The sequence below is a fragment of the Rufibacter glacialis genome (genome assembly GCF_008271745.1).
Lineage (GTDB): Bacteria > Bacteroidota > Bacteroidia > Cytophagales > Hymenobacteraceae > Nibribacter > Nibribacter glacialis.
In genome coordinates this window covers 633,607-691,277 of the sequence record NZ_VKKZ01000019.1, presented here as the reverse complement: position 1 = coordinate 691,277, position 57,671 = coordinate 633,607, and the positions used below count along the sequence as shown (strand labels likewise).

Below are 57,671 nucleotides of genomic sequence, written 5' to 3'. Positions count from 1 at the left end.
GCCCCGCAGGTAGAGGAAGAAGTGGAGCAGGCCGAGCAGAACGAGCTCAAGTTTGAGGCCATGGCCAACGCCCTGTCTCAGTTGGGAGAGCCCTGCAAAACCCTGCTGGAGGATTTCTACATCCGCAGCATGGGCATGGCCGAGATCACCGACAAGTTTGGCTACAACAATGTTGATTCTGCCAAAAACCAGAAGTACAAGTGCCTCATGCGCCTGAAGAAACTGTTCTTCTTAGACTATCAGGTTCCATCCTGAAGCCAAGTGAATGCGTAACAACAGACATCCTCAGAGGATGCACAGCTATATATGAGTGACCGGGAATTATTGGAATTGATTGAACGCTACCACCAGCACCAGGTGACCTCTTCTGAGCGTCGGGCGCTGGAGGAACGCATGGCCGCTGACCCCGCCTTTGCCCAACGGGTACAGGAGGCGAAGCTGTTCACGGCGGCCCTGCAGAACCACGGCCGCCAGCAGGCCCTGCGTGACCGCCTGAACCAACACCACCAGCAATGGCAGCAGGAAAACGTGACCGTGCCGCCGGTGTTGAAACGCCGTACCCCCGTGCAGATCTTCATGCGCCGCTACGCCGCCACCATGGGCGTGGCTGCCACCGTGGCCATTGTCACGGTCTTCAGCAGCCTTTTGGGCATGGAGATGTGGCGCTCTGCCACCAAGCAGCAAGCCGCCCGCTACGTAGAGCTGCGCCGTGAAATGGATGACCTCAAACGCAAGCAGAACGCCATCCTGAACACCAACCCGGTGGCCCCTAAAGCCAGCTCCCTGAACCCAGGGCAGTTCTCAGGTACGGGTTTCGTGCTCACCTCAGACGGGTATTTCGTGACCAGCTACCACGTGATTGAAGGCGCAGACTCCCTCATGATTGAGAACAAGTCCGGCACCAAGTACAAGGTAGAGGAGATCTATTCTGATCAGGTGCGTGATTTGGCTTTGCTACGGGTGATTGATACCACCTTCACGGGCTTCGGCAAGCTGCCGTACTCTTTCAAGCAGAAGGAGAGCGAATTAGGGGAGCGCGTGTTCACCCTGGGTTATCCTAGAGAAGACGTAGTATTTGGCGAAGGCACCCTTAGTTCCCGCTCTGGCGTGTACGGCGATACGGCCTCTTACCAGATCTCCATCCCGCTGAACCCTGGCAACAGCGGCGGCCCCCTGCTGGATGACCGCGGCAACATGATTGGCGTGATCAGCGGAAAAATGCTGGGCGTTGACGGGGCGGCCTTCGCGGTGAAATCTGCGTATTTACTGACCCTTTTAGACCAACTGCCTGAGAACCGCCTGCCTAAACCCATCTCCTTGCCCAAGGTGAATACCCTGGCGGGGAACCCACGTCCGCAACAGCTTAAGAAATTGCAGGATTACGTGTACATGGTGAAGGTTTACAACTAATACTCAAGGCCTTGTTTTTCACTTAATTTCATTATACCACGTCCTAAACGCCAGTGCTTTGCACTGGCGTTTGTGTTTTCTGCCATGGGGCAGGTGTAACTTATACGTAGCCCATCCGTTTAGCTACCTATTGATTGTCAGTTGCCAGTTTTGCGACTGGCCTAGCAATTACCACTATGTTACATCTACTAAATATCAAACAAAAGACTATGGAAAACCAAACAGGAAACACACGGACAGGCGGAATGATGACGGGTATGTTCAGAGACAGAGACAGCGCAGAACGCGCATACAACTCTTTGCATAGCCGCGGCTACAGCAAAGACGACATCAATGTGATCATGAGCGATGACGCCCGCAAGCGCCACTTCTCTGACAGCGACAACAATGATACTGAACTTGGCAGCAAAGCCTTAGAAGGAGCCGGTGCTGGTTCTGCCATTGGAGGTACGTTGGGTGCTATTGTTGGTGCCATTGCCGCTATTGGTACTTCTATTGCACTGCCTGGACTAGGTTTGGTAATTGCCGGTCCGTTGGCAGCTGGTTTGGCAGGCGCCGGAGCCGGTGGCTTGACAGGTGGTTTACTGGGTGCCCTGGTAGGGTCTGGTATTCCGGAAGAACGTGCCAAAGTATATGAGTCTGGCATCAAAGAAGGTAATATCGTAATGGGCGTAACTCCTCGTAGTGCTGAGGATGCTGATTACTTTGAAAACGAGTGGCGCACCAACCGCGGTGAGCATATCTACCGCTAGTCAGTAGTCACTCTCTATAAACAAAAGCCCCGGTTCTTCACAGAGCCGGGGCTTTTTGCTTGTTCTCAAGTTTGACTAGAAACCTTGGTTTGTTTAGGCGGCCTTTTTGAGAAACCAGCCCAAAAAGGCAGAAGGTACTCAGCAATAAGTATCCGGGTTCGGCCAAACCCTTCTCTCCTATTTCAGTTCCAGTCTTATGGGCAAGGTCATGCGCACAGGAACCGCTCTGCCGTTCTGCATGCCGGGCTTCCAACGGGGCACTTTCTTCATGACCCGTATGGCTTCTTCCTCCGTGCCGTACCCCAGGCCCTTCAACACCTGAATATCCGTGATGTCACCGGTGGCGCCTACCACAAAACTGAGAACCACCGTTCCCTCTACCCCATTGGCTTGCGCCGCGTTGGGGTATCTCAGGTTCTTGCCTACAAACTCCATCAATTTAGAGAGCCCACCTTCAAACTGAGGCATTTGCTCCACGCTGATGAAATAAGCGGGCGCCGGGGTGCTCTCTGCCCCGCTACCAGTTCCCGCACCAGTGCCCGATCCGCCGGCTGGTTCAGGGTTATCCACGTTCCCTTCGCCACTTCCCTCAGAGGTCACTGTGCCGGAGGCTGCGTGCCGAAGCTGGTCTTGGGAAGGAATTTCCTCTACCACGGCCTTGGTTTCTTCCACTACTTTAATGGCCACGTTCTTCACGGTGGGGCCAGAAGGTTTAGCAGCGGCGGGCGCCACGGCTTCGGCTTCCTTGATTTCCTCTACCTTGGGCAGGTTTACCGTTACCCAGTCACTGACTTTCTTTTTAGGGGCAATGCCAGCCAGGTCTTTCTTCCCGAAGAGTTTGTCTACTACTGAGGGCAAGGAGAAGGCAATCACGAAAAGGGTGATGGCATACAAAACGGCCTGGCTTAAATGCCGGTGGTAGAGTTTTCGCAGGACATACGCCCCGTAGGCTTTGTTGCGGCCTTCAAAAACATAGTCATCAAGCGTGGCGAGGTAGGTAGGGTTGGTTTCCATGGTGGTCTGTGGTTTGGTGGAACATGAGCGGTTATTTCCCCCATGATGCAGTGCCCGCCTATTTTCCATACCGGCCCGTAGGCAAGGCCCTGGAGGAGGAAAACACAGATTCCAATCTCCCTTGATACTCAGCCAGAAACGAAACCTGGAGTGGGATTGTTAAAAAAAACAGGGCCAAAAAGAACAACTCCTGCTACGTTCTGCTTACTTGCAACTCTTTACCAAATATTCTCAAAACTCCTACACCTTTCTGGAGTAGGCACACGTTAAAGTAAAGGAATGCGCCAGGAAATCAGGCACTACTTTTGTATATCTAACTAACAGACAATTCTAGCGAAACCAATATGTTTTCTTTAAAGACAAAGCTGGTCACTTACGGTACAGCCGCCTCTGTGGTGTTTGGCATTGCCTCCTATAAATTCCTGGAGACAGATGGCGCACTACGGGACCAGAAAAACGAAGTACTTACCAAGGTGCTCATGCAGGGCCTGAGTTCAGCGCACTATTCCCCTGAGCGTTTAGACGATAATTTCTCAAAAAAGGCCTTTAATCTCTACCTGGAGCGCCTGGACTACAACAAGAAGTTCCTGCTTCAGTCAGACGTGGACCAATTGGCCAAATACGAAACCCAACTGGACGACGAGTTCAAGAACGGTTCCTTCAAGTTCTTTGACCTTTCCATGAGCCTGTTCCACAAGCGACTCAAAGAGGCCGAAAGCTTCTACAAAGAGATCCTGGACAAGCCCTTTGAATTTGACAAAGAGGAAACCATTGAGGTAAAGCCTGAGAAACTGAAATTTGCCACCTCACCGGCCGCCTTGAAGGAAGAATGGCGCAAGTACCTTAAGTACCAGGCCCTGGCCCGCGTGGCCGATGCCCTGGATACCCAGCAGAAATCCGACTCGGCGGGCTCTAAGGAACCCAAGAAGAGCATGACAGAGATTGAGGCCGATGCCCGTAAAAAACTTCGGGAAAACTATGACGACCTGTTCAAACGCATGAGCCAGCTGGAGAACGAAGACTACCGTTCCTCTTACCTGAACTCGTTCGCCAACGTCTATGATCCACATACAGAGTACTATGCCCCTAAAGAGAAAGAGGACTTTGACTATGAGTTCTCTGGCCGTTTAGAAGGCATTGGAGCTTTGCTGCAGGAGAAAGACGGCTTGATCAAAGTCTCTGAAATCACCCCCGGTAGCCCCTCTTACCTGCAAGGAGAATTGAAACCCGGTGATGTAATCCTGAAAGTAGCCCAGGGAAACCAGGCTCCCGTTGACATCCAGGGCATGCGCATAGACAAAGCCGTTTCCTTGATCAGAGGGAAAAAGGGTACTGAAGTGCGCTTGTCAGTGAAGAAAGTAGACGGCACCATGAAGGTGATTTCCATCATCCGGGATGTGGTGGTACGGGAAGAAGGCTACGCCAAATCCCTTTTGATCAAAGGCGGCCCTAAAACGCTGGGCTACATCCATTTGCCTGCCTTCTACGCAGATTTCAAGAACGCCGGTGGCCGCAACAGTGGCAAAGACGTAGCGGCTGAGATCCAGAAACTGAAGCAGGAAAACGCCCAGGGCATCATCCTTGACCTAAGAAACAACGGCGGGGGATCCCTGCAGGATGTGGTTGACATGGTAGGCCTCTTCATCAAATCTGGTCCGGTGGTACAGGTAAAATCTGCCAATGGCCCGGCCGCGGTACTGGAAGACCGTGATCCGCAGGTGCAATTTGGCGGACCGCTGGTGGTTTTGGTGAATGAGAACAGCGCGTCTGCCTCAGAGATCATGGCCGCCGCTATCCAGGATTACAAGCGCGGGGTGATTGTAGGAAGCTCTACCTATGGAAAAGGAACCGTGCAACAGTTCTTCGACCTGGACCAGGTATTACCTGCCTCTTTTGACGCTGTGAAACCCTTAGGCCACCTGAAACTGACTACCCAGAAATACTACCGCATCAGTGGTAAAACGGTGCAGTTGCGGGGCGTGACGCCAGATATCCTGTTACCAGACACCTATACGTACCTCAAATACGGAGAGAAAGAGCAGGAATACGCGCTGCCATTTGATGAGATCCAGTCCGCTAAGTTCAATACCTGGAATAGCCCTAATTTCTCTGTAGAGAAACTGAAAGCTGCCTCTAAAAACCGGGTATCTACTAGCCCAACGTTCTCCCTTATCAACCAAAGCGCCCTGCGCTTGAAAGAAAGAACAGAGAACACCACCCGTTCCCTCAAGCTAAGCACCTATCTGGCAGAGGAGCGCAGAACCCAGGAAGAGTCTAAGAAACTGGAAAACCTACGCAAGAACATTCCTCAGTTAGAGGTAGCCGGCCTGAAGCAGGACCTTTCCAAACTGGTGGGAGATACTGCCGCTTCGGCTCGCTTTGAGGCCTTTACCAAGAACGCCAAGAAAGACCTGTACATTCAGGAAGCAGTGGCCATCTTGAAAGACGGCTTATAGACTGTTGTCACCCTCTGAAAAAGGCCGGTGCTGAAGTACCGGCCTTTTTTATGCCTTTTTCTGAAAAACGGTCTGAAAACAGGTTACTCTTTCATTCTGGCAAAAGCCTGCTCCAGGTCTCTGATCAGGTACTCAGGGTCTTCCAGCCCAATGTAGAACCTGATGAGCGTGAACGGCAAGGAAGACCGGAACTTGCCTTCCATGTAAGCGGCGGCGGCCGGATAAATCAGGGATTCATGCCCTCCCCAGGAAGCTGCCATGAGAAAATGCTGCAGACTATCACAGAACCGCTCCACTTCCGCAAGGCTTTCCGTTTGCAGGCGCACCGTGAACTGCCCGGTGTTGTTGCGCAACTGTTTTCTGGCCAGCCGGTATTGGGGGTGTTCTGGCAAAAAAGGCCATAAAACTTCGGCCACCTCTTCGCGCCGCTGCAGAAAGGCGACTACCTGGCGGGTGGTTTTCGCTACCCGTTCCATGCGGAGCGGCAACGTACGCAGGCCCCGCAGCAAAAGCCAGGCATCATGCGGTGACAACACCGCCCCCAGCGTGAGGTATTCGGCCGCGAAGATCCGGTTGATCCGTTCGCGGCTCCCGCACACAATGCCGCCCATTACGTCACTGTGCCCCCCAATGTACTTGGTGGCCGAATGCACCACCAGATCTACGCCCATGGCAGCCGGGTTCTGCAGCAACGGCGTGGCGAAGCTATTGTCTATGACCGTGCAGATGTTCCGCTCCCGGGCTATGTCCACTATCTGGGCTATATCCTGTAATTCAAAGGTGAAGGAATTAGGGCTTTCCAGGTAATAGAGGGTGGTGTTCTCTTTGGTGGCTTGGGCAAAGTTGGCAGCCTGGGTGCCGTCTACCATGGTGACCTCCACCCCAAAGCGGGGCAGAAAGTACCGCATGAGTTTATTGGTTCCTATGTACGGCCTGTTCACGCACACCACGTGGTCTCCCGCCTTCACCTGTGAAAGCACCGCTGCGGCCACCGCCCCCATCCCGCTCCCGAAGGCAATGGCATGCTCGGTTCCTTCCAGAGCCGCCAGCTTTTTCTCCAGAATGTCTACCGTAGGGTTATTGCCCCGGGAATAGAAATCCACCTCGGCTTCATGCTGCAGCATAAAGCGCATGTCTGCCACGGTTTTACAGGCGAAGTTGCTGGTCTGGATGATGGGGGGCGCCACCGCATTGAAATATGCAGCCCGGTCCTCCCCTAGTTCGTTCAGGATATACGATAGGTCCATACAGAAGAATGTCAGTTTCTCCTTCTACTCTCCCCTTCCTGCCTAGGTTTTAAAGCGGAAGTCACCCTCCGCACAGGCACAAAAAAAGGCCTGCCCGAAGGGGCAAGCCTTTGAAAGGTTACGCAAGAATTACTAGAACCTGATGCGCAGGTTCGCTTCTACCTGTGAGTCTGGTTTAGGGGTTCCAGCATGTTCCTTGGTGAGGTCAAAGGTGGTCATCAATTGCACGTTGTCTTTGATGTTCACGCCGGCACTCACGTTCCAGGGAGCGGTTTTATCAAACTGGCCGCGGTAGTTTACCCCGGCCGTCAGGAATTTGATGTTGGCCATGGCGCCAAACTGGTACTCCTGCTCTCCATCTTCCAGCGCCTGGCTCATGAAAACAGAAGGTGTCACGGAGTATTCCGGGGCAAAGGCTACTTTATAACCGGCCGTGAGCAGCAACTCCCTAATGCCTTCATGCTCGGCATCACCGATCAGGTTATAGTTGGGCGCCAGAATGCTGGCCACCGTGCCACCGGCATAGAAATTACGGATCTTCAACCATACCCCGGCGTCTACGTCTGGTCTTAGGTCATTGTCATGCCCCACCATTTTCTTTCCCTCTTCGGATGTTTTCTCAGAAAGGTCCACATTCAGGTACTCGGCGGCTAACTGAGCCCCAAACGCCAGGCTGCTTTGCTCCCCTAACCTGAAACGCTTCGCATAGGTAAACCCTAACTTGCCCAACCAATAGGGTCCAAACTGGTCATAGACTCCTACAATCCCAATCCCATTGGGGTTGGTTTCGCTCACATACCCTTGGTAATGCGCAATCACCGACAAAGGGGCGGTAGATGATTTTCCGCCAAGAGAGTTGAGGTGCCCATTTATACCTAGCTCCTTTCTGCCCTCGGCCCCCGCGAACGCAGGATTCAGGTAGAAGTAGTTCTGTTGGTAAAGGCGAGGAATCACCATGCGCTGCGGAGTGATTTGCGCGCTGGCCACACTAGCCAACAGCAAAAACAAGCCTAGAGCAGTAATTTGTTTTAATTTCATTTGTTAGAATTTAGGGAAGAAATAAAACCGTGGGGGATACTATCAGTGGATTAGAAAAGTAATCTGTGATAAAAATTTAAATAGATGTTGGTACAACTACCAGTCCTACCTTTTAGTTCACAAAACCTGTAACCTTCAATATTTAAAAACCTATATATTTATACAACAACCTGATTCACAAGCACAAATAAAAGCATAAAAAGTAATACCCACCTCATCTGCTTTTAAAACCAATACAAAACCAATGATGTTTTCGGCTTGATTCTTCTAAACTGCACCGGATTCTAAAGCCTTTAAAGGCGGCTAAAGGACTTGCATAAAGAACGGGTGCCTGTAAAAGAGGAGACCTCAACAAGTAACCTCCATCTTAGAAGGGAAGGCAAGGAAAAAGTATCTTTTTATGAAAACAACCAAAAAACCGTCCTCTTGCTCTCTTCCCCAAAGGGATACAAAGCAAAAGGACGGCTAACAAAACGTATTGTGCGGACAGTTAGGGATTAGTATCCCAGAGCGGTATCATCTCCCCTGGGATCTGCTCCTCCTTCCCAAGTACCGTCTTTGCGTTTCAAAATCCCGTCCACCGCCCCATAGTCTGACCGGTTACGCAAGGCATGCCCTTTCTTCTGGAGCGCCTCCCGGACCGGTGCGGCAAGGGCTCTGGCTTCGGGCTGTACCACATCTGGCAGCCATTGATGGTGGAACCTAGGGGCTGCCACAGCCTGCTGCATGCCCATGCCATGGTCTACCACGTTCAGGATGGCCTGAAAGACAGACGTGATAATGGTAGACCCGCCTGGGGTGCCCACTACCATGAAGAGTTGGCCGTCTTTCTCCAGAATGGTGGGGGTCATGGAACTCAGCATCCGTTTACCGGGAGCAATGGCATTGGCTTCGCCTCCTATCAGCCCAAACATGTTGGGCACGCCCGGCTTCACGCTGAAATCATCCATCTCATTGTTCAGGAGAAAGCCGGCGCCTTCCACGACCACCTTTGAGCCGTAGCCCCCATTCAAGGTGGTGGTCACGGAGGCCGCGTTGCCCCACTGGTCTACAATGGAGTAATGTGTGGTTTGGTCGCTTTCCCGGGCCAGCAGTTTCCCCTCCTGCACTTGGGTAGAAGGCGTTGCTTTTTCCATGTCCAGGGTGGTCATGCGGCTGCGCAGGTAAGCTGGGTCGAGAAGATTGCCCACCGGCACCTTGATGAAATCAGGGTCGCCCAGGTAAGAGGCCCGGTCTGCGTATACCCGGCGCTGGGCTTCTACCATCACATGCACCGTATTGGCTTGTTGCCAGCCCCACTCCTTAAGATCATACGGCTCCATCATATTCAATAACTGCAGCAAGGCAATTCCGCCGCTGGAGGGTGGAGGCATGGAGATCACCTTGTACCCACGGTAAGAGCCGGTGATGGCAGGGCGCCACACTGACCGGTAGTCTTTCAGGTCCTGGTGGGAGATGATGCCTCCGCCCCGGCGCATTTCCTGCACAAGCAGATCAGCGGTTTCCCCCTCATAGAACCCCTTCTGTCCCCTATCCCGAATCCGCTCCAGGGTACGGGCCAGCTCCTGCAGGGGAAGCACGTCTCCTTTCTGCCACGGGGCCTCCCGCACCAGATGGGTCGCAAACTTGTTGGCTTTGATGAAATCTTCCTTGTCGTTGTTGAGCATGCGCGCTTCCCGCTCTGTGAGCACCACCCCTTTCTGGGCCAGGTCAATGGCAGGTTGCACCACTTGGGCCCAGGGCAGGCTTCCTAACTTCTCATGCATAGCCACCATCCCGGCTACCGCACCGGGTACGCCCACGGCCAAATGCCCCAAGGTGCTGGCGTCTTTCACCACGTTGCCCTGCGCGTCTAGGTACATGTTCTTGGTGGCAGCCCCTGGGGCTTTTTCCCGGTAATCCAGGGTACCGGCTTCTCCGTCCTGCTTGCGGTACACCAGAAAGCCGCCTCCGCCAATGTTACCGGCCACCGGATACGCCACGGCCAAGGCAAAACCAGTGGCCACCGCTGCATCATAGGCATTGCCGCCTTTCCGCAGAATCTCCAGCCCAATCCGGGAGGCCTCTGGGTGCGCGCTTACCACCATGCCTTTCCGGCCGGTTGCGCCTATTTCTGGTTTGGCGCCAGAGATGGGTTTGCCAGAAGGTTGGCACCCTGCCAGTTGCAGGAGAAGCCAAAGGAAAGCCACAGGAGACAGAGAGATTTTGCGCATGGTGATTTTCGGGTAGTTTTAAAGAAACAGCCTTGAAACCAGGCTGGGCAGGCGGCAAGTAAGGAAATATATAGACATAAAAAAAGCCTGCCAGAGTACATCTGGCAGGCTTTGGAAAGGCACGTTTCCGGCTTATCTTTTGATTAACCTGGTTTCATACGATTGTCTTCCGGCTTGTACTTTGATCAGGTACATACCTGTAGCCACTTTGGAAATGGTCTCAGTGAGATGCTGGTTCAGGGTCTGCTCCAGACCGCTTACGCGCAGCACTACTTCTCCACGGTGGCCATAGACAGTCATGGACAAGTCGTTTCTTGGCGCCCCTGCTGGTAACTGCAAGGTAACATTGCCCAAAGTAGGGTTAGGGTAAACTCTGAATCTTCTTTTCAGGTCTTCTTTGGTGCCCAAGGGGTCACCAGAGGTGAAGGCAAAACGAGAATAAACCGGCAAGTGGTCTGAGGTAGTGCTGGAATAGTTGGTGATATAGCTGTTAGGGTTTTCAATGGTGGTGGAACCCTCCAGGTACTCATCAATCAATTCATTTGAGATGATGATGTGATCCAGGAAGCTTCCCGAACTTGGGAAAGATACTCCCCCATTCTGCGCCAGGGTATACGTGATGGCTTTGTAATCTTGGGCATCTTCAATGAAGGAGTTATAGCTGGACACGCCTCCTGCATTGATAGAGCCAAACACGTTATCATTGTAATCTCCCAGCAAGATGATGTTGTCCAGAGGGTAATGGGCATCCAGAGAGTCTTTCAAGACTTTGAGGTCTTCCTTGCGCCGGTTAAAGTCACCTGTGGAGGAGCCGGACTTGGCATGGATGTTCACTACTCTTATACGCTTGGTGATGCCGCCTATGGTCACCTCAAACGTACCCATGTACGGCAACCTGCCTGACGACCAGAAATCATCTGTGATCAAGGTGGTAGTATTGGCCACGGCTTGTTTGTAGAGGCCTTCAAACATCACTCTAAAGCCCACTGGCCGCACGGTAGCCGTGTTATAAAGGAACCCGATTTTCTGGGCCGGGAAGGGGGTTGTAGAACTGTTTGGTTTGATGGAATAAGAGTACACCTGAGAAATACTTTTGGCAAAACCAGGCATGGCAGCCACCACTTTGTCCATCTCGGTCTCCTCAGACAATTCCTGCACGGCAATAATGTCTGCGTTTAGGGTTTGCATCACCTTGGTCACATTCTCCACCTGTAGAGGATCGTTGGTCGGGCCAAATTCACCTGTCCCATCTTTGATGTCAGAGCCGAAAAACTCCACATTATAGGTCACAATGTCAAAGGTCTCAGAACGAAGCAAGGAAGAACCCGTCAGTTTAGGACCGTTGGCCGAGAAGTTGCCCACTGAACCGGCAAATGTAAGTACGCCATTGATACTGGCCTGTTTGGCCGTAGGGGCAAACCGCACATGCACCGTGGTTCCGGCTTCAGCAGTGGCGGCGGGCACCACAATAGAAGAGGTGAACGTGGTGTTATTGGCAGACACCTGGAAACCGGCAGGAGCGGCAATGGTGATGTTTCCATGGCCCAGGGTGTTAAACTTGAAGCTTTGGCTGGCAGACACCGCATTGACGGCTGTTTCAGGAAAAGCCAAAGTCATGGTTGGAATTAACGCAGAGGAAACCACATTCTCCACTTTAAAATCATCCACTTTCCATTCTGAGGAGTTGTTGGTTCCGCCGGCAGTGGTTTGGTACACAAAGGCCACATAAGTATTGGCAGATTTAAAGGAGGTCAGGTTAATACCGGCAGACTGTTTCCAAGCTCCGGTAGCCGTAGGGAAATCTCCCTCAATCTCCGTCCAGTCAGCGGCATTGATGGTACCCGAGCCGTTGTAGGTGGTAGAGACAAAGAGTTTCAGGGCCGGTCCGGCGAAGAATTTCCGGGAATAGAAGGACAACACGGCAAAGTTAGACATAGACGTCAAGTCCATGGCCGGTGAGATCAACCAGTCATTGCTGGGGGTATCTGTATCTGAGAAACCGTTCACCACAGCCGCTCCGGTTCCAGTATTTGGTCCGGTCGTGGTGTGCATCCAGCTGTTGGTAGTACCAGAAACGTTCACCTTCGTCCACCCGGAGTTGGTCAGGAAGCCTGCGTCATCGAAGTTCTGCACGTATGGGTTGATCCCAATACCAGTAAGAGCTACCACTACTTCTCCAGCACCAGCTGATGTGTGGGTGATCGTACCCGTGTTGCCAGTGGTGGCCGTAGGGGCGAAACGTACATATACTTTTTCACCGGCCGTTAACTCTGCTGGGGTGAACGTCAAAGAGGTAGTACCGAATGTACCGGCCCCTGCACCTTCTCTCTTAGCGATTTGGTAAGGCCCGGCCACGGCCACGGTTACATTCCCGGTTAAGTCAGAGGCCGTTACTTCATAAGACTTGACAGCTGAGAATTTATTCAGAGCAGTTAAATCAAAATTCAAGCTGGACACTGCTGCCCTGATAGTAGGGGTAGCGGTGGCTGAAGTAGTAAAAGTCCAGGTAGTTCCAGATACTCCAGCGTAGAAATTTCCTGCCGCGTCTTTGAAAGCAGTGTTGTCTATGGTCAAGGTATAGGTAGTACCAGACTGGAGGGCCAGATTTTTAATAGTCACGGTAGAACCGTTGTAGGAAATTTCTGGATCTGCAGCGCCGCGTGACATGCTGCCGCTGACAGAAGCAAGCGTCACATTTCCGGTACCTGCCACCACCGGCTCACTAAAGGTAAGGACAAGGTCTAGCTGCGTAGCCACGTTCGTAGCCGCATTGGCGGGCGTGGCAGAAACCAAGGTGGGAGGCGTAGTATCTGCCTGTGCAGAAGAGGTAACATCTGCCCATGTAGCCCCAACCTTAATCGCATCTAGGAGTAAAGCAGGAGCTTGCGCGGCAGTACCTTGACGCAAGGCTACAGCCGCAATGGTGGATGCATCTGCCCCTCCTACTTCGGCTTTTACCAAAGAAGTAGCAGGTTCTGTTCCTCCCAGGGAAGGATTTACAAATAATTCGACCTCGTCATTTAGAGATCCTGCAACGTAGGTATATTTCAAAACCACAAAATGTGTAGTATTCAAATCATATTCTGCAGAAGCATACACAGGCGCAGGAGTCGAAATCTTGGACACACCAAACTGAACTTTCCCATTGCTGCTCTTTTTAGCATAGACCCGTCCAGTAAAAGTGGAGTTGGTAGAATTAGTGTTTGGGCTGAAATGGAAGAAATAATCACCCGTTGTCTGGACCTCGCTGAAATTAACCAAAAAAGACGCGTACACGCTACCATTGGTATAAGCGGCTCCAATTGCTTTGTTTACATCTTGCCCAGTTGATACCAAGTTCACCGCTTTTCCAACGCCCGAGCCTGGCAAGTTTGAATAACTTAGACCCTCTGCTGAAATTAAGATAGGGTTGGTAGTTGTCGTTCCTGTTAGACCCCACCCGGTTTGAGTGACTAATCCCGCTCCAGGTTCATAAGCAAAATCTTCTTGCAATACTTGTCCTACCACCTTCCCACTACTTCCCAGCCATAGGAGGGAAATCAGCAGGAAACTTGACTTTTGTAAAAATTTAATCATAAAATTAAAATAAAGTAAGGAAATACTAGTGAAAGCGATTCTCTGAGAATCATGAAATTATGGTTGGGTAACCATGAAATGCCTGAAAACAAAAATAACCACTACCAACGGATGATATGTTATGATTGGATTATTTTTTTATGGTTGAGGAGACGGAAACCGTAGTTCGCTTCCCTTGAAGAAGAGTAAAATAGCCTGGACCAACCACCCTTACAAACGCCTCTGAAACCACTGCTCTTGCCTCTTGCTAAAATTATTAAAAATAATTTACAATTAACTGATTTACAGATATTTATTAGTCTAAAAATATTAGCAATCATGCAACTCAACAACCTCTTTTCATGTTTATTAATCATGAAGAAGGTACTAGACGAAAACGTGATTCCGCTCTTTCAGGAAGAGCAAAAACCACAGGATTCTGCCTGGCGGAAATCTATTCCGGCTCAGGTGTTCCTGAACTACTTTTTTGCCATCAATTACCACATAACCCACAGCACAGAAGAGGCTGGGCTGAGAAACAATGCCTTTTTCAGGCAACATTCCGCTGAACTCACAGAGCAGGACTTACAGGCCCTGGCCCGTATCCTGCACAATAGCTGGAGCACCGAGTACGCGCTCAGGGCCACGGCAGAGTTAGGCGATGAGACCTACCTGCGCAACGCCCTGCACTGGACGTTCCCGCAGGCGTATTATTCCATCTTTGCGGGCTTGCAGGCCTTTCTGTACACATTGGGTATCAAGACCAGCCATGAAGCGGCCATCAGAAGAGAATCTGGCCGTCTGGTGGTGAAGAATGCGTACCCGCGCGCCATTGGTTACTATGCGGCCGGGGCTTACGGCGACTTCAGTATCCATCGCTTGCCTTTGGCGGGCTATAAGGCAGGATTGCAGATTGCCGGCAAAGAGATTGAGGCCCAGGCCCAGATAGGTCAGTTTCTCCGGACTACCCGCAAACTCACGGCCAACGCCATCCGGCAGCAGGTACAGAGGAATCCGGCCACCGCTATCAAGAGCAGCAAAACCGGGAAGGTGCTGGATAAATGGTCTTCGCAGCATTGGCAGCAGATCACCTGGCGTATGGGCTACACCACCTTGTTTGACCTGCTTAGCCGGCTCCGGATTTCAGCTTCCCAAAAAGAGATTGACCGCTTTGTAGAAGCCGAGATTGATTTCAAGCTGTTCCATGAGTGCCTACTTTCTATTGTGAGCTACATGAACGGCCTGCACGAAAGCTATGTGGCCCAAGCCATGGGCTTGGAGAAATACCAGAAGGTAGTAGCGGAACTGCCAGAGCACCTGCGTGATTCTTTTGTTAAAAACCGCTTGCACCAGATGGTGGAGCCTCTTTTCTCAGAAGGAACCGCCCCTATGCAGATGGCCGCTGCCGCTTAATCCATGGCTTGCAGGCGAGCGCGACTGGATGATTGAAGAAGGTATGCTAGCTTTTCGGCCTGTTTTCTCAAAAACAGGCCGAAACCATTTTATGGCAGCTCAATTCCCTCCCTTGAAAAATCTTCCTATCTACCCATCCTCAAATCTCCAAATGCTACTCGTGGCTGAATTTCTCAATCTGCACACCTTTGGCGCCGGCGACTTTCAAGGCTTCAATGGCACAGTGGTTGATCTGGCGCAGTTTCAGCTCATGTCCCTCAAACAGGGCCAGCACCTCTGGGTCCACTGATGCTGGATCTGCCGCAGCCTGCATGTGCCCTGCCTGCTCAATGGTAAAGCAAATGGATCTGATCTTCTCCCCCTTCACCCGCACCTGAGACGCATTGAACTTGATGAGGTTCTGTTTCAGGTAATCCCGTACAAAATCGCCCTCGTCAATGTCCGTCTCGGCCAACCGAATCACCTCCTGGTAACTGCGTTTATGCAGAAACTCCTTCAGGGTAGGTTGCAGCATCTTACGCACCTGAGGGTCACTGATCTGGTGGGCGTAAATCAATATATTGAAAATCCAACGGAGGGTTCCATCATTTTCTTCAAAGACCAGACTTAATTCGCATTTCATAGGTAGGGGGAATGGTTTCTGACTTTAACGGCGAAAGCGCCTGAAGGATTGGACAACCTGCCCTCTTAAGCAATCTAAAGGCCTTTTCTCTCCTTTCCTTATAGCAATTCCCAAATAGGTGCACCTTTCGGTCCCGGACCCGGGCAGAGGTACTTTCAGGATTCATCCTACTGGCAGGATAAGGCCTTTACCTATACTTCCTGGAATTCCAGAACTATCCATACCCTGCGAAGGCTGGCGCGAAGCTAAAGTCTCCTGACGCAGGAGGATGTGCGTCTCCAGACCCGGCGGGAGCCAGGAGCTGGTATCTTCTGTTTATGGCTCGTTTTTACTAAAAGGCTCATTTTCTATAATCAAGCCATAAAGGGACCTGAAGAGATGCAGCAGCGCCCCTTTCGCTGCTCTTACAACATAGGCAGTCCAGAGATTACCCGGCATCTGAAGGCACGGGGCTGGAGCCTCGCGCCAAACATTGGGGCACCAGGAGTTGAAGTAGAGCAGGTTGGTTTTGTAGGTCAAGTTCCTTCTGTTGCCCTTCACCTGATAACTAAATAGGAATTAGCGCCTACAGGCTCACCATGTATGGGAATAATTTCCGAAATTCGCCCCCTGAATTATATAAACCGAAAGAACGTTTCCATGCATTTAAGCGAACAGGAACTACGCCGGCGCCATGAGCGCGAAGAGCTCCAGAAGATGGGCATCAACCCCTACCCTTCCGAACTTTTTGACGTGACTGCCACGGCTAAGGATATAAAAGACAACTACAACCCGGAGCAGAACAACTACCAGGAAGTAAGCCTGGCAGGCCGTTTGATGAGCCGCCGCGTGATGGGCAAGGCCTCTTTTGCCGAACTCATGGACAGCAGTGGCCGCATCCAGATCTACGTGTCGCGTGATGACATCGCCCCGGGCGAGAACAAAGACCTCTACAACACCGTGTTCAAGAAGATGCTGGACATAGGCGATTTCATTGGCATCAAGGGCTACGTGTTCAAAACGCAGGTGGGCGAAACCTCCGTGCACGTGACCGAGCTGACCCTGCTGGCCAAGTCCCTGAAGCCGCTGCCCATTGTGAAGCGCGAGGTAGACGAGAACGGGGTAGAGCACGTTTATGATGCCTTCACAGACCCAGAACTGCGCTACCGTCAGCGGTACGTGGACCTGGTGGTGAACCCCGAGGTGAAAGAGGCCTTCATCAAGCGCACCAAGCTGGTGAACACCATGCGCGACTACCTGAACGAGCGCGGCTACCTGGAGGTGGAGACACCTATCCTGCAGCCCTTGTACGGAGGCGCCGCCGCCCGTCCGTTCAAGACGCACCACAACACCCTGGACATGACCCTGTACCTGCGCATTGCCAATGAGCTGTACCTGAAGCGTCTGATCGTGGGTGGCTTTGACGGGGTATACGAGTTCTCCAAGGACTTCCGGAACGAAGGCATGAGCCGTTTCCATAACCCTGAATTTACCCAGGTAGAACTGTACGTGGCCTACAAGGACTACTACTGGATGATGGACCTGGTGGAGGAAATGGTGGAGAAAGTGGCCCTAGCGTTGCACGGCACCACCCAGGTACAGGTAGGCGAAAACGTGATCAACTTCGCGCGCCCCTGGAAACGCTTCACCATGTTTGAGGCCATTGAGCACTTCACCAAGATTGACATCTCGGAGATGGACGAAGCGCAATTGCGCGAGACCGCGGCCAGCCTGGGCATCAAACTGGACCCGAACATCGGGAAAGGCAAGATCATTGACGAGATCTTCGGGGAGAAATGCGAGGCCCAGCTGATCCAGCCTACCTTCATCACCGACTACCCTGTGGAGATGAGCCCGCTGGCCAAGAAGCACCGCAGCAAGGAAGGCTTGGTAGAGCGCTTTGAGGCCATCTGCAACGGCAAGGAAATCTGCAACGCCTTCTCTGAGCTCAACGACCCCATTGACCAGCGCGCCCGCTTTGAGGAACAGCTGGAGCTGGGCAAGCGCGGCGACACGGAGGCCATGGTCCTGGACGAGGACTTCCTCCGGGCGCTGGAGTACGGCATGCCGCCTACGGCCGGCCTAGGTATTGGCATTGATCGCCTGAGCATGATCATGACCAACTCCCATTCCATCCAGGACGTGCTGTTCTTCCCGCAGATGAAGCCGGAGAATAATTAATGTGCTGATTTTTAATGTGCTGAAATGCTAATCAGCCTCGTATAACAGAAAGGCCGCTCTCACTGGAGCGGCCTTTCTGTTTATAGTCGGTTTCCTGAAAACTAGCCTTAAACCAGGAACAGGCAAACCTTAGGCTTTTACACGTTGGCGGGAATTGGCAGCCAAAGTCTCCCTGTCTATGCCCCTCTTTTTATAAAACAGACCTGAAACGGAATTGGCGCAGACACTCGCAAGTCCTCCGGACACTACGAGGTCTTTAGAGGAGGCGAGATAGCCTCAGAGAAGCAGAATCCACCAGTTCTCCCTGAAGGAAATGAGCCTTTGCAAAGGAGCGCGAAGGAGCACAAGAAAGGAATTCGTAGGAGACAAGGCGGTGCCGTTGTCTCTACAGAGGGCTTATCACCTTCACCTTTGATAACTTTCCCTTGTTCCAGTCTTCCCCGAGCGCGCCTCGCTTTTGGCTCTGGATAGACCTTACCAAGAGCAATAGACAGTTCAGGCCGAAAGGGCAGTGCGAGAGGGGAAGACGGGGCCTCGCGGCCGTGAGCGCTCGGAGGGCCGCCATGCAACAAAAAAGCATAAGGGCCTCGCATCAGCCAGCCGCTACGCCAGCAACGGCAAAAGGCATGCACAGATGCGATAAACACCCCCTTTCTGCTATGCCTATAAAAGCGAAAAGCCTTCCCGTAAAGGAAGGCTTTTCTATATTGGTTAAATAACTTCTACTTGTTACTCCTGATGTGACTTTCGTCTGTAGTACTTAGCTCTTCGCGTATCCCTTAAAAACTAAATCTAAATCGATCTCTGTTATCAAGTTTCAACGGTACTTTTCTGCTTCGTTTTACTTCATCTATTTCACAATTTATTACTTAACCAATCATGCTTTCTTACTTTAACGAACCTGCCAGGACAAGGTTGCGGTAAAAGGGAGAAATTACGCTGAAGCATCCTCGCCAGTGCCGGTACTGCCGCTTTTAGAGGCTCCTTTGGCTTTACTTGGCCGTTTTGGCTTGGCAGTAGCACCGCTGGTGGTACCCGCGCTGGTGCCCGTGGCGTTGGCATCACGGCCTAAGGTGCCGGCATCTGCCCCCAGGGCTCCGGCATCAATACCGGCGCCTACATCAGACAGAGCGGTACCGGTGGCGGTGTCACGAGAGTCACTTCCCATGGTCTCTACGTTGCCGCCCGTGGGGTTATTGGCTAAGTGCGAGGTAGGGGTTGTGTTAGAGCCGGTGTTCACCACTTCCGGATCATCATCTGGAGATTTACGGCCAAGCAAGGCGCCGGCACTGGAGCCTAAGCCTTGCAGTTTGGAGCCTAAATCAGAACCAAGTCTGGAAGCTGATTTCTTCAGGTTATCACGAGTGGCTTCTCCGGCCTCTGGCGCCATCAAGATACCAGCCACCAAGCCGGCACTAGCACCCGCAAGCATGGCCAGAATCACTTTTCCATTATCGTCTTTCATGAGCTTTACTTTTAGAGGAACAATAGTTTCCGTTACAAAACGTATGTTCCTTCTTAACGATAGTCAAAACTTTTGGTTATCCTGCTGTTTTGCCTCGCATACCGCTCAGCAAAGACCTAAGAAGGTGAACCTGTGTTGGTAGCGTTGTCAGAAGTGTTTCCGGCGGCAGGCTTAGAAGCGCCTTCGTTGTTGCCTAACATGCTGGTCAGGCCACTCAGTTTCTCCAGGTAAGGGGCAATCTGCCCGTTCACGCTCTCGGCTAGTTGGCCTGCGGCTTTCACTAAACCTTCACGAGAATCTTTTCCGTTGCTTGGGGCCATTAAGATACCTGCAACTACACCAGCGGCGGCTCCTGCGGCGGCGGCGATCAAGATTTTTGAATTGTCGTTTTTCATGGTAAAAAAGAATAAAAGTTATGGGTTGTTTTTTCCTCCTTGCAGAGGACCTACTTAAGAACGTTTTGTATTGCTCCGGCAATATGCTTTACAATAAATATATATTCAGATATATATTTACGCATTTTACGCATTAATACGGATATAGGTTGGAATAATTGGTGAGTTTTAGAAAAACCTCTGAAAGATGGCCTCCTTGGCTTCCAGCCCAGATTCACTTAGGCATTATTGCGTATATTGACCAGACAATCTACGCTATGAAAAAACTTCTTCTATACACGTGCCTGGTGGCTGGGCTGGGCACGGCTGCCTGTAAAACCAATGAACAACAACTGGCCACCGCCTGCATTGACCCCGCCAAGATTGACAATGAACGGGCCTGCACCATGCAATATGACCCTGTCTGCGGGTGTGATGGCAAAACCTACGGCAACTCCTGCACGGCTGAAGCCAAAGGAGTGACTTCCTATACCAAAGGCGAATGCGCGGTTAAAAGCACCAACAACTAACGCCCATGAGTGAGAAACGATACTTCCTGCAAACGGATCCTTACCGGGTACCCACCACTGACGGCAAACTCATTGAAGAGCATTTTGGCTTAGCCACCACCCGCACCGAGGCCTTCAGCGTAGCCCATATGATAGCCCCGCCCCACTGGTCCGAACCCCACCAGACCCCAGAGTTTGACGAGGTCACCATTGTGCTTCGCGGCCAAAAGCAGATAGAGATAGATGGCGAAGTGGTGGTGCTGACCGCCGGACAAACCATTCACATCAAAGCCGGGGCCCGCATCCGGTATTCTAATCCTAATGACCAGGAGTGCGAGTACTGGTCTATCTGCGTGCCGGCCTTTGATATCAACACCGTTCACCGCGAAGACGATTAATCCCTACCCCCACTTGAAAGCCACTGCCCCCTGGGAAGTGGCTTTCCTCTTCTAAGGCCGTATTTGAAAAAGAGCCCTGAAACACAGGCTTCTCCGTTTTCCAGGAATTCTCTCTTGTTCTATTTTCACGTTGTACCCCTTCCTGCCATGCCTACTCATTTTCATTCCTTCTTGAACAAAAGATCTTTGGCCGCCGCTTCCCTCCTGGGGCTGCTGGCATGGACAGGCTGCTCCGGACCGGTAGCCAAGACAACCCAAGAGGCGGCTTCCTCTGGGCTTACCCCGCCTGCGTTTTCCCTTATCAAGGAAGAAGACCTGCGCCGCGACTTGTTCATCATGGCCAGTGACAGCCTTAGAGGAAGGCGGGCCGGGGAGACTGAAGAACTGCGGGCCGCCGCCTGGACCGCCGAACGCGCCCGGGAAGCGGGCCTTAAACCGGCCGGCGATGACGGCACGTATTTCCAGTTCTTCCCTCTGCGCCGCCGGCAGATTTCCCCGGCCAGCCAGATAACGGTAGACGGCCAACGGCTGGTACTGGGCCAGGACGTGTGGGTTACTTCTCCGGTGGAAGCCGCAGCAAAGGGTCCAGTGGTGTGGCTTTCCTCTTTCGCAGATACCACGCGCCAAAGCCTGCGGGGCAGAATAGTGGCCATGCCCCTGGTACCACCGGCCACCCTGCCCGCACCCGGCATGAGCCTATGGGGGTACCGTTATATCTTGTCGGCGGTACGCCAGCACACCACCTTGTTGACCAGACAGGGAGTGGCCGCCATTCTACTGGTGGCAGATTCCACCACAGAGGCCAACCTTGGCTTTGCCGGCCACGGATTTCAAGAAGGAACCTACGCCCTGGAAGGAGCCCAAGCCTCAGTTACCAGCTTGGCGGTTCCTGTCCTTCTCCTGAGGTCAAGGGTGGCAGGGCAGGCCATGGCCGACCGGTTACAGAAAAAAGCCGCCTCCGCCAGCCTCCAGCTGAATGTAGACAGCTATGTGTATCCGTCGGTGAATGTGGTGGCCCGGGCACCCGGCGCAGACCCTGCCCTAAAAAGCGAGCACGTCCTGTTCAGTGGCCACCATGACCACGACGGGGTGGGGCCGGCCATTGCCGGTGACTCTATCTGGAACGGGGCAGATGACAACGGAACCGTCAGTGTAGCCATGCTGGCCATTGCCCGCGCCTGGAAGCAGAACCCCGGCCGCCGAGCCGCCTTGTTTGTGTGGCATGGCGCCGAAGAACGAGGCCTGTTAGGCTCCCGATGGTTTGCCGAGCACCCCACGGTGAAAAAAGAAAGCATTGTGGCGGTCCTGAACGGCGACATGATCGGGCGCAACGCCCCAGACTCAGCCGCCTTGCTGGGGTCTATCAAGCCCCACCGCAACTCAGCGGCGCTCGTAGATATGGCACTCCAGGCGAACCAAGCCTTTACCCACTTCACCGTTGACACCTCCTGGGACGAAGCTCGCCACCCGGAAGGCTGGTATTTCCGGAGCGATCACTTGCCGTATGCGCGGGCCGGTATTCCGGCTATTTTCTTTACCACCCTCTTGCACCCAGACTACCACACCCCAAAAGATGAAGCCGACCGGATTGATTATAAAAAGCTGGCCCGCATGACCCGCTGGATGTATGCCACCGGCTGGGCTGTCTCCAATACCCCACAACGCCCCACCGTTGACCCTGATTTCAAGCTAGAGCGGTAAGAGCAAACCAACTTGTTTTAAGGCTCCTTTCATTAAAACAAGGATGAAACAGAAAGCCCGCTCCTGATTGGCAGCGGGCTTTCTGTTGTTTATTCCATTACCATCCGCTTCAGGCAAGTTTTTGGGAAAACAGACCTGAAACAGATGGTACTAAATTTTAAGTGTTGTTCAGCAACCGTGAGACAAAGTGTGCCTTGTCTCTACAGCAGGAATTGATTTACCCTTCCCGAACATTAGACCTGGTTAGCTGAACAGAGGGCACTACCATTGGTGCCGTTGTTGGTGTTATCACCAACAACCGGAATTGCGGTGGCAGTCGAATAGGGCAACTACAGGAGATTACCACATGTAAAATGCCATGATCAGCAATATAGACACCCCCAACATCTCCCCTCAAGTGGTAAATAGGCGGGAAGGGACGATTTGCGTTCTGTTACAGTGTTCAGTGGCCCAACGTTTAAAGCCCACTTTCCCAAAAACAAGCGCTAAAAAACCCTTTTGCAGATCAGGCACTTAAGGCGAGCAGCTCTTTCGCGCTTTGGAAAGCGTTTTCTGAGGGGTTCGCTCCGGCAATCATCTGAGCGATCTCCACCACGCGTTCCTCGTGGCTCAACTGCCTGATGCGGCTGATGGTACGGTCTGCGCGATCCTCTTTGTAGACGAAATAATGGGTTTCGCCTTGGGCGGCCATCTGGGGCAGGTGCGAGATGCAGATCAACTGGTGCTTCTGCGACATCTGCTGCATCATGCGGCCTACTTTCACGGCGATCTCGCCGGAGATACCGGTGTCAATCTCGTCAAAGATAATGGTAGGCAAAGCGGTTTTGTCGGCGAGCAGGTATTTGACGCAGAGCATGAGACGCGAGAATTCCCCACCAGAGGCAGCTTTGCTCAAGGTTTGCGGCGCCGCCCCTTTGTTCGCGCTGAACAGGATATTCACCACGTCTATACCGGTAGCGGCCGGGGCCGAGGTCTTGTGCTCCATCACTACCCGTGCGTTGGGCATGCCTAACTCCGCCAGCAGGCTGTGCAGCTCATCCTGGAAAACTCCGAACACGCTGGTGCGACTATGGGATAACTCCTTGGCGCGGTCTTCTACTTCCTGCAAGGCCGCGGCCAGAGCCTTCTTGGTTTTCTCAATGGCGGCATCCAGGTTATGTACGCTGCTGACCTTCACTTCCAGTTCGGCGTGCAGGGCCAGCAGCTCCTCTACGGTACGTACTTGGTGCTTGCGTTGCAGGGTGTAGATCAGATCCAGGCGTTCCTGCAGCTGCTCGGCGCGCTGTGGGTCTGCCTCGGTTCTGCGCTCAGCGTCTTCCAGTTCACCGGCAATGTCGTTCAGCTCGATCAGGCAGCTGTCCAGGCGCTCTTTCAAGGCACGGAAACTCTCGCCGTACTCCGTGACCTGCCCTACCAGGTGGCTCGCATCTTTGAGGGCCCCGGCGGCGTTGTACTCGCTTTCTGAGATGTATTGCAGGGACTGGGTTAGCTTCAGCTTGATCTCCTCGGCGTGCTCCAGTTGCTTTAGCTCTGTTTCGTGGCTTTCCTGTTCCTCGGCCTGCAGGTTGGCATCTGCCAGCTCGTTCAGCAGGAAAGTATTGTAGTCTAATTCCTTCTGCGATTGGGCTAACTGCGCCTCCAGGTCTTTGTATTCCTTCTCCAGCTTTCTGAACGTGCGGTAGGCCCCCTCATACTGAGTGCGCAGGGCCTCGTTCTGGGCAAAGGAATCTACTATGTTCAGCTGGTACCCTTGGTCTCCCAACAGCAAGGTGTCGTGCTGCGAGTGGATGTCCATGAGTTGCTCACCAATGCGGCGCAGGGTTTCCAGCGTCACCGGGGTGTCGTTCACAAAAGCCCGTGATTTGCCGCTGGGGCTTATCTCGCGGCGTAAAAGGCTAATGGGTTCAAAGTCCAGGTCCTCTTCTTCAAAGAAGGAAGCCAACTGGTACTCAGAGATATTGAAAGAGCCTTCAATCACGCACTTTTCATTCTGGTTGAAAAGCAGTTTGGAGTCGGCCCGGTTTCCCAGCAGCAACCCAATGGCTCCCAGCATAATGGATTTCCCCGCGCCGGTTTCACCGGTGATGATGTTCAAGAGCGGCGAGGGTTGCAGCTCTAGCTGCTCAATAAGGGCGTAATTCTTTATTTTAAGGTCTACGAGCATAAGGAAGGAAGGCCTCTTTCGGTTTGCGGTGTGGTGATGTACTCCACTAGACAAAGATGCTAATTTATTTAGTCATCAAACTAATATCTATAGCTATTTTTCTTTCTGCAGGAGTTCCTTTCTGCCCAGCCGTCTGGATTAGGAAGAAGGGGTTCATCTTCCCCCTGTACGTACGCAGCAGGCAAAAGTGCAGGCGTTAGTCGGGGAATAGGAAACACCGCAGCACCTGCCAGAGTTTCAGGGCAGGCACAACTTCAGGTACCTGATTCCACGCGGAACGCACCTGCTTTGGCGGGCAAGTGGCTCCCGTTTAAGCGGGTATTTTCAAAAATAGCTAAAAAACCGAGATTACCTACCGCTTTACCAGGCTCTCATACCGGGCGCGGTTGGTGGGGTCCACCTGGGTGAGCAACTCGTAGGCTTGTTGCTTTTGAGCGGGGGTAGCGGAGGCGAAGGCATTGCTCAGCTCGGTGGCTTTGGCCTCAAAGAAAGAACGCAGTGCCGCTGAACCCGGACGCAGGCGCGCCACCTGCTGGATGTTGCGCAGAGCCTCCAGAATGTTCTGCCGGGCTTTCTCCGGGTCTTGCGCCATCAGGTCTAAGCCTTGGCGGTGATAAAGGTAAATGGCCGACCGGAAAGGCTCAAACTGAGGATCCTGCAGGTTGTTGATCAGCCAGTAGCGGTTACGGGTATCACCAGAGGCGCTCCAGCCCCCACCGGCCGCGCCAGAGGAGGCCACCAGGTTCAGGATATTGTTGGCCTCGGCCAGGGAATTGGCGCCGCCCAGGCGCGAAAAGCTGTCGTTGTCCATGCCAATGATGGTGTAGGCATAGAAAGACAAAAGGGCAGTAAGGTTAGAGGTAAAGGTGTTGGGGGCGTACTGCAGGGGCTGCGCCGGGTTGTAATTGAACTCGAACTTGGTGTCTACAAAGGAAAGTACCGTGGTTTCATATCCGGTGCCGTAAGTGGGCCGGCTGGAGATAAGCTGGGTATTGGCCTCATAGACCCCAATCTGGGGCATGGCCCGCAGCGTGATGAACATCTTGCACCGGATGCGCTCCTCGTTCTGGTAGACATCACCTGTCCAGCGGGTGTTGTTCATGATCTCAGAGATGGCGTTCTGCATCTGCTGGAACACCTGCCGGTCTGTGGCCTGCACCTGCTCACTGTTCACGATCACCTCGCAGCGCAGTTCCTGCGCCTGCGCCCAGATCGGAAACAACAGACCTAAGATCACCCACCCTATTTTTTTTGCAAACATGCCCATTCAGCTTTTATAGATTCCAGAATATCCTGCGCTACCTCGTCTTTGGCCTTCAGCGGATAGGCTTCCACGGAGGATGCCTTCACTATGGTGATTTTATTTGTGTCATGCTTGAAACCGGCCCCGGGGTCCCGCAGGGAATTGAGCACCACCATGTCCAGGTTCTTCTTCAGGAGTTTGCCGCGGGCGTTCTCCAGTTCCTGATCTGTTTCCAGGGCAAAACCCACGGCAAATTGGTGCGGCCGTTTCTGTTGGCCTAAGGTAGCTGCTATATCAACGTTCTTTACCAGTTCAATGGTAAAAGAGGCCTCGTTTTTTTTTATTTTGGAAAGCGCGGTGTCTTTGGGCTTATAGTCGGCCACGGCGGCGGCAAAGATCCAGAGGTCTGCTTCCGTGGCTACCGCCTGGCAGGCGGCAAACATCTCATCGGCAGTCATGACTGGTACCAGGTTTACCAAAGGGTGCGGCAGGGCCAAAGCGGTGGGGCCTGCCACCAACGTCACCAGGGCGCCTTGCTGAGCCAGGCAACGGGCCAAGGCGAAGCCCATTTTGCCGGTGGAATGGTTCCCGATAAACCGCACCGGGTCCAGAGGCTCATAGGTGGGACCGGCCGTGATGAGTACTTTCTTGCCGCTAAACAATGTTGAGAGAAGTAAAATGCTGTTGTAAAACCTGAACGATCTCTTCGGGTTCTGCCAGGCGCCCCTGCCCTACCAGACCGCTAGCCAGTTCCCCGTGCCCGGCTTCTATCACGTGGTTTCCGTAAGACTGCAACAGCCGGAAATTCTCCTGCACCGCCGGGTGTTGGTACATGTCCAGGTCCATGGCCGGGGCCACAAACACGGGGCAGCGTGCTGAGAGGTAAGTAGCAGTGAGCAGGTTGTCACACAGCCCTCGGGCAATTTTGCCCACGGTGTTGGCACTGGCGGGCGCAATAACCAGGGCATCGGCCCAAAGGCCCAGTTCCACATGGTTATGCCAGAGCCCGGAATGGTCATCGCGCACAAACTCCGTGAGGACCGGCCGTTTGGAGAGCGTGGCCAAGGTGACAGGGGTTATAAAAGCAGAAGCAGAAGTGGTCAGGATTACCTGCACTTCTGCTTCTGCTTTGATCAGGAGCCGCACCAGCAAAGCCGCTTTGTACGCCGCAATGCTTCCGCAAACCCCCAGGAGTATCTTCTTATGCCGAAGCATTCAGAAACGGTAAATTAAAACGCGGAAGAGGTTTGCTCCTCATCATCAGCGTTCCGGAAATACACTTTGTTCTCAATGAACTCCTCAATGGCCATGTTGGTAGGCTTAGGAAGACGCTCATAGTACTTAGAGATCTCAATCTGCTCACGGTTTTCAAACACCTCTTCCAGGTTGTCTACAGTAGTGGCGAACTCGGCCAGTTTAGAGTTCAATTCCTCCTTCACCTTTACGGCAATCTGGTTCGCACGCTTAGAGATGATAGAGATAGACGCGTAGACGTTACCGGTTTCACCGGCCAGGTCAGAAATATTACGCGTTACGATAGATGCTGGTACTTGGGCCATATTGCTAGTGAATTGGGTTATACAAAAATGATTAGTTGTTGGTGGCAGTGGCCGCCGCTGGTTGGCTGCTCTTGCCCAGTTTCTCTACGGCTTCGCGGCTGGACTCATACAGGCCTTCGGCGTTACGCAGAAACTTACTCTTAGGATAGGTGTCTACAAAGGTCTGGTACATAGAGATCACGTCCAGGTACCGGTCTTTCTGTTTGCTTTCAATGCTTTCGCGGGCGTAGTTGTATTGGGCGTCAATACGCAGATACGCGGCCTCTTCATTATAGATGCTGGAAGGGAAGCTTTTGCGGAAGTTCTCTAACGCAACCACGGCCGCTTTGTAGTACTGCGGGTCATAGTTGGTGAGTTTGTAGTATTGCCTGGCCACGTCAAAGGCCTTTACCTCAATCTTGCGTGAAAGCTCATCATAGATCTTGTTCGCATCTGCCATGTACTTGCTTTGCGGGTAGCGGCGCATGAACTCCTGCAAGGCGGCCATGGCCTGCGCAGTGCTCTGCTGGTCCAGGTTCACAGACGGCGACTCGTTGCTCAACGACTTGGCGTTCATGAAGGCCGCCTCCTCGGCAAACTGGCTCCGGGGGAAGGTCTGCCCAAACGAGGTGAAGTGGAAAGAGCTTTCCAGGTACAGGTGCTGGTGGTACTTGGTATAGGCGTAAAGGAAGTTGGCCCGCTCGTATTCACTGCGCCCTTTCAACAAGGGCATCAGGTCTTCCAGCAAGGCTCCGGCTTTATCATAGTCCTCTTTCTCATAGTAAGAGAGGGCGGCGGCGTACTTTTTATCTACGTCGTCGCTTTTCAGGATTTTATTGTATTGCCCACAGGCGCCCAATAGTAGAACTATGAGCAGGATAGGCAAATAAGAAAGATGGCGTTTGGTCATAAGCGCGCAAAAATAACGATTTTTTTTATATCTACCAGAACGTTTGGGGGTTCCTTTTCAGTATAAGCTGTCCTCTACTGCGCCGGCACGGCCTTGGCGAAAGGCTTTTTACCTCCCTGGGTGGAAACAGGAACGGCTTTTTGCTTTTTGGCAGGCTTGGCGGGTGGGGTAGCCTTTGCGGGTGAACCCTTGGGTTTCACCGGTGAAACTTTTTTCTTGGCTCCCCTGGGCGCCAGTACCTGGGCCCGGGTAGGCTTCTCGTCACTGCGCCAAACAAACCCTTTGAGGCGGGTATCTGGTTCCTCCAGCTCATGGGGCGGGATCAGTTTGGCGTCTGGCTGCTCCAGGAACGTGATGTACTGCACCTCCCCTGCCTGGAATACCAGGCGCATGTCACTGCTCACGGCGCGGTTCATGCCCATGGTGGTGGTATCGCCCTGCAGGGCGAAGTAAAGGCTCTCTGCGTTTCCGTTCACGTCAATGCGCCGGATCTTACCCTCGGCGAACCGGGCAATCATGGCGCGGCCCTTTACCTGGTTGTAGTTCTCCAGCGTGTCTATGGAGATGGCGAAGGCATTCCCGAACATCCGCATCTGGTCTATGGTGCCGTTGCGCAACTGCAGCACCACGCTGTCGGCGGTCATCTGGTTTTTGTTTGCCCACAGGCGGGGGTTCCGGTTCAGGTAGATGGTGGAGTCGTTCTGGTCATAGGTGAGCGAATCGCAGAGCCCCTGCAAGTCAGACTTGAAGATGCGCACGTCATGGTAGGCGTACAGCTTGCCTTTTTTGGTCTTGTCTTTCACATTCTCCACGGAGACCAGCGTATCTGCTGAGAGGTACATGGTATCGCGGTTTTCAATGGTGCGCATCACGGGAGAGCCGTAAACCTTGGCGCGGCCCAAGGCCCGCCAGTACAAGGCAGTCTGCCCGGTGATGATGGTGGTGTCTTTGATGGAGGTCATGGACACGTTGCGCGAGGCGGTGTAGTATTCCTTGCCCTTGTCATAGGTGAGCACTTCGCCTTTGATGAGGTAATCTGGCGTCTTGATGCTGGCGTTGCCCCTGAAGTTAGACTCGCGGGTGACGGTGTTGTAGGTGCCCCGGTGGGCGAACAGCGTGCCGTCTGGCGACTTGATGGTGGTAGGCCCGAAGAATTCCACCACTTTGGAGACCGTGTTATAGGACATGGTATCGCTCACCACCTCGGCGTTCTGCCCCACGTATTTGATGTTCTTCTTAAAAGAGAGCACCTTATCAGTAGAAGTATAGGTCCCAAACTGGCTCTGGATGGTGTAATCTGGCCCCACAATGTTCCCGGCCTGGGTGTAATAGGCGCGCTTGGCGTTCAGGTCATAGTCCAGCGACGGGGTGGTGAGCGTCATCTGCTCGTCGCGCAGGGTCACGTTGCCGCGCATGGTGGCAATGCGGCGGGTGCCGTCATAGCTGGCGGTGTTGCTGGTGGCATCCATGCCGGGCTGGGTGATGTGCACGTTCCCGAAGACTTCCAGCTTGTTGCGGTCACTGGCGTACTGGTACGCCGAGTCTGAGGTGAGCGTGGTTTGGCCCTGGCGCATGACTACGTTTCCCAGCAGCCTGCGCACCTCCTCGCCATTGTACGTTCCAGATTGCAGCGTATTGGCGGACACCTCTACCGGCTGGCCTCCCCCCTGCGGCGCAGGTGTGCCCTGGCCAAAGGCCAAAACAGCAGAAAAGAGGGAGAAAAGAGATACGAAACCTATCTTTGTGAACTTCATCAATGCCTATAAGAGAAACAAATTTACTAAGATCAAGCTTAACATTCGTTTTTGTAAGCGAAAAAGGTTAGAGTGGCCTCCTACTGAAGTAATTTTTGCGCAAGCTAGCCGCCCTGTGACGCGGTAAAAATTCTTCCAGCAGGTTCTCTCCCCTTCCATTTGCAGGCTAAAAGTGCGCTTGATGCAATCCAACACCTTTCCTTCACCCATGCTCGAGAAAGTTTCAAACTATATCACTACCCACCAGCTGGCCACGCCAGAGACCAGGGTCCTGGCCGCCGTGAGCGGAGGCCTTGATTCTGTGGTGTTGGCCGACGTCCTGCACCGCCTCAAGCTGCCTTTTGCCGTGCTGCACTGCAACTTCGGGCTACGCGGCGAGGAGTCTGACGCCGATGAGCTGTTCGTGCGCAAGCTGGCCAAGCAGTACGACGCCCCTTTCTACAGCGAGCAGTTCCAGACCCAGGCCTTCGCCCAGCAGGAAGGCATCTCCACCCAGATGGCGGCCCGCACCCTGCGCTACCAATGGTTTGAGCAGATGCGCCAGCAACTGGGCTATGACGTCATCGCCACGGCGCACCACCAGTCAGACGCGCTGGAGACGGTACTCCTGAACCTGGTGCGCGGCACCGGTTTGGCCGGACTTCACGGAATTCTGCCCCAAAACGGGAACCTCATCCGCCCGCTGCTGGGCCTCACCAAAGATGATTTGTATGACTGGCTCGTGGCCAAACGCCTGGCCTGGCGCGAAGATTCCAGCAATGAGAGCCTCAAATATAACCGCAACAAGGTGCGCCATGAGGTTATTCCCGTGCTCAAGCAACTCAACCCCAACCTGGAGGAAACCTTCACCCACACCCTGGAACGCCTGCAAGGCGCTGAGGCCGTGTTTCAGGCCTCTTTTCAGGAACTAAAGGCGAAAACGCAGCGCGAAGAGAACGGCGCCATTTACCTTTCTATTGCGCCGCTGCAAGCCAGTCCCGCGCCAGTAGTGCTGCTGCATGAATTGCTAAAACCGTTCCACTTCTCTTACAGCCAAGCCCAGGAGATCGCCGCCGCCTGGGACGGGCTCTCCGGCAAAGCCTTCGCCTCGCCCACCCACGTGCTGGTGAAAGACCGTGAGGACCTGGTTATCACCGGCAAGCCCTTGGAGAAATTCGGCAGCCTGACCTTGCCCCCAGACGCCACCGAGGTACGTTTTGGGCCCTATTTGGCCAAAATAGCCCGTAAACCCGCCCAAGGCTACAAGGTGCCGCGCTCCAAAGATATTGCCGCCCTGGATGCCGACCTGCTGAAATTCCCGCTCAAGCTGCGCCCCTGGAAAGAAGGCGACTGGTTTGTGCCCCTGGGCATGAACGGCAAGAAAAAAGTGAGCGACCTCTTGATAGACAGGAAAGTACCGGCCAACCTTAAGCCCAATGTTTGGGTATTAGTCTCAGACGCCTCGCTTGCCTGGGTCATTGGCCAGCAACTGGACAACCGGTTCAAGCTTTCAGAAACGTCCCAGGAGGTACTGGAAATCACCGTCAGCCGGATTGATTGATTGATTGATTGATTGATTGATTGCTAAAGGGTCCAGACGTAGAAAGTGGATTTGGAGAAATTTTGGGGAATGGCCGTTTCACCGCTGTTTTCTGGAAAACAAGCCAAAAAACAAGCAGCAATTGACAATCAACAATTAAAAAGGCAGGCAGAATTTTCAGGTGACCGCCTTTTTCCTAAATTCACCGCGTAGTGTAGAAAGTACATCAACCTAACCAAATAAAACCGAATGAAAGTAACCGTAGTTGGAGCTGGTAACGTTGGGGCCACTTGTGCCGACGTTTTAGCGTACCGCGAAATCGCCAATGAAGTAGTGTTAGTAGATATCAAGGAAGGCTTCGCCGAAGGCAAGGCCCTGGATATCTGGCAGAAATCCCCTATCAACCTGTATGACACCCGCACCGTGGGCGTCACCAACGACTATACCCGCACTGCCAACTCAGACGTGGTGGTGATCACCTCTGGCCTGCCCCGCAAGCCCGGCATGACCCGCGATGATTTGATCAGCACCAACGCCGGCATCGTGCGTTCCGTGACTGAGAACGTGATCAAGCATTCGCCTGAGGCCATCATCATTGTGGTGTCTAACCCGCTGGACGTGATGACCTATGCCGCGCACATTACCTCTAAACTGCCCCGCACCAAGGTGATAGGCATGGCCGGTATCCTAGACACCGCCCGCTACCGTGCGTTCCTGGCTGAGGAACTGAACGTATCCCCTAAAGACATTCAGGCGGTATTGATGGGGGGCCACGGCGACACCATGGTGCCGCTTCCGCGCTACACCACCGTGGGCGGTATTCCGGTTACGGAGCTGATTGACCCAGCCAAGCTGGACGCCATTGTAGACCGCACCAAAAACGGTGGCGGTGAACTGGTGAAACTGATGGGTACTTCGGCCTGGTATGCCCCGGGTTCTGCCGCCGCCCAGATGGTGGAAGCCATTGTGCGCGACCAGAAGCGCGTGTTCCCGGTGTGTATCAAGCTGGAAGGCGAGTACGGCATCACCGGCACCTATTTAGGGGTACCGGTAGTACTTGGCAAAAACGGCGTGGAGCGCGTGATTGAGCTCCAGTTGAACGAAGACGAGATGGCGCTTCTGAAAGCCTCTGAGAAAGCCGTGCGCGAAGTGATGGACGTGTTAGACAACATGCCTGCCAACGCCTAAGCGTTTTGTAACTTATTGTACAAAAGGAGCCCGACCAAATAGCCGGGCTCCTTTTGTTTTGAGGCTGTTTTTTTGTAAAGGAAAGAAGCCGGGCTACCTGATTCACTTCCCCCTTTGTCATCCTGAAAGGATCTTGTGGGCGAACGGTAATAGCCTTTTTTCAACGCTTCTCTAGTTCGTGCACAAGATCCTTTCAGGATGACAAAGAGGGAGGTAGGAAAGGCATTTTAAGATTTTCCTTAGGCTTCGTATGGCCCAGAAGTACCTCCGCCCCGCGGCAGGTTTAAGCCTTTTTCTCTTAAAAGACAGTAATAACCAATTTACTGCTTGTACACCACCCCGTCTTTCATCACGAAGCTCACTTGTTGCAGCACCTTAATATCCTGCAAGGGGTTACCGGTGACGGCCACCAAATCAGCGAACTTACCTTTCTCTACGGTGCCCAGTTTGTCTGACATGCCTATCAGCTCCGCGGCGCTGACGGTGGCGGCTTTGATGGCTTCCAGGGGCGACATGCCGGCCTCAACCATGTACTCGAACTCTTTCGCGTTTTTGCCGTGCATGAACACCCCGGCATCGGTGCCGAAGGCGATTTTGACCCCTTTTTTGTACGCTTTGGCAAAAGTACCCTGTAACTGCGGCCCAATGGCCAGGGCTTTGGGGGTCACCAGCGCCGGGTAATAGCCTTTGATCTTGGCAGAATCCGCCACTGATTTTCCGGCGGTGAGGGTGGGCACGTACCAGGTGCCGTGCTTCTTCATGAGGGCCATGGTTTCCTCGTCCATGAGGGTGCCGTGCTCCACCGAAGTCACTCCGGCCCGTACGGCGCGCTTCATGCCCTCGGCGCCATGGGCGTGCACCGCTACTTTGAGGCCCAGGTCACGGGCAGTCTCCACAATGGCGCGTAGTTCTTCTTCCGAGAATTGAGGGGCCGAGCCGTCTTTGGCCACGCTCAACACACCGCCGGTAGAGGCGATCTTGATCAGGTCGGCCCCGTTCTTATATTGGTAGCGCACCGCCTTGCGGCACTCATCAGGGCCGTTGGCCACGCCTTCCGCCGGGCCAGGGTCACCCTGGAAATCTGCGCGGTATCCGTTGGTGGGATCCATGTGGCCACCCGTAGCCGAGATCCCTTTCCTGACCACCAACATACGCGGCCCTTTCACCAATCCCTGGTTGATGGCGTCGCGAAGCTGCACGTTCACCCCGCTGCCGCCTAAATCACGCACGGTGGTAAAGCCGGCCAGCAGCGTCCGCTCGGCATAATTGGCCGACCGGAAAGCCACGGTTCCTTTGTTCAGAGAGATGGCCTCGGCAATGGCATTGGGCTTGGTCTCGCTTTCAAAGTGCACGTGCATGTCCATGAAGCCGGGCAGGACCGTTTTGTTCTTCAGATCGATGACCTTGGCCCCGGCGGCGGGAGACGAGTAGCCTTTCTGCACGCCCACAACCTGGTTTCCTTCAATGACCACGGTCATCTCCGTTTGGGGTTGGTTCTTGACCCCGTCAATCAGTTGGCCACAGTGCAGGTAGGTGCGTTGCGCCAGGGCTTCAACGCCAGCCAAAGCCATCGCTGCCATGGCAGCCAGTACGTATAAATTTTTCTTCATAGTGGGTGAGTTACAGAATAGTTGAAAGACCTAAAATACTATAATTCAGGAGATATCTTCCCGTTGTTGCCGGGCTTGCCCTGCCCGACCTGTTTCCAGCCCTTTTTCCAAAAAAGGCCTCCAAATCCCTTAGTTATTAGGCCTTTTCCTTGCTTATCTCCTGAAAATTTTTACCTTGACTTATTAACCTTGGAGACTTTATGGAATTGGAATTATGGTGGCTGTGGCTGACGGCAGGCATCTTGCTCTTGGTGGCAGAGATGGTCACGGGCACTTTCTACCTGCTGTGGCTGGGCATCGCGGTGCTGGTTGCCGCCGTTCTGGCGTACCTGTTCCCCGACATTTACTGGCTTCCGCCCGCGGCCGCCAGCATCTCAGCCCTGCTGTTGATCTTCTTCACCAAACCGCTCACTACCCGCCTGCGTCGGGCCAAAGGGTATTCTGATCCCGCCCACCAGCTTACCAACCGCCAGGGAGAAGTGCTGGAACCTATCTCCCCTACCCGCCTGGGCATTGTGCGGGTGGGTACTGAGATCTGGTCGGCCAGCGCCCAGGAAGAGTTAGCCCCTGGTCAGCGCATTGTGGTCATTAGCCAAAGCAGCACGGTGCTGCTGGTGGTACCCATCAAGTAACCCTTCTTGGCCCTCTATAACCTGTCATTTATTCCTTAACCTTATCTAACCTATGACCACCTCTCTCATCATTCTTGCTTCTGTCATTGTGCTGCTGGCCCTTTCCGTAAGGATCATTCAGCAGCAACGGGTGGCCGTGGTAGAACGCCTGGGCAAGTTCCAGCGCATCATGCACCCGGGCCTTAACCTGTTCATCCCCATCGTGGACCGCGTGCGTGTGTACCATGATCTGCGTATTCAGCAGACGAACGTGCCGCCCCAATCCGTGATTACCCGCGACAACGTGCAGGTGCTTATTGACACCATCGTGTTCTATCAAGTGGTAGGCCCCGAGCAGGCCACTTACGGCATCTTTGACTACGTACTAGGCGTGCGCAACATTACCACCGCCACCATGCGCCAGATCATAGGCAACCTGGAACTGGATGAAACCCTGTCGGGCCGCGAGCGGATTTCTGCGGAAATCAGGACGGCTCTGGACGAGGCCACGGAGAAATGGGGCGTGCGCATTGAGCGCGTGGAGGTGATCGACATCAAGCCGCCTATGGACATTCAGGAAGCCATGGACAAGCAGATGAAAGCCGAGCGGAACCGCCGAGCCACCATTCTGGAAGCCGAAGCCGCTAAACAAGACATGATCCTCCGCGCCGAGGGCGACAAGACCAGCAAGATCCTCCGGGCCGAGGGCGAACGCGCTTCAGCTGAGCTCCAAGCCCTGGGCCAGGCCCGGGCCATCGCCGACGTAGCCGAAGCCGAAAAAACCAGAATCCGCTTGTTACTGGAGGCAGGGTTAGACGACCGCGTGCTCACCTACAAGTCTTTTGAGGCCCTGGAGAAAATTGCCATGGGCCCCGCCAACAAGATTTTCCTCCCTACCGCCGCCGTGGAAACCTTAGGGAACATTGGCGCCATAGGCGATATGCTGAAAAGCAGCAGAGACACGGTAGATTCCAGCCTTGTTTCCAGAAAACACGCTCAAAACGGAGACAAGGTTTCTTAACAAACCATGCATCTAAAAAGGGAAGGCCTCGCGGAGTATGTCAGCGAGGCCTTTTCTTTTTTCTGGTTACTTATTTTCAGCCTATCAGAATAGCACCTATTAACCACATCTAGATCCATACCGGAAGACTTTTAATTGTTATAAGCTTAGCTCTACTCCCTACTTTGTCATCCTGAAAGGATCTTGTGTGCGAACTAGAAATGCTCCTGATAATGGAAAAAGGTAGGGATCGGAGCAGCCACGAATCCGCCCTTTTGAAGGCTTAGGATAATGAAGGTTGTAAAATAACTGTTCACCTTCCGCTAAACGCAAGGGCAACCACAAGGGATTGCCCCTACGAAAAATCAGGCTAAACACGAGAGGTCACCCCGACTTCCACGCCATAAATAGAAAATGATTTTCGGGAACGACCTGATCTGTAGGAGAAGTCATCCCCCTACCCCCTTCAAAGGGGGACGAAATGCGGGGCCTTACTTCCAAACCTAGGATAAGGGTTGTCCCATCCCCTTTGAGGCAAATCCGTCGTCTTGTTTTAGCCTTTGTTTACCTAAAACAGCCTAAAAACCACCCTCAAACCAAAACGAATAACTAGCAACCACCAACTAATAACTACTTCTGACTGGCCTTGAACAGTTTCTGCTTTTCTTCTTTGGTGAGGCTTTCATAGCCAGAGACGGAAATCTTGTCCAGGATCTGGTCTATCTCCAGTTGAGACGGGTTACCGGGGATGTTGGACGCCGAAGAAACCGGTGAGGAAGCCGAAGCCGAATAGGGCCGGTTGGGGTTTTTATAGGCCACCTTCAGCGGGGACCGGCGCTGGAACAAGCCCCTGAAGAAGCCTAGCACCGCCTGTAACGGCCGGCCCATATCAGAACCGCCCTGCAGTTGCCGCACGTAGAAGAACCCGAGCAACGCACCGCCTAAGTGGGCAATGTTTCCGCCCGCGTTTCCGCCGGTGGCGCCTGAGATAGAGAGCAACACCATGACCAGGGCAATGTACTTGATGCGGATGGGCCCAATGAGGATCAGGTTGAAGGTGTAATTAGGCAACAGCGTGGCGGCGGCCACCATAATGGCGATCACACTGCCAGAGGCACCCATCATGAAAGAACCCTCCGCCCGCAGCTGCAGGTACGGAATGGTGTTGTAGCTCAAGAGGTAGATCAAGCCCCCGGCCAGGCCACCTAGAATGTACAGGTTCACCAGCCGCTTGTCGCCCAGGTATTCCCTGATGAGCATGCCAAACCAGTAGAGGTTGAGCATGTTGAAGAGGATATGGAAGAACTCCAGGTGGGTGAAGAAATACGTGATGAGAGTCCAGAACCGGAAGGCGAAGAGCTGCAAATTAGAAGGCAGGCTCAGGAAGGTCATGAGGTACCCGAAGGTGCTGCCTGAACCGCTCAGGGTCATGATGGTGCGCAACACGATCAGCACCGCAAACACCACCACATTAATGAAAATGAGCTGGTGCAGGGCGTTGTTCCCTTTGGTGAAGGCTGATCTTATATCGTCAAAAATACTGGTCATAGCTTAGTAGAAATTATTGCGTTTTCGTTCCCAGAGTTTCAGCAAGATATACGCAAAAAGCATCCCGCCCAAGTGGGCGAAGTGAGCTACATTGTCGCCCGGCGTCCGGTTCAAGCCGGCATACATCTCAAACGCCCCGTACATGAGCACAAAATACTTGGCCTTGATGGGGATGGGGAAAAACAGCAGCATGAGCTCCGTGTTAGGGAAAAGCATGCCAAAGGCCATCAAGATCCCGAACACTGCCCCGGAAGCCCCCAGCATGGGGCTGTTCACCATCACATCTGACAAACGCGCCGAGAACGCCTTGGCCTGCGTGATGAATTGTGGGTCTGAAGGGTTGCGGTTGAACTCCACCAGAAAGGATTCCATGCCCCGCAGGTTCACCCCGGCCGTTTCCAGCAGGTTTTTGAAATCAATAGGGTCTGGGTTCTGCATGAAGGCCGTCACCCCGTCCATGACCTGGCTGATCTCATAGTACCGCACCCCTGAGTACAGTAAACTGGCACCCAGGCCCGTGATCATGTAAAAGGTAAGGAAACGCCCCTCGCCCCAGTGGCGCTCCAGCAAAGGCCCAAACATGAACAAGCTGAACATGTTCCCGAACAAGTGCATGAGGTTGCCGTGCATGAACATGTGCGTGATGAACTGGTGCGGCCGGAAAAGGTCTGAGCGGATATCGTGCAGGGCGAACAACTCCTGGGGAAACAGCCTATCCGTTAAAATGAACATGAGCACATTCAGGATAAGCAGGTTACGCACCATGGGCGTGATGGGTGGCATAGGGTAGCGTTAAGTAGGTATATAGGTCAAATAAAATAGAAAGCCGGGCAAAAACCATAGCGCCAGGTCTCTTTCCGCACGTGCAACAGACTTCTGGCGGAATAGTTCTGCATAAAACAGTACGGAGAAACCCGGCAGTTGGTATCTGGCCCGGTTCAAATAATCTGTTGGTCAGGTCTTCACAGTGCCGTTGAGGCGGCCTCCACCCGTTAATTTCTCAGGAAAAGGTCTTGCAGTTGTTCGGTTTGCAGGATCACCAGGGTTTTCTGGCCGCTGGGCGTATAGTTGGGCACCTGGCAGCCAAAGAGGCGGTCTACCAGGGCATTCATCTCCTGGTCGCTCAGGCGGCCGGTGAGGCGCGAGGCAACCCGTTTGGCCATGGCCCGGGCCAGGTTCTCCTGCCGGTCTACCTTCAGGGCGCTCAGGTTGTTCTTGTACTGCTCCAGCAGCCCTTCAATCAACTCCTTCTCATCGCGCAGCGGAATCTCTGCCGGTATGCCGTTCACTACCAAGGTGTTGCTCCCGAAATCATTGAACACGAAGCCCAGGGCCGTGAACTCCTCGGTCAATTCCATCACCAGAGAGAAATCGGCGGGCGAGAGCTGCAGGGTCTGCGGGAAGAGCAGTTGTTGCGAGGCACCAGTTCGCTTGCCCAGGGCCTGGCTGTATTTCTCGTACAGGATACGCTCCTGCGCCGCCTGCTGGTCTACCACCATCAACCCGGACTTCACCTGCACCATAAGGTATTTCTGGTGCACCTGCAGGGTTTTGGAGCCGCCCGTCATGGTGTTCTTGGCCGGCGCAAAGGAATCTTCCTCTTCCGGGAACAAGTGGCTGTGCTCCTCGGTATTGGCCCTTGACACTTCCCGCGTGGGCGGCGTATCTCGCTCCTGGTGCTGCCCACCGCCGCCGGAGGCGCGGGAGGAAAACGAAGCTGGGGTATTCATGGGGGAAGAGGCTTTGGGGGCTTGCGCCGGCGCCATCTCAAAATCCATGGAGGCCGGGAATTTCATGGGCTGCAGGGGCATGTAGTTCACATCGGCGCCAAAATCAAGCGACGGGGCAATGTTATGGAGGCCCAGGCTTTGTTTCACGGCGGCCCGCACAATGGCGTAGACCGTTTTCTCGTCCTCGAACTTGATCTCGGTCTTGGTGGGGTGCACGTTGATGTCAATCGTTTCGGGGGCTATTTCCAGAAACAAGACGTAAAACGGGAAGCTGTCTTTGGGCAGCAGGCCTTCAAAGGCGGTGAGCACCGCGTGGTTCAGGTACTGGCTTTTGATGAAGCGGTTGTTCACGAAGAAAAACTGTTCGCCGCGGCTTTTCTTCGCGTATTCCGGTTTGCCAATGTACCCCTTCACCGTGAGGAACGGCGTGGTCTCCTCGCAGGCCGCCATCTGTTCTTTGTACTCTTTCCCAAAAATGCTAACGATTCGCTGGCTCAGCTTGCCGGCGGGCAGGTTCATCACCTCCACCTCGTTCTGGTACAGGGCAAAGGCGATTTCCGGGTTGGCCAGGGCCACGCGCTGGAATTCGTCCAGAATGTGGCGCATCTCCACGGGGTTGGTCTTGAGGAAATTGCGGCGGGCGGGCACGTTGAAGAACAGGTTCTTCACACTCACCACCGTTCCCTGGGCCATGGCCACGGGTTCCTGTTTGAGCACCTCGTTGCCTTCAATGGTGAGGCAGGTACCCAACTCTGCCCCCCGGGCGCGGGTCTTCAGCTCTACCTGGGCCACGGCCGCAATAGAAGCCATGGCCTCGCCCCTGAACCCCATGGTCTTGATGCGGAACAGGTCTTCAGTGGTTTTTATCTTGGAGGTGGCGTGGCGCTCAAAGCACATGCGGGCATCGGTCTCGGTCATGCCCAGACCGTCGTCCACTACCTGAATGAGTTGCTTGCCCGCGTCTTTGATGATCAAGGTCACGCTGGTGCTGCCCGCATCTACGCTATTCTCCAACAACTCCTTTACCACGGAGGCCGGGCGCTGCACCACCTCGCCAGCGGCGATCTGGTTGGCCAGGTACTCGGGTAACAATCGGATGATATCTGCCATAAAAACTTCGTCGTTGAAAAATCTCTGCAAACTTTTGATTCTGGCCTAGGAGACTTCTATTGAAAATACCCTCTCCCAATCCTCCCGCCACTCATCTTTCTCCATAATTGGCCATAGAAACAAGCTAACAAACAGAAATTCTTACATTTACCGTAGGGTGAAAGGGAGCTACGATGATACTGATCCGGCCCTACCTAAATGGTGCAGAGATAGAAAGCTTGTTTGATACTTGAATAAGCTGCAAAAAGGCGAAGTTCGGCAAAGGCTACCTGAAAGACAAGTTCAAACTTTTAGAAAGGCCTCTACTTGCCGCTACTGTTAGGGAACGACATGACATGGGGCAAAACTGGTCCAGGACAGCTAAGTTGTTTCTTTTACCTGTAACTCAAAAAAACAGATATTTTAGTGCTTCCTGAATCCCTATGAATAGGCTCAGAGTCCAGCACGTTATTGATGCAGGAGAAGAGGCATTATAACTTAGAAAATATATCCTTCAATTAGAGGAGGCAAAAAAAGCCTGGCTTTACACAGCCAGGCTTCTAAGTATGGGGTACCAAAACAGGATTACCGTTTCTCCAGTTGTTTTTGCAATTTATCCTCCAGGCTCTTCATTATGGGGAACCACTCCTCGCCAGAATCGGAGGCAAACACATCCTGGCCCGGAATACCCAGGCGCATGCTCACGGTTTTGCTATTAGTGGCATGGTTCGGTTCTACTTTCAGGTACACGTCTACCCAGTTGATGTCATGCACGTAGCGTTTCATTTTGGTGATGGTGTCGCGCACGCGCTGCTGGATTCCATCTGAAATGGTGATATCTACTGCTTGTACATCAATCTTTATGCCTTCAAAATTTTCTGTGTAATTCATCGTCTTCGGGTTTGGGTTTTCCTAGAAAAAGCTCTTTTGTTGGGCGCTTCCTGTAAAAACTAAACGTAGAAAAATGCCTGGTGGTTGGCTACCCACCGGGAACGGGCATAGGAAACAAGGCCTTAGTGTAAGCTTATCAGGAATATAAAAACCTTATACGCTTGGGAGAAGGTCAGCTTGTTTATAGGACATCTGCAATTCGAGTTGACGGAACTGCCCACCTGCCTACCCCACATAAAGCCTGGCCGGGCTTGCCAACCCTGCTCCCGCCCCGCTGAGTGGAACCGGTATGCCACCAACGCGTTCGCGGGCTGACACCGGGATCAGACCAATACCACCTGGAGGACCATCATAGCGAGTTACCCTGGCGGTCCAGAAGAAACTAGCCCTGGCTCTATAGAGCAGAAGTCATGGTAATTCGCCCAGACAGCAGATAGTGCCCCTCCTTTTTTATCTATCGGATAAAATCCCCTGCGCCTTCCCGGGAATCCGCCTTAGAACTCACGGGTAGTATTTACAGTAAGGCATTGTAAGCTAGCTTATTGGCTTTCCAATAGAAAATGAATACACCCAAACTACTTCTTAGATTAGAGGGGTTATTCTCCTGTTGTTTTACACTTGTTCCTGTACAGAACGGATTTACTATGCCCCCAGTGCCCTTCATTGGCAGCAGGAAAGTTGGTGACCGTACTTTTTACCTCAACCTGGAGACCCGGGTTGAACTGTTTAGCTACAGAATCTACCTGTTTCCTGGCAAGGTAGGCTTGCTGGGTTTGTGGGATCAGGGAAGGGTGCGGACAAAGCAGATTCCCGGAAAAGAGTGGCTACAAAGCCACGGGGGCGGCATCTGGTTTTCTTTGGCAGATAGATTTGTGGTCTCGGCTACCATGGCCCGCTCCACCTTTGGGTCTTATGTGCATTTTCAAAAAGGTTTCTTCTTTTGATACCCCAACCTTTTCCGATAGTCTGTCCGTGATTATGCTGCCAAACATCTTTTTGGACGGTTGGCCCTTCGCTTCTTCCTTGCACCAGATGAACGTGAGCCTTGCCCTCTTTAACTTCGTTTTGTTTGCAAGACTTTCATCCGCTGTTTCCTGGCCACTTACGCCTATTGCCGCCCCTACCACAGCAACCTGATGATCAGGCTTTTTTTCAACCCTCCGTCCACTCCCCACACCTCCTGCTACCCTGTACCATGAGGTAGTTTCTTCCTCCTTCTCCATGCGTCAGCCTCGCCTGAAGGACCCACGTAAAAGCCACGGCTTGGAAGGAATGCCAGGTAGTGAGCCACCAGGAATATAATTTCCTTTGGACCTCCCTCTATTGGGTAAATGGCGTTCTGCTCCATCCTCTTTCCCCCGGAAACTCCAGATTCGACTAAATTTTAAGGCATAACCGCGAAATTTTGAGTAATATTACCAGCTTAAACAGCGGCCTAACCTCCCTCGTCTTCTGATAGTTCACTCTGTTTCGACCTCCGGCACTTTAGTCCTTCTGGCCAAAGAGCCCTCAGGAACCGCCACAGAGAAGAGCCTTGGCGGGGAAGTCCTGAACCTAAGGAGTTTTCAGTCGTTTCATCCAAAACGGGCGAAAAACGCTTCAGGGCCGGTAGGGCCGCGGCTGGTTTTGCTCTGCGAAATGAGCCCTATGAAACATTATTCAAATTAAATTACGCGTTGCGAAATGCTGAAGCGATATAGCCTATGGCTACTGACCGTGGTGATGGGCGTCTGGTGGGTTTTGTCAGGGTTTGGTCCTAAGGGCCGGGGCAATGTCACCGTACAGGAGCAGCGCTGGGTAGACAGTGTGTATCAAACGCTTACCCCAGACCAACGGCTGGGCCAGTTGTTCATGGTGGCCGCCTACTCCAACAAATCCCAAAGCCACGTACGGGAAATCGAGCACCTGATCACCCAATACGGCATTGGCGGGGTCATGTTCATGCAAGGCGGGCCCGTGCGCCAGGCCCACCTCACCAACCGGTACCAAAGCATCTCCAAAGTCCCCCTACTGGTGGCCATTGATGCCGAATGGGGCCTGGACATGCGCCTGGACAGCAGCATGCACTTTGCCAAGCAGATGACCCTGGGCGCCTTGCCAGATGACCACTACGTGTACCTTATGGGCCGCGAGATCGCCCTCAAACTGAAGCGCATGGGCATCCACGTGAACTTCTCGCCGGTGGTAGACGTGAACAGCAACCCCAAGAACCCCGTGATCGGGAACCGCTCCTTTGGCGAGAACAAGGAAAAAGTGACTGCCCGCAGCATTGCCTACATCAAAGGCCTGCAAGACCACGGCATTATTGCGGTGGCCAAGCATTTCCCCGGTCACGGCGACACCGATGCCGATTCGCACTTCTCCCTGCCCGTGCTCACCCATGACATGGCCCGCCTCACTGAGGTAGAGCTTTACCCCTTCAAACGGTCTTTTGACGCCGGCGTGATGGGCGTGATGGTGGCGCATTTGCATGTGCCCAAGCTGGATTCCATCGCCAACCGGGCGGCTACCCTGTCGCCCTATTTGGTGAACAATCTGCTCAAGGGCCAGATGCAGTATGAAGGCCTGGTGTTCACCGATGCCCTCAACATGAAAGGCGTGACCCGCTACCACAAGCCTGGTGAGGTAGACGCGTTGGCCCTGAAAGCCGGCAACGACGTGCTCCTGTTCTCAGAGGACGTGCCCAAGGCCATTGCCACCATCAAGAAAGCCTTAGCTGACAGCACCATCACTGAGCGGGAAATAGAGGTGAGCGTGCGCAAGATGCTGCACGCCAAGTACTGGGCCGGCCTGAACCAGTATTCGCCCGTAGATGTCAAAAACCTTTCCCAAGATTTGAGTCGCCCGGTGAGCCAGGTATTGCAGCAGCAATTATATGAGCAGGCCGCCACGGTGGTGGTAAACAAACAGGATCTGCTGCCCTTCCGGGTACTGGACACCACGGAGTTTGCCTCGGTGGCAGTGGGCGCGAGCCTGAACAACACCCTGACCCAGACCCTGGACAAATACGCCCCTTTCCGGAAGTTCGCGGTGACCAGCCGAACGGCCCCAGACAGTGTGTATGCCGGCATCCTGCGCAACCTGGCGGGAATTGACGTGGTGGTGGTTTCTTTGCACAACCTGACCAATAACCCCAACAACAACTTCAATCTATCGGGCAATGCCCTGGGCTTTATCCGGACACTGCAGCGCGACCCTAGCAAGAAAGTAGTGGTGGTGGTCATGGGCAATGCCTATAGCCTCAAGAACTTTGAGAACAGTAACTGGCTCGTGTGCGGCTATGAAGACAATGAGGTGTCACGAAAGGTGATTCCGCAGATCTTGTTCGGGGCTTTACCGGCCATTGGCCGCCTGCCCGTGACGGCCTCGCCTAAGTTCAAAGCCGGTGACGGCATTACCACTCCTTCGTTGAGCCGCCTCAAATACTCTTTGCCAGAGAGTGTGGGCATGAACTCCACTACTCTCAAGAAGATTGACAACATTGCGCTGGAGGCCATTGCCTACGCCGCCACGCCGGGTTGCCAGGTGTTGGTGGTGAAAGATGGCACCGTGGTGCTGGAGAAAGCTTACGGGTTCTACACTTATGACCGCAGCCAACCCGTCACTGAGAAAACCATCTATGACCTGGCCTCTATCACCAAGGTAGCCGCCACGCTGCAGGCGGTGATGTTCCTCAAAGACCAGGGCCAACTCAAACTGGACGAGAAGTTGGTCACCTACCTACCGGAACTGAAAGGCTCTAACAAGGCCAACCTCACCGTGCGCGACGTGCTCCTGCACCAGGCTGGGTTGGTAGCCTTCATCCCGTTCTGGACCAAGACCTTCAAAGATGGCAAACTGAACCCGCTCTACTATGACAGCCTGCCCTCTGAGGCCTACCCTAACCTGGTGGTACCCGGCGTGTACAGCAACAACCGGCTGGAGGACTCGGTGTGGAAATGGGTGGTAAAATCTGACCTGGTAGGCAAACGCGTGGCGAACGGCAAGTTTGAGTACCGCTATTCAGACCTGGGGCTGCACCTGATGAAACGCGTGGCCGAGCGCCTTTTGAACCAACCCCTTCCCGATTTCCTGGCGCAGAACTTCTACGCTCCGCTGGGGGCCTCCACCCTTACCTACAATCCTTTAGACAAATTCCTGAAAGAGCAGATTGCCCCTACCGCCCCTGGTTCCCAGTTCAAGGCAGACGTGCCCTTGCAAGGCACGGTGCATGACGGCAACGCGGCTTTATTAGGAGGCAAGGCAGGCCATGCGGGGCTCTTTTCCAATGCCAATGACCTGGCTATTCTCATGCAGATGGACCTGCAGAACGGCAACTACGGCGGGCAACAATACTTTAAAGGTCCCGTTGTGACCGAGTTTTCACAAAACGGCAGCAAAATCAGCCGCCGCGGCCTGGGCTGGGACAAACCAGAGCCCGAGGGCAACGGTCCTACCTCTGACCTGGCTCCATTGAGCACCTTTGGCCATACCGGCTTTACCGGAACCGGCGCCTGGATTGACCCAGAGAACAATATTATTTATATTTTCCTTTCTAACCGGGTTTATCCTGACTCTGAGAACGATAAGCTGCTCAAATACAACATCCGCACCCGCATTCATGACGTAGTATATCAATCGTTAGTACCTAACCCGTAACTTAGCGGGAAACTCATACGCGCATGAAGATTGGAATTGTATGCTACCCCACCTTTGGCGGTAGCGGTGTGGTGGCCACCGAATTGGGCAAAGCCTTGGCGCAGAAAGGGCACAAGGTGCATTTTATCACCTACAGCCAGCCGGCCCGGCTAGACCATTTCAACGAGAACCTCTTCTACCACGAGGTCAACATCCCCAACTACCCGCTTTTCCAATATCCACCATATGAGTTGGCTCTGGCCAGCAAGATGGTAGACATTGTGCAGTTTGAGCACTTGGACGTGTTGCACGTGCATTACGCCATCCCGCACGCCTCGGCGGCCTTCATGGCCAAACAGATCCTGCTCTCCAAAGGCATCCATATCCCGGTCATCACCACCCTGCACGGCACTGACATTACGCTGGTGGGCAAAGACGCGTCTTATGAACCGGTAGTGACCTTCAGCATCAACCAGTCAGACGCCGTTACCTCCGTTTCTGAGGACCTGCGCAAGGAAACCTACGAATACTTTCCCATTGAGAAGGAAATCGTGGTCATTCCTAACTTCATCAACCTGGAGCGGTTCCAGAAACAGCGCAAAGAGCACTTCAAATCCGCTATTGCGCCCTTCGGGGAGAAGTTGCTGGTGCACACCTCCAACTTCAGGGCGGTGAAACGCATTGGCGATGTGATCAAGATCTTCTCTAAAGTGCGGGAAAAGATGCCTAGCAAACTGCTTTTTGTAGGCGATGGCCCGGAACGGCCCAAAATGGAGAACATGTGCCGCAAACTAGGCATCTGTTCTGATGTTCGGTTCCTGGGTAAACTGGAGGCCGTGGAGGAACTGCTCTCCGTGGCCGATGTTTTCCTGATGCCTTCTGAGAAAGAAAGCTTTGGGTTGGCGGCATTGGAGGCCATGGCCTGTGAGGTGCCCGTGATTTCCTCTAACGCCGGGGGCTTGCCTGAATTGAACCTGCACGGCGTGACCGGTTTCGTGAGCAACGTGGGTGATGTGAAAGACATGGTCAAGAACACGCTGTTCCTGCTTCAGGACGACCAGCTGCCTACGTTCAAGGCCAACGCCCTGGCCCGCGCCAAAGAATTTGAGATAGGCAAGATCGTGCCTATGTATGAGGCCGTCTACCAGCAAGCCGCGGAGGCCGTGCGTGCGCAAGTGTAATTTGGCTTCCTACCTATTCCACTTCAGAACCCTCTGTTTTAGGCCCCTTTACCAGAAATCGGCCACTAAACAACTGGCTCCAAACCTTTTCAACCTCCTTTTGCTATGAGCATTGAGAAACCTCATCATTCTTTAGAAAACCCCTGGAAAACCCTTGATTCCAGACCCGTGTACAGCAACCCTTGGATCAGCGTGCGCGAGGAGCAGGTGATCAACCCGGGCGGGGGACAGGGCATCTATGGCATTGTGTCCATGAAGAACAAAGCCATTGGCATTATTCCGGTGGACGATGAAGGCAATACCTGGTTGGTGGGCCAATACCGCTACCCTTTGAAAGAATACTCCTGGGAGATCCCCATGGGCGGTGGCCCCGTGGAACAGGACGTGCTGGAATCGGCGAAAAGAGAACTGAAAGAGGAAACCGGGTTCACCGCCGGGCAATGGACCAACATCGGGCGCATCCATACCTCCAACTCGGTCACGGATGAGGAAGGCTACATTTTCCTGGCCGAGGACTTGACCGCCGGCGAGACTGAATTTGAGGAAACGGAAGACCTTAAGATATGGAAACTGCCCTTGCACGAGGCGGTGCGCATGGCCATGGACAGTGAGATCACCGACGCCATCAGCATTGCCGGTTTGCTTAAAGCCGAGAAGATTCTTTTGACCCGCCGTCCCAAATAACCGCCAGCTGGTGGCACTAAGTCAAGACAGCGCGCGTTCCCCGGTTTAGAAGCCTTTTTCTGGAAACAGGCCAGAAAGGGCTTTTCAGAAAGCACGTGTGGTGCTTTTCTGAATTATTCATAATTTTGGGAAGATGAACAGCTTAAAAGTAATAGGTAAGAAAGCGTATGCGGTGTGGTGTACCGCCTGGTTTGTATTACCGTTTCTGACGTCTTACCCGTTTTTCCGGCTGCTCATCGCCAAGCCTAACCGTTACCGGCACGCCCATAACCTGAACCGGATGTGGGCCAAGTTCCAGCTGCGCATGTACCTCATGCCGGTAAAAGTAAAGGGCCTGGAATTGCTGAACCCAAGCCAGAAGTACATCTTCGCGCCTAACCACAGTTCCTATATTGACATTCCCATGATCCTGGCGGCCGTACCCGGGTTCCTGAACTTCGTGGGTAAGAAATCACTGACCAAAGTGCCGCTTTGGGGCAAAATCTATGACACCCTCTACATCTCCGTAGACCGCGACAGCCCCATCAGCAGCGCCAAAGCCTATATCGCCAGCAAGAAGAGCCTACAGGAGGGCCGTAGTGTGGTGATCTTCCCGGAGGGTAAAATTTCCCCGGAGTCAGGAAGCAAACTGCTGCCTTTCAAAGACGGTCCGTTCAAACTGGCTATTGAGCAGCAGATTCCGGTGGTGCCCATTACCATGCCTTACAACCACCTATTCCTGCCTGATGTGAAAGGCAAACTCATCATCCGGTACCATCCGCTGGAGATGATCATCCATGCACCTATTCCCACTACAGGATTAACCCTCCAGGACGTGGAAACCCTGAAGGCCCAGACCTTCGCCCTTATTCAAGAGACCTTAGACCAGAAGAACCATGAGCACGAACATAGAAACCCTACGGCAGCTGGCGCACTTAGCCCGGCTGGAATTTGATGAGACCAAAGAGCAGGAAATGCTCCATGACCTGAACAACATCCTGAACTGGGTAGACCAACTACGCCAGCTGGACACCCAGAACGTGGAACCCCTGATCCATATCTCTGAGGAACTGAACGTGATGCGCGAAGATGCTGCCCAGAACACCGTGCGCCACGAAGATGCCCTGCGCCTGGCCCCGCGCAAAGACTCCGATTACTTCAGGGTGCCTAAAGTACTGGAGTAAGCCTGGATGAAGCTTCTTTCCTTCTGGCCCGCGGTGGAGCCCGGCCGCCGCTTTCTGTACGCTTTGTTAGTTGCCCTGGTGCTGGCCGCCATGGCTTTTGGCGTTTACGGCTTTCTTTACGGACAACAGACCGTTTTTCCCCTGGAGAAACAACCGGAGCTTTTCCCCGCTGAAGCCCATCTAAGTCCCGCTGCCCCGCTGCTAACGCCCATGCGGGTAGAGGTGAACGCCTATCTGGTCACGGAACGCTACGCCATGGGCGCCATGCAGCTTCCCCTGTGGGCCACCTGGACTTATCTGGCAGGCCTGGCCGTAGCCCTTACCTTTTTCTGGACCCTGGCCAGCACCTTGAAACGGATGCCGTATTACGCCGCCGTGTTGCTGGGCATGCTCTGGCTTTCCACCCTTAACCTGGATTTACTGGGTATTTTCTCGGAAACTAGCCGAATCCTGCTTGTAATAGCTTTAGGGGCCTTGGGCGTAGGCAGCTTTCTCTTCCAGGCCTTCTGGACCAGGGTTTCGTTTCTGCTGCGTTTTCTGGTTTTCAGCGGTTTAGTGGGGGGGCTAAGCCTGGCCTTGTTTTATTTCTCTCCCCTTCCAGCCCCGCTCACGGCCTTGCACGTGGTGAACTACAGCACCCTGGGCAGCTTTGTGGCGGCGGTGCTGTTCATGGTGTTGGTGGCCTATGAGAACCTGCACGGGTTGCTCTGGTTCAACACCCAGGCCCAACAACCGCAGCGGCGGTTTGGGTTGGTGCAGTTTGTGCTCATCAGTTTGCTGTACCTGGGGAACCTGCTGCTGTTGTACCTTCGGCAGACTGGGGTGGTGGCGTTTGACTTTGCGGGATTAGATGCCCTGGTGGTGTTGCTCTTCTCTGCCCTGGTGGGCTTGTGGGGCCTTCGGCAACGGCAAGGGCAATACGCCCGCTTCTTCCGGTTTGAAACCGAGGCGGCGCCTCTGTACCTGGTACTGGCCCTGCTCACGTTCCTGGGCCTGGGCTACGCCCTGATGCTGGCCAATGACCCTTTAGTGCAAGCCTACCGCAGCGCCGTGATTGCCACCCACCTGGCCTACGGAGTGGCCTTCTTCATCTACGTGCTGGTGAACTTCGGACCGCTCATCAAACAGAAACTGAGGGTTTACAAAGTAGTGTATGACCCGCGGCAGTTGCCCTACTTCACCGTCTACCTCATGGGTACAGTGTTGTTGTTTGTGCTGGTACTGCGGAGCAATTATGCGCTGTATTTCCAGCACCAGGCCGGCTATTACAATTACTTAGGTGATCTGTACCGGCAGACCGAAGACCGCCCCCTGCTGGCCGAGCAGTTCTACCACGAGGCCAGCACCCAATCCCGGAACAACCTGCGTTCCAATTACTCCCTGGCGGATATGTACCACCAGGCCGGCTCCCGCACCCTGGAACTGCACCAGATACTGGAGGCCCAGGAACGGAAATCCTCCCCGGAAGGCTACCTGCGGCTCGCCAGCCTTTTCACTTCATCTTCCGACCTCTTTGAGCACCTGAAAGTATTGCAGGAAGGCGTGAAAGCGTTTCCGGCCCATGCGCCGCTGTTGAACAACCTGGGGCTGCTGTATGGCACTACGGCCTTCTCAGACTCGGCGGGTTATTACTTAGATGCCGCCCTGGCGCAGAGCGAGGAACCCGAGGTGATTCAGGCAAATCAATTGGCTTTTCTGGCCAGCCACAAGTTTCCTAAGCAAGCCAAGGAGTTTTCGCAGCAATACCGGCAAGGCACGTATGGCCCGCTACTCACCAACCGCATGGCCATTGCCCTGGCCCTGGGCGGACCCAGACCACAGCAACTTCCCGCCCTGCCTGCAGACAGTGCCCTGAGCACCCAGACCTTCGCTAGTTTCTATAACCGGCAACTTTTCCCGGGCAGCCAGAAAGACAGTTCCAGCACTTTCAACACCCTCAACACCCTGCTAAGGCAGGAGGAAAACCAACCCTTCCTGGATGACCTCACCCTAGTGAAAGCCTTGCTGCTGCAACAGGGTACCCTTTCAGCTCCCCAACCCGCCCAGGCCAAGACCACCCTGGAATACTTGGCTTCCAGCAGTGGCGGGGCGGCAGGGTATTACTATGACATCCTGGGCCAGTGGATGCTCCAGGGCAAGCTGTACCCGTTGGCCGCCGAGTATTTCCAGAAGGCGCGCCAAGCGGGTTACCGCGACGCCCATTTACACGCTGTCATCGCCTTGGCGCTGGCGGGTGAGTATGGGCAGGCCACGCAGATTGCCCTGGGAGACTCCAACTTCCCGGATCCTGCCCAACGGAAGGCGGCCACGCAACTGGCCATTGTCTCGCAGATGACGGCAGAACAAGCCGCGGGCGCCCCAGACTCCATGAAGGTGCAGTTCCTGCAGATGAAGGCCCTGCAACTGCCCCTGCCCCAGGTAGAAGCGGTAGCCAACGGCATTACAACTAAAACCTTGGCGCCCGTGGCCGCGCTGCCTTTGGTTCAACGGTATTTGCAGGAAGGCAACACCACCACGGCAGGCAATCTTCTGCGCCTCCACTTTCCAGCGGATTTTCCTAAAAACAGGCTGAAATCAGAGGCCAATGTGCTGCAGGCCCAGCTTTGGTGGAAGACCGGGCAAGCCGAGGAACTGGCTAAGCAACTCCCTGGGCTATATTTCGCGCCGCAGAACGTAGGCACTAAGCTCTATTACCAAGCTTTGCTGGCCCAACGTAATAAAAACCCAAAAGCCGCGACTAATCTCTATAACCAGCTCCTGAAACGGGCACCCTGGTCGGAGGAAGGGCAATTGGCCGCCGCTGATTTCTTTCTTGCCCAGAAGCAACCCATGAAAGCGTATGACCTGTTGCTGGAAGCCATTGGATATAACCCCAGGTCAGTTGTGCTCAGAAAAGCCTACATCAAGGTGGCTTTGGGCCAGGGCTTGCGGGAATACGCTTTACAGGGTCTGGAGCAGCTGCAACCTTTGGTAAGTCCTCAGGAATACCTTACTTTTAGAAACGAAATAGAGGCCAGATTGCAGGCCAGCGAGGCGCTGCTGCAAGACTGGCAATAACCACCGCCGTATGAGCACCATCATCAAAACCGAGGAGATTTCGAAGATATACCAGATGGGGACGGAGACCATCCATGCCCTGCGGTCTATTTCCATTGAGATCCAAAGAGGGGAGTACGTGGCCTTCATGGGCCCGTCTGGCTCGGGTAAATCCACGCTCATGAACATTGTGGGCTGTCTGGACACCCCTACCTCAGGTACGTACATCCTCAACGGCAATGATGTGAGCAACATGGTAGACAATGAACTGGCTACCGTGCGCAACAAAGAGATCGGGTTCGTATTCCAGACCTTTAACCTGTTGCCGCGCTCCTCGTCCTTAGACAATGTGGCTCTGCCGCTCATTTATGCCGGCTACGGTAAATCTGAGCGCAATGAGCGGGCCATGGCGGCACTGGACAGTGTAGGCCTTGGCTCCCGCGCCCAGCACAAACCCAACGAACTTTCCGGTGGACAGCGCCAACGGGTGGCCATTGCCAGGGCCCTGGTGAATGACCCCAGTATTATCCTGGCAGATGAGCCTACCGGTAACCTGGACACCAAAACCTCCTATGAGATCATGGGCTTGTTTGAGGCCCTGCACGCCAAAGGCAACACCATCATCATGGTTACCCACGAAGACGACATCGCCCACTACGCCCACCGCATTGTGCGCCTGCGCGACGGCTTGATTGAGTCTGATGAATTAAACCAGAACATTACGGTGCCTGGCCTGCAGGCCGCCGCCCTGAATTCCCCTGAATGAAGATTTACACCAAAACCGGTGACAAAGGCGAAACCTCCCTTATTGGCGGTACCCGCGTCAAGAAATCGCACCTGCGCATTGAGGCCTACGGCACCATAGACGAGTTGAACGCGTTCCTGGGTGTAGTACGGGATCAGGAAGTAAACCAGAAACGGCAGTTTCTCTTCTCTGAGATCCAGGACCGCCTGTTCACCATTGGCTCTACCCTGGCCACTGATCCCGCCAAAGAAGGCAAAGTAGCCACCCCAGACCTGCACCCAGCCGACGTGCAATTGCTGGAAGAGCAGATGGACCTGCTGGACGAACAATTGCCGCCCCTGCGCAACTTCATCTTGCCCGGCGGGCACCCCTCGGTTTCTTTCTGCCACGTGGCCCGCACGGTGTGCCGCCGCGCGGAACGGCTGGTGATCGCCTTGCAGGAAGAAGCTCCCGTAGACGACCTGGTGGTGCAATACCTCAACCGCCTCTCAGACCTCCTCTTCGTGTTAAGCCGTGCCAACGGTTTTGAATTAGGAGTAAAAGAAATAACTTGGAAGCCTCGTATGTGAGGCTTTTTTTATTCAGTCTCCCCGCATTTTCGTACACGCTTATAATAAGACCCATATCCATGCAAACAGAAGCAAAGTCTATTCATACCACGGTGACCACCGCCAGCCAATTAGCCGCTCTTGATCTGGAAAACCTGCAGTTCGGGAAAATCTTCGCCGACCACATGCTGGAGATTGACTACAAGGACGGTGCCTGGCAACAACCGCGTATTCTGCCTTACGGCCCCATTCAGGTAAGCCCGGCCACCGCCGCGCTGCACTACGGGCAGTCCTTATTTGAAGGCATGAAAGCCTATAAAACCCCCGAGGGCGAAGTGGTGCTATTCCGGCCGCAGGCCAACTGGGCCAGGTTGAATGCCTCTGCCGTTCGCCTCTGCATGCCGGAGATCCCGGAAGAGCTCTTCATGGAAGGGTTAAAGCAATTGGTCGCCTTAGATGCAAAATGGGTGCCGCAACGCCCCGGGTATTCCTTGTACATCCGTCCGTTCATGTTCGGATCTGAAGGTTTATTGGGTGTTCGCCCGGCCACGGAATACAAGTTCATGATCTTCTGTAGCCCGGCCAGCGGATACTACGCAGAGCCCGTGCGCGTGAAAATTGAGGAGCACTACACCCGCGCCGTGGAAGGCGGGTTCGGTTTCGCAAAAGCGGCCGGTAACTACGGGGGTTCTTTATTGCCTGCCAAACTGGCCCATGAAGAAGGCTATCACCAGATCATCTGGACTGACGGCCGCGAGCACAACTACATTGAGGAATCCGGTACCATGAACGTGATGTTCGTGATTGACGGCAAATTGGTAACGCCTGCTTTGAGCACTTCCATCCTGGCCGGTATCACCCGTGACAGCGTACTGCAACTGGCCCGTGACTGGGGTGTTCCGGTAGAGGAAAGACGTATTCCAGTACAGGAAATAGTGGAAGCCTACAAAGCCGGGAAACTGCAGGATGCCTTTGGCACCGGTACCGCCGCCACCATTGCGCATATCAAATCCATCACCTTCAGAGACGAGGAAATGATGTTGCCGCCGGTAGCAGACCGTACCCTTTCCAACAAGATCGCCACTGAGCTGGATAACATCCGCTACGGCCTGGCTCCTGATCCTTATGGCTGGGTAGTGCCGGTGCAGTAGAAGGTTGCAAGTAATTGATGAATCTGCTTTGGGGCTGTTTTAGGTAAAACAGACCCAAAGCAGATTTTTTCTTTTTTAGGGGATTGTGGTGTTCAGACACTCGTAGGAGCTGCGCACACTTCGAGGTCTTTGGATTGAGCGGTAAAATGGGTATGGCCGGTCAATGTAGCGGCGTTACACTGTAACGCCGTGGTTCTATAAAACCAGAACCCTTGTGCCAGCAACTGGCCTTTCTACCCTGTAAAAAAAATTGTATTCAGTTACCTGAAGCGATCCTACTTCTGTCACCTACGGCGTTACGTGGAACGCCGCTACAGACGGCTGATCAGAGAACTCTGGCGCGAGTTTCCAATCCTGCGCCGTACCCTCTTCCTTAGATCAAACCTGTGAGGTTTTGAAAACCTCACAGGTTTTTGCGTTCTGAGCCTGTTTCCCGGAAAACATGCCAAAAGCGGCTCTGCCCCACCCTACAACCTTTTCCGCAACTTCCCTTATATCTGCTATCTTTGCAACCGCTGCTATTTTGTAGAAACCAATGGCAGCCCCTGTTATGACCCAAGAACAAGTAAAAGAATTGAAAGGCCGGGTAGAGGCGTTGAGGAGGTATCTTTGACTACGATACCAAGAAAGAACAGATAATGGCCATCGAGGCTCAGTCCACCGCTCCTGATTTCTGGGATGATCCCAAGAAAGCTGAGACGGTACTGAAAGAAGCCAAAAGCCTCAAGACCTGGACCGATGATTTTGAAAACACCTCTAAAGCCGTGGATGATGTAGAGGTCCTTTTCGATTTCTACAAAGAAGGCGACGTCTCTGAGGAAGACATCAACGCTGAATATAAAACCGCCGAGGCGACCGTAGAAGGCTTGGAATTCAAGCGGATGCTCAGCAACGAGGAAGACCAGTTGGGCGCCGTGCTGGAGGTGAACTCCGGGGCGGGTGGAACCGAGAGCCAGGACTGGGCCGAGATGCTGTACCGCATGTACCTCATGTGGGGCGAACGCAAAGGCTATTCCGTGAAGCAGGTCGATTTCCAACCGGGCGAGGGAGCCGGCATCAAGTCTGCCACCCTCCAGTTCGACGGTGATTTCGCATATGGCTACCTCAAAGCTGAGATTGGGGTACACCGTTTGGTGCGTATTTCCCCCTTTGATTCCGGCGGAAGGCGGCACACCTCCTTCGCTTCAGTCTTCGTGTACCCCGTGGTAGATGACACCATTGAGATCACCGTGAACCCCGGGGATATTGAGTGGGATACCTATCGGGCGGGTGGTGCCGGAGGCCAGAACGTGAACAAGGTGGAGACGGCGGTGCGCCTGAAGCACAAACCCACGGGCATTACCATTGCGGTGCAGATTGAGCGCTCCCAGCTCATGAACAAGGAGCACGCCATTAGGATGCTGAAATCGCAGCTCTACCAGATTGAGATCAACAAACGGAACGAGGAACGCGACAAGGTGGAAAGCACCAAGAAACGCATCGACTTCGGTTCGCAGATCAGGAACTACGTGCTGCACCCCTATAAACTCATCAAAGACATAAGAACAGGCGTAGAACGCACCGATGTGCAGAACGTGCTGGATGGCGACCTGGATGACTATATCAAAGCCTTCCTGATGCAGAGCTAATCTCTCCTTCGCTTCAAACGGCAATCCCCACCTGAACTCCTTCAGGTGGGGATTGCCGTTTAAAAGCTGTTTCCAGAAAAAGAACCTTAAAATCCGTTCATACTATTTTTGTACCTCCAGCTCCGGAACCGCCTGGGTTTTGCCTTTAGGAAGAGGCAACACCTTGAAGCGTTTTTTCAACAGGTGGTAATGGACTGTGGAGTCAGTGGGTGCCAAAGGCATAGGAGTGCGTTTACGGCCTGCTTTGGCCACGGGCATGTTGCTGTAAAAGGGTGTTACCTCTGGTTTTTCTGCTAGGGTAAGCGGGTTGGGAGCCAGGGCTTGCTTGTCCGTTTCCCATTTTTTAGCCCATGTTTCTGGTAGCACCTTGAAAGTGATGTGCGGCTTTTCTTTGGGAGCATCCCCAGCCGGCTTGCTGTCAGAAGGAGTGGTCTGGGCAAAAGCGCCCCCGGCTACCAATACCAAACCCAAAAGGACTAATAGTTTCTTTTCCATGGCAATTCCATTTCAATGACAGTCACATATACAGAACGTTTCTGCAAACTGGAATATTGAACCGGTGCTTCTTAAGGCCAGGAGAACACGAACCATTCACCATTTCCCTTATACGAAAACGTGCCAAATTCAGGATATTCACGGCGCTCGCCTCCTGATTTCTGGCCGTTTTTCAAAAAAGGGAGGCAAAACGGCTTTGTTAGGTCCCGCGGAGGAAAATGGCAGATTGACCTGCTCCACCCCTCCAAGATAAGATTATAATTCAATCCGCACAACCAAAGGAACTGTTGCCGTTAAGAGGCTGTTTTTCAGAAAACAACGGGTAAACCTGCCCTGTTTCAAACACGCCTAATTATCCTATCCATGTTCCGTTCCGCTTTTGGTTTGCTTCCTGCGTGGGGTAAGAGGAAAAAAGGAAACACCCGCTCCTTGGGTATAAGGAGCAGGGTCTTTTTTCTTCTCTTGCCGCTGTTGCTGTTGGGGAGCGCCATGCCTCCGGCCTCACCCCTTCCTCCTATTCAGTTGAAGCAGGAGGTGTTGCCCTTTGGCACTCAGGAGTTCCATATCAAGGGGGTGGTAGATGAGCGGGAGAACAAGAAGGCCGTGGCATTTCTCCTCCCCCTGGCTCCTGCCGCGGGTACCACGCCACAACCAGTAGACCTGCAGAACGGGAGCGTAGCGGCCCTGGAAACCTATATTCAGCAAAGCCTGAAACAAAACCAGAAGCTTCGGCCGGTAGTCCTACGCCTGAAAGAATTCCAACTCACCGAAGCTCCCGCGGAGAAAGGCCGGGTAGCGGGAAAAGCTAAAATAGCAGTGGCGTTCGCCGTACGGCGCGAAGGCAAGCTTTTGCACCTCTTTGACTATGCCGGCAGCGCCAGTTACAGCCGGCCTACTACAGGGCCGCTGACTATGGTAGAGCCTCTGTTGCGAAGAATGGTGGCCGGCTCGTTGCGGTACCTGACCACTTGGGTAGAGCAGGAAGCACCGCACAACGAGAAGTTGACCCACACCATCAAGGTTCATTTTGAGGACTACCTGCGCCACCAAGATGATGACACCCTGTTCTATGACCCTAACCGCCCCCTTACCTGGAACGATTTCCAGGGAGGCTCCCGGGTTTCGGGCAGCTTTGCCGCGTCTATCTTTCCGGGGCTTTCCAATGATATCCAGGCCACGGTGCAAGATGGCGTGGTGCACGTGCTGGTTTCCACCAAGCCCTATATCCTGCGGAACCTCTCCAAAATATTGCCTTCGGCCAAGACGGCCTACTCCCTTAACCACGAGCAGCGGCATTTTGA

Annotated in this window: 45 protein-coding genes and 1 pseudogene (2 of these 46 only partly in view); 25 read left to right on the top strand and 21 right to left on the bottom strand. The window is 53.6% G+C overall.

Annotated elements, in window-relative coordinates:
• The 3 genes from FOE74_RS07505 to FOE74_RS07495 form a co-directional block, all read left to right on the top strand.
• On the top strand, nt 1-255 hold the 3' portion of the coding sequence (locus tag FOE74_RS07505) for an RNA polymerase sigma factor (protein WP_149097969.1). 327 nt of this gene lie to the left of the window's left edge; only the last 255 of its 582 coding nucleotides appear in the window; the start codon falls outside the window, past its left edge; its stop codon occupies nt 253-255.
• Nucleotides 256-306: 51 nt separating this feature from the next.
• Entirely contained in the window at nt 307-1,410 is a 1,104-nt protein-coding gene (locus tag FOE74_RS07500) for a S1 family peptidase (RefSeq protein ID WP_149097968.1), read from the top strand.
• 209 nt (nt 1,411-1,619) lie between these two features.
• A complete protein-coding gene (locus FOE74_RS07495) occupies nt 1,620-2,162 on the top strand; it encodes a hypothetical protein (protein WP_149097967.1) in 543 nt (180 codons plus the stop codon).
• Nucleotides 2,163-2,339: 177 nt separating this feature from the next.
• Here the strand turns inward: FOE74_RS07495 and FOE74_RS07490 are convergent, their stop codons facing one another.
• Nucleotides 2,340-3,176, bottom strand: coding sequence for an energy transducer TonB (locus FOE74_RS07490; RefSeq protein WP_188686490.1), 837 nt, complete (start codon nt 3,174-3,176; stop codon nt 2,340-2,342).
• 344 nt (nt 3,177-3,520) lie between these two features.
• On the opposite strand from FOE74_RS07490, the gene FOE74_RS07485 reads away from it, so the two are divergent.
• A complete protein-coding gene (locus tag FOE74_RS07485) occupies nt 3,521-5,632 on the top strand; it encodes a carboxy terminal-processing peptidase (RefSeq protein ID WP_149097965.1) in 2,112 nt (703 codons plus the stop codon).
• Between the two features lie 83 nt (nt 5,633-5,715).
• Here the strand turns inward: FOE74_RS07485 and FOE74_RS07480 are convergent, their stop codons facing one another.
• The 4 genes from FOE74_RS07480 to FOE74_RS07465 form a co-directional block, all read right to left on the bottom strand.
• The gene (locus FOE74_RS07480) at nt 5,716-6,879 is read right to left on the bottom strand and encodes a trans-sulfuration enzyme family protein (protein ID WP_149097964.1); all 1,164 of its coding nucleotides are present in this window, start codon (nt 6,877-6,879) and stop codon (nt 5,716-5,718) included.
• Nucleotides 6,880-7,011: 132 nt separating this feature from the next.
• Complete coding sequence (locus tag FOE74_RS07475) at nt 7,012-7,917, bottom strand: PorP/SprF family type IX secretion system membrane protein (RefSeq protein ID WP_149097963.1); 906 nt, start codon at nt 7,915-7,917, stop codon at nt 7,012-7,014.
• Between the two features lie 497 nt (nt 7,918-8,414).
• Entirely contained in the window at nt 8,415-10,130 is a 1,716-nt protein-coding gene (gene ggt, locus FOE74_RS07470) for a gamma-glutamyltransferase (RefSeq protein WP_188686487.1), read from the bottom strand.
• Between the two features lie 132 nt (nt 10,131-10,262).
• Nucleotides 10,263-13,091, bottom strand: a complete 2,829-nt coding sequence (locus FOE74_RS07465; RefSeq protein ID WP_188686485.1) for an Ig-like domain-containing protein — start codon at nt 13,089-13,091, stop codon at nt 10,263-10,265.
• A gap of 969 nt (nt 13,092-14,060) precedes the next feature.
• Here FOE74_RS07465 and FOE74_RS07460 point away from each other — a divergent pair.
• Nucleotides 14,061-15,098, top strand: a complete 1,038-nt coding sequence (locus tag FOE74_RS07460; RefSeq protein ID WP_149097961.1) for a hypothetical protein — start codon at nt 14,061-14,063, stop codon at nt 15,096-15,098.
• Between the two features lie 154 nt (nt 15,099-15,252).
• On the opposite strand, the gene FOE74_RS07455 is transcribed toward FOE74_RS07460, so the two are convergent.
• A complete protein-coding gene (locus tag FOE74_RS07455) occupies nt 15,253-15,720 on the bottom strand; it encodes a hypothetical protein (RefSeq protein WP_149097960.1) in 468 nt (155 codons plus the stop codon).
• Nucleotides 15,721-16,359: 639 nt separating this feature from the next.
• On the opposite strand from FOE74_RS07455, the gene lysS reads away from it, so the two are divergent.
• Nucleotides 16,360-17,880 carry a lysine--tRNA ligase gene (gene lysS, locus FOE74_RS07450; protein ID WP_149097959.1) on the top strand — a complete coding sequence of 507 codons (1,521 nt, stop codon included), beginning with the start codon at nt 16,360-16,362 and terminating at the stop codon, nt 17,878-17,880.
• A gap of 934 nt (nt 17,881-18,814) precedes the next feature.
• Here lysS and FOE74_RS21450 read toward each other — a convergent pair.
• Both FOE74_RS21450 and FOE74_RS07435 read right to left on the bottom strand, forming a co-directional pair.
• A complete protein-coding gene (locus FOE74_RS21450) occupies nt 18,815-19,345 on the bottom strand; it encodes a YtxH domain-containing protein (RefSeq protein WP_225840719.1) in 531 nt (176 codons plus the stop codon).
• Nucleotides 19,346-19,461: 116 nt separating this feature from the next.
• On the bottom strand, nt 19,462-19,740 hold the full coding sequence (locus FOE74_RS07435) for a YtxH domain-containing protein (RefSeq protein WP_149097958.1): 279 nt from the start codon (nt 19,738-19,740) through the stop codon (nt 19,462-19,464).
• Between the two features lie 257 nt (nt 19,741-19,997).
• Here FOE74_RS07435 and FOE74_RS07430 point away from each other — a divergent pair, with 257 nt between their 5' ends.
• The 3 genes from FOE74_RS07430 to FOE74_RS07420 all read left to right on the top strand — a co-directional run bounded on the left by FOE74_RS07430 (nt 19,998) and on the right by FOE74_RS07420 (nt 22,327).
• The gene (locus tag FOE74_RS07430) at nt 19,998-20,249 is read left to right on the top strand and encodes a Kazal-type serine protease inhibitor family protein (RefSeq protein WP_149097957.1); all 252 of its coding nucleotides are present in this window, start codon (nt 19,998-20,000) and stop codon (nt 20,247-20,249) included.
• A 5-nt stretch (nt 20,250-20,254) separates the two neighbouring features.
• Nucleotides 20,255-20,626 carry a cupin domain-containing protein gene (locus FOE74_RS07425; protein ID WP_149097956.1) on the top strand — a complete coding sequence of 124 codons (372 nt, stop codon included), beginning with the start codon at nt 20,255-20,257 and terminating at the stop codon, nt 20,624-20,626.
• Nucleotides 20,627-20,773: 147 nt separating this feature from the next.
• Nucleotides 20,774-22,327, top strand: a complete 1,554-nt coding sequence (locus FOE74_RS07420; RefSeq protein ID WP_149097955.1) for a M28 family metallopeptidase — start codon at nt 20,774-20,776, stop codon at nt 22,325-22,327.
• Between the two features lie 505 nt (nt 22,328-22,832).
• On the opposite strand, the gene recN is transcribed toward FOE74_RS07420, so the two are convergent.
• The 6 genes and pseudogenes from recN to FOE74_RS07390 form a co-directional block, all read right to left on the bottom strand.
• Entirely contained in the window at nt 22,833-24,491 is a 1,659-nt protein-coding gene (recN, locus tag FOE74_RS07415) for a DNA repair protein RecN (RefSeq protein WP_149097954.1), read from the bottom strand.
• Between the two features lie 352 nt (nt 24,492-24,843).
• Nucleotides 24,844-25,752 (bottom strand): type IX secretion system protein PorD, encoded by a 909-nt coding sequence (gene porD, locus FOE74_RS07410; protein WP_188686481.1) that lies wholly within the window; start codon nt 25,750-25,752, stop codon nt 24,844-24,846.
• Nucleotides 25,734-26,949: pseudogene (coaBC, locus tag FOE74_RS21690) on the bottom strand (bifunctional phosphopantothenoylcysteine decarboxylase/phosphopantothenate--cysteine ligase CoaBC). The gene porD and the pseudogene coaBC overlap by 19 nt, the downstream one beginning before the upstream one ends.
• A 14-nt stretch (nt 26,950-26,963) precedes the next feature.
• The gene (locus FOE74_RS07400) at nt 26,964-27,293 is read right to left on the bottom strand and encodes a DNA-directed RNA polymerase subunit omega (RefSeq protein WP_149097952.1); all 330 of its coding nucleotides are present in this window, start codon (nt 27,291-27,293) and stop codon (nt 26,964-26,966) included.
• Nucleotides 27,294-27,324: 31 nt separating this feature from the next.
• Nucleotides 27,325-28,182, bottom strand: coding sequence for an outer membrane protein assembly factor BamD (locus tag FOE74_RS07395; RefSeq protein WP_149097951.1), 858 nt, complete (start codon nt 28,180-28,182; stop codon nt 27,325-27,327).
• A gap of 74 nt (nt 28,183-28,256) precedes the next feature.
• Nucleotides 28,257-29,936, bottom strand: a complete 1,680-nt coding sequence (locus FOE74_RS07390) for an OstA-like protein (RefSeq protein ID WP_149097950.1) — start codon at nt 29,934-29,936, stop codon at nt 28,257-28,259.
• A 208-nt stretch (nt 29,937-30,144) separates the two neighbouring features.
• Between FOE74_RS07390 and tilS the strand changes: the two genes are divergently transcribed.
• From tilS to mdh, 3 genes are read left to right on the top strand one after another with little or no spacing between them, the layout of a single operon-like run.
• Nucleotides 30,145-31,476 carry a tRNA lysidine(34) synthetase TilS gene (gene tilS, locus FOE74_RS07385; RefSeq protein ID WP_149097949.1) on the top strand — a complete coding sequence of 444 codons (1,332 nt, stop codon included), beginning with the start codon at nt 30,145-30,147 and terminating at the stop codon, nt 31,474-31,476.
• A gap of 45 nt (nt 31,477-31,521) precedes the next feature.
• Nucleotides 31,522-31,668: a hypothetical protein gene (locus FOE74_RS21180; RefSeq protein ID WP_188686478.1), complete on the top strand. Its 147-nt coding sequence runs from the start codon at nt 31,522-31,524 to the stop codon at nt 31,666-31,668.
• 36 nt (nt 31,669-31,704) lie between these two features.
• Entirely contained in the window at nt 31,705-32,643 is a 939-nt protein-coding gene (gene mdh / locus FOE74_RS07380) for a malate dehydrogenase (protein ID WP_149097948.1), read from the top strand.
• Between the two features lie 320 nt (nt 32,644-32,963).
• Here mdh and FOE74_RS07375 read toward each other — a convergent pair whose 3' ends face one another.
• Entirely contained in the window at nt 32,964-34,253 is a 1,290-nt protein-coding gene (locus tag FOE74_RS07375; RefSeq protein WP_149097947.1) for a metal-dependent hydrolase family protein, read from the bottom strand.
• Nucleotides 34,254-34,453: 200 nt separating this feature from the next.
• Between FOE74_RS07375 and FOE74_RS07370 the strand changes: the two genes are divergently transcribed.
• Both FOE74_RS07370 and FOE74_RS07365 read left to right on the top strand, forming a co-directional pair.
• A complete protein-coding gene (locus FOE74_RS07370) occupies nt 34,454-34,885 on the top strand; it encodes an NfeD family protein (RefSeq protein ID WP_149097946.1) in 432 nt (143 codons plus the stop codon).
• Nucleotides 34,886-34,937: 52 nt separating this feature from the next.
• Nucleotides 34,938-35,885, top strand: a complete 948-nt coding sequence (locus FOE74_RS07365) for an SPFH domain-containing protein (protein ID WP_149097945.1) — start codon at nt 34,938-34,940, stop codon at nt 35,883-35,885.
• Between the two features lie 609 nt (nt 35,886-36,494).
• Here FOE74_RS07365 and FOE74_RS07360 read toward each other — a convergent pair.
• From FOE74_RS07360 to FOE74_RS07340, 5 genes are all read right to left on the bottom strand, one after another.
• Nucleotides 36,495-37,412: a rhomboid family intramembrane serine protease gene (locus tag FOE74_RS07360; protein WP_149097944.1), complete on the bottom strand. Its 918-nt coding sequence runs from the start codon at nt 37,410-37,412 to the stop codon at nt 36,495-36,497.
• Nucleotides 37,413-37,415: 3 nt separating this feature from the next.
• The gene (locus tag FOE74_RS07355) at nt 37,416-38,195 is read right to left on the bottom strand and encodes a rhomboid family intramembrane serine protease (RefSeq protein WP_149097943.1); all 780 of its coding nucleotides are present in this window, start codon (nt 38,193-38,195) and stop codon (nt 37,416-37,418) included.
• Nucleotides 38,196-38,404: 209 nt separating this feature from the next.
• On the bottom strand, nt 38,405-40,252 hold the full coding sequence (gene mutL / locus FOE74_RS07350) for a DNA mismatch repair endonuclease MutL (RefSeq protein WP_149097942.1): 1,848 nt from the start codon (nt 40,250-40,252) through the stop codon (nt 38,405-38,407).
• Between the two features lie 564 nt (nt 40,253-40,816).
• Nucleotides 40,817-41,122: a ribosome hibernation-promoting factor, HPF/YfiA family gene (hpf, locus tag FOE74_RS07345; protein WP_149097941.1), complete on the bottom strand. Its 306-nt coding sequence runs from the start codon at nt 41,120-41,122 to the stop codon at nt 40,817-40,819.
• Between the two features lie 824 nt (nt 41,123-41,946).
• A complete protein-coding gene (locus tag FOE74_RS07340; protein ID WP_149097940.1) occupies nt 41,947-42,345 on the bottom strand; it encodes a hypothetical protein in 399 nt (132 codons plus the stop codon).
• 460 nt (nt 42,346-42,805) lie between these two features.
• Here FOE74_RS07340 and FOE74_RS07335 point away from each other — a divergent pair, with 460 nt between their 5' ends.
• The 10 genes from FOE74_RS07335 to prfB all read left to right on the top strand — a co-directional run bounded on the left by FOE74_RS07335 (nt 42,806) and on the right by prfB (nt 55,875).
• Nucleotides 42,806-45,760 (top strand): glycoside hydrolase family 3 N-terminal domain-containing protein, encoded by a 2,955-nt coding sequence (locus tag FOE74_RS07335; protein WP_149097939.1) that lies wholly within the window; start codon nt 42,806-42,808, stop codon nt 45,758-45,760.
• A 23-nt stretch (nt 45,761-45,783) separates the two neighbouring features.
• Complete coding sequence (bshA, locus tag FOE74_RS07330; RefSeq protein ID WP_149097938.1) at nt 45,784-46,920, top strand: N-acetyl-alpha-D-glucosaminyl L-malate synthase BshA; 1,137 nt, start codon at nt 45,784-45,786, stop codon at nt 46,918-46,920.
• Between the two features lie 105 nt (nt 46,921-47,025).
• A complete protein-coding gene (locus tag FOE74_RS07325; RefSeq protein ID WP_149097937.1) occupies nt 47,026-47,604 on the top strand; it encodes an NUDIX domain-containing protein in 579 nt (192 codons plus the stop codon).
• Between the two features lie 133 nt (nt 47,605-47,737).
• Nucleotides 47,738-48,538 (top strand): lysophospholipid acyltransferase family protein, encoded by an 801-nt coding sequence (locus FOE74_RS07320; protein WP_149097936.1) that lies wholly within the window; start codon nt 47,738-47,740, stop codon nt 48,536-48,538.
• Nucleotides 48,480-48,767 (top strand): Asp-tRNA(Asn)/Glu-tRNA(Gln) amidotransferase subunit GatC, encoded by a 288-nt coding sequence (gene gatC / locus FOE74_RS07315; RefSeq protein ID WP_149097935.1) that lies wholly within the window; start codon nt 48,480-48,482, stop codon nt 48,765-48,767. Before FOE74_RS07320 ends, gatC begins: the two co-directional genes overlap by 59 nt.
• Nucleotides 48,768-48,773: 6 nt before the next feature.
• Nucleotides 48,774-51,824 (top strand): tetratricopeptide repeat protein, encoded by a 3,051-nt coding sequence (locus FOE74_RS07310; RefSeq protein ID WP_149097934.1) that lies wholly within the window; start codon nt 48,774-48,776, stop codon nt 51,822-51,824.
• Between the two features lie 10 nt (nt 51,825-51,834).
• Complete coding sequence (locus tag FOE74_RS07305; protein WP_149097933.1) at nt 51,835-52,569, top strand: ABC transporter ATP-binding protein; 735 nt, start codon at nt 51,835-51,837, stop codon at nt 52,567-52,569.
• Complete coding sequence (locus FOE74_RS07300) at nt 52,566-53,117, top strand: cob(I)yrinic acid a,c-diamide adenosyltransferase (RefSeq protein WP_149097932.1); 552 nt, start codon at nt 52,566-52,568, stop codon at nt 53,115-53,117. The genes FOE74_RS07305 and FOE74_RS07300 overlap by 4 nt, the downstream gene beginning before the upstream one ends.
• Before the next feature lie 59 nt (nt 53,118-53,176).
• Nucleotides 53,177-54,247, top strand: a complete 1,071-nt coding sequence (locus FOE74_RS07295) for a branched-chain amino acid aminotransferase (protein WP_149097931.1) — start codon at nt 53,177-53,179, stop codon at nt 54,245-54,247.
• Nucleotides 54,248-54,797: 550 nt separating this feature from the next.
• A protein-coding gene (prfB, locus tag FOE74_RS07290; RefSeq protein WP_149097930.1) for a peptide chain release factor 2 occupies nt 54,798-55,875 on the top strand; the annotation gives its coding sequence in 2 pieces (ribosomal slippage) (nt 54,798-54,857 and nt 54,859-55,875; 1,077 coding nt in all).
• Nucleotides 55,876-55,977: 102 nt separating this feature from the next.
• On the opposite strand, the gene FOE74_RS07285 is transcribed toward prfB, so the two are convergent.
• A complete protein-coding gene (locus tag FOE74_RS07285) occupies nt 55,978-56,370 on the bottom strand; it encodes a hypothetical protein (RefSeq protein WP_149097929.1) in 393 nt (130 codons plus the stop codon).
• Nucleotides 56,371-56,859: 489 nt separating this feature from the next.
• Here FOE74_RS07285 and FOE74_RS07280 point away from each other — a divergent pair, with 489 nt between their 5' ends.
• On the top strand, nt 56,860-57,671 hold the 5' portion of the coding sequence (locus FOE74_RS07280; RefSeq protein WP_149097928.1) for a hypothetical protein. It continues 232 nt past the right edge of the window; 812 of the gene's 1,044 nt are visible here — the first part of the coding sequence; its start codon is at nt 56,860-56,862; the stop codon falls past the right edge of the window.

Excerpts from the sequence above, each read along its gene's own strand:
- FOE74_RS07500 (WP_149097968.1), top strand. The coding sequence starts at position 307 with ATGAGTGACCGGGAATTATTGGAATTGATTGAACGCTACCACCAGCAC.
- FOE74_RS07495 (WP_149097967.1), top strand. The coding sequence starts at position 1,620 with ATGGAAAACCAAACAGGAAACACACGGACAGGCGGAATGATGACGGGT.
- FOE74_RS07490 (WP_188686490.1), bottom strand. The coding sequence starts at position 3,176 with ATGGAAACCAACCCTACCTACCTCGCCACGCTTGATGACTATGTTTTT.
- FOE74_RS07485 (WP_149097965.1), top strand. The coding sequence starts at position 3,521 with ATGTTTTCTTTAAAGACAAAGCTGGTCACTTACGGTACAGCCGCCTCT.
- FOE74_RS07480 (WP_149097964.1), bottom strand. The coding sequence starts at position 6,879 with ATGGACCTATCGTATATCCTGAACGAACTAGGGGAGGACCGGGCTGCA.
- FOE74_RS07475 (WP_149097963.1), bottom strand. The coding sequence starts at position 7,917 with ATGAAATTAAAACAAATTACTGCTCTAGGCTTGTTTTTGCTGTTGGCT.
- ggt (WP_188686487.1), bottom strand. The coding sequence starts at position 10,130 with ATGCGCAAAATCTCTCTGTCTCCTGTGGCTTTCCTTTGGCTTCTCCTG.
- FOE74_RS07460 (WP_149097961.1), top strand. The coding sequence starts at position 14,061 with ATGAAGAAGGTACTAGACGAAAACGTGATTCCGCTCTTTCAGGAAGAG.
- FOE74_RS07455 (WP_149097960.1), bottom strand. The coding sequence starts at position 15,720 with ATGAAATGCGAATTAAGTCTGGTCTTTGAAGAAAATGATGGAACCCTC.
- lysS (WP_149097959.1), top strand. The coding sequence starts at position 16,360 with ATGCATTTAAGCGAACAGGAACTACGCCGGCGCCATGAGCGCGAAGAG.
- FOE74_RS21450 (WP_225840719.1), bottom strand. The coding sequence starts at position 19,345 with ATGAAAGACGATAATGGAAAAGTGATTCTGGCCATGCTTGCGGGTGCT.
- FOE74_RS07435 (WP_149097958.1), bottom strand. The coding sequence starts at position 19,740 with ATGAAAAACGACAATTCAAAAATCTTGATCGCCGCCGCCGCAGGAGCC.
- FOE74_RS07430 (WP_149097957.1), top strand. The coding sequence starts at position 19,998 with ATGAAAAAACTTCTTCTATACACGTGCCTGGTGGCTGGGCTGGGCACG.
- FOE74_RS07425 (WP_149097956.1), top strand. The coding sequence starts at position 20,255 with ATGAGTGAGAAACGATACTTCCTGCAAACGGATCCTTACCGGGTACCC.
- FOE74_RS07420 (WP_149097955.1), top strand. The coding sequence starts at position 20,774 with ATGCCTACTCATTTTCATTCCTTCTTGAACAAAAGATCTTTGGCCGCC.
- recN (WP_149097954.1), bottom strand. The coding sequence starts at position 24,491 with ATGCTCGTAGACCTTAAAATAAAGAATTACGCCCTTATTGAGCAGCTA.
- porD (WP_188686481.1), bottom strand. The coding sequence starts at position 25,752 with ATGTTTGCAAAAAAAATAGGGTGGGTGATCTTAGGTCTGTTGTTTCCG.
- FOE74_RS07400 (WP_149097952.1), bottom strand. The coding sequence starts at position 27,293 with ATGGCCCAAGTACCAGCATCTATCGTAACGCGTAATATTTCTGACCTG.
- FOE74_RS07395 (WP_149097951.1), bottom strand. The coding sequence starts at position 28,182 with ATGACCAAACGCCATCTTTCTTATTTGCCTATCCTGCTCATAGTTCTA.
- FOE74_RS07390 (WP_149097950.1), bottom strand. The coding sequence starts at position 29,936 with ATGAAGTTCACAAAGATAGGTTTCGTATCTCTTTTCTCCCTCTTTTCT.
- tilS (WP_149097949.1), top strand. The coding sequence starts at position 30,145 with ATGCTCGAGAAAGTTTCAAACTATATCACTACCCACCAGCTGGCCACG.
- mdh (WP_149097948.1), top strand. The coding sequence starts at position 31,705 with ATGAAAGTAACCGTAGTTGGAGCTGGTAACGTTGGGGCCACTTGTGCC.
- FOE74_RS07375 (WP_149097947.1), bottom strand. The coding sequence starts at position 34,253 with ATGAAGAAAAATTTATACGTACTGGCTGCCATGGCAGCGATGGCTTTG.
- FOE74_RS07370 (WP_149097946.1), top strand. The coding sequence starts at position 34,454 with ATGGAATTGGAATTATGGTGGCTGTGGCTGACGGCAGGCATCTTGCTC.
- FOE74_RS07365 (WP_149097945.1), top strand. The coding sequence starts at position 34,938 with ATGACCACCTCTCTCATCATTCTTGCTTCTGTCATTGTGCTGCTGGCC.
- FOE74_RS07360 (WP_149097944.1), bottom strand. The coding sequence starts at position 37,412 with ATGACCAGTATTTTTGACGATATAAGATCAGCCTTCACCAAAGGGAAC.
- FOE74_RS07355 (WP_149097943.1), bottom strand. The coding sequence starts at position 38,195 with ATGCCACCCATCACGCCCATGGTGCGTAACCTGCTTATCCTGAATGTG.
- mutL (WP_149097942.1), bottom strand. The coding sequence starts at position 40,252 with ATGGCAGATATCATCCGATTGTTACCCGAGTACCTGGCCAACCAGATC.
- hpf (WP_149097941.1), bottom strand. The coding sequence starts at position 41,122 with ATGAATTACACAGAAAATTTTGAAGGCATAAAGATTGATGTACAAGCA.
- FOE74_RS07340 (WP_149097940.1), bottom strand. The coding sequence starts at position 42,345 with ATGGAGAAGGAGGAAGAAACTACCTCATGGTACAGGGTAGCAGGAGGT.
- FOE74_RS07335 (WP_149097939.1), top strand. The coding sequence starts at position 42,806 with ATGCTGAAGCGATATAGCCTATGGCTACTGACCGTGGTGATGGGCGTC.
- bshA (WP_149097938.1), top strand. The coding sequence starts at position 45,784 with ATGAAGATTGGAATTGTATGCTACCCCACCTTTGGCGGTAGCGGTGTG.
- FOE74_RS07325 (WP_149097937.1), top strand. The coding sequence starts at position 47,026 with ATGAGCATTGAGAAACCTCATCATTCTTTAGAAAACCCCTGGAAAACC.
- FOE74_RS07320 (WP_149097936.1), top strand. The coding sequence starts at position 47,738 with ATGAACAGCTTAAAAGTAATAGGTAAGAAAGCGTATGCGGTGTGGTGT.
- gatC (WP_149097935.1), top strand. The coding sequence starts at position 48,480 with ATGAGCACGAACATAGAAACCCTACGGCAGCTGGCGCACTTAGCCCGG.
- FOE74_RS07310 (WP_149097934.1), top strand. The coding sequence starts at position 48,774 with ATGAAGCTTCTTTCCTTCTGGCCCGCGGTGGAGCCCGGCCGCCGCTTT.
- FOE74_RS07305 (WP_149097933.1), top strand. The coding sequence starts at position 51,835 with ATGAGCACCATCATCAAAACCGAGGAGATTTCGAAGATATACCAGATG.
- FOE74_RS07300 (WP_149097932.1), top strand. The coding sequence starts at position 52,566 with ATGAAGATTTACACCAAAACCGGTGACAAAGGCGAAACCTCCCTTATT.
- FOE74_RS07295 (WP_149097931.1), top strand. The coding sequence starts at position 53,177 with ATGCAAACAGAAGCAAAGTCTATTCATACCACGGTGACCACCGCCAGC.
- FOE74_RS07285 (WP_149097929.1), bottom strand. The coding sequence starts at position 56,370 with ATGGAAAAGAAACTATTAGTCCTTTTGGGTTTGGTATTGGTAGCCGGG.